The organism is Cupriavidus sp. GW821-FHT07C08 (assembly GCF_059419025.1).
In genome coordinates this window covers 1-41765 of record NZ_JBWKQZ010000049.1, presented here as the reverse complement: position 1 = coordinate 41765, position 41765 = coordinate 1, and the positions used below count along the sequence as shown (strand labels likewise).

The window sequence follows — 41765 nt, the reverse complement described above, 5'->3', positions numbered from 1 at the left end:
GTTTGCTATGCATCGCTCGTGTTGCTCTTTACCTGAAACCCGCCACGATACCACCCACTTGAAATTCAAAAGAGGCTCAGATCTCATATCAGCGACCTTGAACACCGAGACGTAGTCGTGCAAGTTCTTCGCCTGCTCCTCGAGAGACTGAGCCGCGGCTGCGGCTTCCTCGACTAGCGCCGCGTTCTGCTGAGTGACTTCGTCCATCTGATGGACGGCCTGATTGACTTGATCGATGCCTCGACTCTGTTCCTGTGATGCCGCCGTGATCTCACCGACAATATCCGAAACCTGCTTGATCGCCTGTTTCACCTTTTCCATAGTCGCGCCCACTTCCGCGGCCTGCTTCGAGCTATCCCCCACCAGCGTGACGGACGACTCGATCAATCCCTTGATTTCCTTCGCGGCTACCGACGCTCGTTGGGCCAGGCCTCGCACCTCGCCAGCGACGACCGCAAATCCGCGCCCATGGGCGCCCGCACGCGCCGCTTCGACAGCGGCATTCAGCGCGAGGATGTTTGTCTGAAACGCAATACCTTCGATCAGCCCGATGATTTCCCCAATCGTCACGGAGCTCTTGCTGACTCTTCCTATGGTCTCGACCATCGCCTGAACCGCGTCATTCCCGGTGTCGGCCATGTCAGCTGCTGCCGCCGCCAATCTATTAGCGTTTCGGGCATTGTCGGCGTTCTGCATCACGGTTTGCGTCAACTCCGCCATGCTTGCGGCGGTTTCTTCCAGCGATGCCGCCTGTTCTTCCGTGCGCGCGGAAAGATCGGTGTTGCCTGCCGCAATCTGCCGCGCAGCCGATGTAATCGACTCCGCACCGGCGCGAATGCGGCCGACGGTCGACGACAGGTGCTCCTGCATGCGACCCATGTTGGCAATCAGGCTGTCAGAATCCCGGAAGCGAGTGTCAACAGCCACCGCAAGATTACCGGCAGCGATGCTGCTGGCGATCTCGACCGCGTATGCGGGTTCTCCCCCGAGACTGACCTTGATATTTCGGATGATTATCAGCATCACAACGGTGATACCCCCGCCGAGCGCGAACAGTAGAACGCACCAGCGCACCAACGCAAGATAGAAGGCATCATCGACATCGTCGGTGTACAGGCCACTTGTGATGCACCAGTCCCAAGGCGCGAAGTACCCAACACGAGCGATCTTTCCGACCGGCTGGTCATGCCCGGGCTTGGGCCACTGATAGGAGAAGTCGCCCCCGCCCGCACGGCCGAGCCTGGATATCTCCTGGATCAGGGGCAGCAACGTTGGACGGGATTGGCTGTTTCCTTCAAGCTCCGGTTTGATCGGATGCATGAGCATGTTGTCCCGGGTGTCAGTAATCGTCAGATAGCCGTCCTCGCCGAAACGCATGGCACGTACTTGGGCAAGCGCATCGCGCTGCGCATCGCGCTTTTCCAGTGTGCCTTTTTCGGCCGCGTCGGCATACCTCTTGATCACGCTAATGGCGGTTTCTACTTCATTCTTCAGCGCTGACTTGCGCTCAACGAGCATCGTCTCGCGAGTCTGCACCGCGCCCCAGCCGCAAAGGACCAGCAGGCTGATCCACATCAGGCCCAAGGCCAGCCAAAGTTTTGTGTTCAGGGTGAAACGGTGCATGCTGTCTCCTTGATAAAAATATACTTACCCTTTTCCCAGGGCTGCATCGAGGAATTCCAGTATCAAAGCGGACACTTTGCGACGTTATCCCGGATGCATCACGCCGCTAGAACGCCTGCCCGGTCTGCTCATTGTCTGGCAACTACGATTCGGCTTGCTTGCCACATCGCCTTGCTGTCTTCTGCTACCCTCGACGCAGCCCACATGACTGACTCCTCTCCGCTTAAACGGCCCGCATTCCCGTTCTTGTAGTCACGATGTTAGTAGGGAATGGATTTTAAAAAATAAGAAAATCCTCAAATGGAAAAAGCAAGCCGAGTGGGCGGGCTCGCATCCGATGCGATCAACTCGGGATCCCCTTCAGGGACTGCCAGCGTGCGAGGGACATCGGGCAGCGACTCCCCTCGATATGGCACGTCGCGCGCGAGTCCGCCGAACATGACGACGAAAATATCAAGGAACCTCTTTAGGGCACGGAGGACGTCAGCTCAAGAGCACTTTCTTCCTAAATTGCGATATCCGCTGAAGGTGCAGCTGAACGAGTGTGGTGAATTTCAAGCCTTGCCTTCACGTTGCAGCGCATTGCTGGGCGGCTTTCCTGCTCCGTGGCGAAAATGTACCTGCGGCCCCTGCTGCGCAGCAAGCGCGAGCGCCACGCTATCGCTCTACGGATTGGACGAACAGATTGAACTCATTGAGCAGCGCCGAATGATAGCTATCGGGCAACGCGACGTCCTCTGTGGCGGCCAGCCCCGCGTTGACGCGCACCTCGAAGCTGCGCAATATGGCTGAGCGTCGCTCCAGCGAGAGCTCCGGCAACACGGCGCGCAGCATCTCCCCGATCACCAGCAGACGCGCGCCGAACTGGGCTACAGCGTCGCTATGTTTAATAGCGAGCGAAACAAACTCTGCATGCGTTGAAGCAAACTGCTGACTCGCTTCGGCCGAATCGGCCGGAAACATTTCATCCGGGATGACTCGACCGCAATTAGGGATGGTGTGTTTCGATTTCGGCATTTTCCTGAGTGCTAGCTTTGGGCCCTTCCCTCGCTGCGCGGGGGCTATCTGATTTTGGATTCTTCCACCTATCCCAACCCCTGACAATCAGCCATACCCTACCCTTTATAGGGATTCCCTTGATCCCCCAGGAAGAAGCAGCTGCGCAGCGAAAATTCCGACTCTTTCTTTTGCGATATTTCCTATACCTTGGTAGGTATCCGCTGATTGCTTTGAGCCGTGATCGGTGAAAGAATCCGTCATCAGACAGCTAAGCCGAGACCCTTTGAGATGGGATGGCAAAACAATAGGTGTCTAAACGTACGAACGCCCGAGCAAGCTCCGCGGAAATACCGCGAACCAGCGAACCATGCCTAACCACAGTCAAGCCACCCCGGACAACATCCAGACGGGCCGTTCGAAGCATGTAGATCAGCCGTCCACTACGACCGCCGGCGAAGTGCTCTCTCTCGCTAACATGCACAGCGATGCCATCGTGCAGTTTGGGGCGCGCCTGCTCATAGTCGGAGAGATGCTGCGCGCCCTACTACCGCAACTGTCATCGCAAGAACGGGCTGCCGTGTCACGCAGATTCCTATCGCGCGTCGATGCAGTGTTGGCCGCCACCGATGACATCGCGCTGCCTGATGGGTATCACACCGCGCTACTCAGTGAGATCAATTCGTTCATCCGGTCCTTGAAAGACTAGTGCCGACTCCTGTTCGCAAAGCGGCTGAAGTTGGTGCATTCGCATTGGAACGGATAGGCTGCAGGCGTGGCATGAGACTACGATAGGATGGTTCGGAGGCGGGTAGTACTCAACTACCCCCTACGTCTCTTGCGGAGGACGAATTCCATCGCTGCTCAGCGTTTCGAATCGGTAGGCAGGATGCCTCCACTCTGTGCGTATCCGCCGCCTTTCCGCAGCCGCTTACTGTGCCAAAGTCGAAATCGCGTGACGCATGCATCAAGTTTACATAGCACTTGTTGGTCAAGACGTCTGCAGGACGTTCTCTACCAACATCCGAAGCTAGGTTGATATGTCTAGGAGACATAGTGGTTTTTTCGTGCTTAAGGACGTCAATCCCTTTCGCCGGTAGAACCTGACGATGAATCGCATTATTTTCATTATATTATGGAAAATAGTGAATTTCTCCATGACATCAATGATTTCAATCTCACCTATCTGCTACTAGCGCAACGGCTCGTTCGCGAAAATCAATTGGAAGCGATGTATCGTCTCGGAGTTAGTCGGGATATTTCAAACATCCTTGGAACGCTGACCTCGGCGCAGCTTGTCAAGTTAGCGAGAACCAACATAGTGCTGTGCAGATTTCGGTTTGACGACCAGGCGTTGCTGTCTACCTTGATCAACAAGCGCCATGATATTCAGCAGTTCCACGCTGCGATCTTGCTCGCCCAGCAACCGGTGGAGTCGCTCTAAGGAGCGTTTGGGGTTCGGCTAACGATGCTGATGTCTGGGCCTGGCAGACGCACAACCGGCTGCGATACACTGCTGGCGCACCAGACTCCTGCACTCCGTATGGACCTCGCTGCAAGCAGCTTGTCGCGATCCGCAGTCTTTCCTTACCGGTAACCGCAGGACTTCATGGCTCCCTCGCACCGGTACACGGACATCCGTGTTGGCTAGCTGGCCTGACCCTATGGGACCGCCGCGCAAGCCCCGTCTCTTCAGGGCGGGGTAAGCGGCTTCGAGGCTGTTATGGGGAAGGCTAAAACCGAGTCTTAGACTCGGTATGTTAGCCACTTCTCATACTCCGACCGTCACTCGCGTCCTGCGCTTGCGCATCAAGGACAAACATGCTGCCTGGCTTCGCGCCCAAGCGCGGGAGGTGAATTTCGTGTGGAATTTTATCAATGAGCTATCGGGACGCGTATTCGAGCGCGAGCGGCGGTTTATCGGGGCCTACGAGTTGCAGAAGTACACCGACGGAGCGACCAAGGCGGGTCTGGCCTTGCATAGTCACACAGTTCAGGAGGTTGGCCAGGAGTACTGTCGTCGCCGAAAGCAATTCAAGAAGGTCAAGCTGCGTTGGCGCGCTAGCGGCGGCGCTCGCCGCTGCCTGGGCTGGGTTCCGTTCAAGACCGGGGCGTTGAAGTACAGGCACGGCCAGGCGCGTTTCAACGGCCATTGGTTGTCGCTGTGGGACAGCTACGGTTTGTCGGGATACGACCTACGGGCGGGCAACTTCAGTGAAGACGCGCGCGGGCGCTGGTATCTGAACGTGACCGTCAAGGTGGCAGTCGCTGCGCGCTCGGAAGGCCGCGCTTCGGTCGGCATCGACTTGGGACTGAAGGACTTCGCCGCGACAAGCGATGGGCAAGTGCTGGAAGCCCAGCGGCTCTACCGTCGCTATGAAGCGGCGCTCGGTAGGGCCCAGCGTGCGCGCAAGAAGAAGTGCGTCGCCGCACTGCATGCCAAAATTAAGCACTGCAGGCAGGACTTTCTGCACAAGCAGTCCACGGCACTCGTACGAAAGTACGGTGCTATCTTCATCGGCAACGTGAACGCCTCCGCGCTCGCCCAGACCAACATGGCCAAGTCTGTGTTGGATGCGGGCTGGAGCACGTTCCGCACCATGCTCCAGTACAAATGCGATAGCGCGGGCGTGTGGTTCGAGGAGGTCGATGAACGCTATTCCACGCAAACCTGTTCGTGCTGCGAATCACGCACAGGTCCCACCGGGCAGACGGCACTCGGTGTTCGAGAGTGGACCTGTCCGGCGTGTCAAACCTCACATGAGCGCGATGTCAACGCAGCGAAGAACATTCTGCGCACGGGACTCCTTAGCATGGAACAGGCATTTGCCACAGCGGCCGGTAAAGCCGCTGTGAATGAGGCTTCGTCAGAAGCCGGGGGCGGGCGTGCCCCTCTTGCAGAAGGAATCTCCGTCCTTTAGGGCGGAGAGGACGTCAAATTACGCTGCTGGATACTGAATCACACTGGAACGACAACCGGTCTGCCGCGGACTGTTCAAATTGCGAGCAAGCGTGCGCTCAGCTTCGACTCCAGGCGAAATATTGGCGTAGGATTGCCGCTTGAGCTTGTGCAGACGTGCGGCCATGCAGAGCCATGGCTACTTCTGCGGGCCGCTCCTGGCGCGTGGTGAGCTGCTTTCTCTGGCGCGTCAGAGCCTTGGTCAAGTCCTTGCGTCGCTCCTTGAGCAGTTCCCGCGCTCCATCCATCAGTCGCTGCAATACGCGATGTAGGCGGCAACCAACAACAGGATCCCGGCGAATATCATGTTCAGCACCCCCTTATTCCACCGCAACGCCTGCGCCAATCGCATCCCCAGCCTGCCACCGGCAATCCCTCCTCCCACCATGGCAAGCGCCAATGGCAGGCTGACCTTCCCCGCAAACGCATAGTTCACCGCAGTGGTGGTGCCGAAGGCAACTACCGACAACAGTGAGGACGCCACTGATTCCAGCATGGAAATGCCAGCCACGAAATGCAGCGCCGGGACGATCAGGAAGCCGCCGCCGATGCCAAAGAAGCCGGACACACTGCCGGTGGCCAAGGCGGCGCCGGCCGTGGCAAGTTTGTTGGGCGGCGCGGCGCTGGCGGCAGGCGCCAAGGCTGCGGCGTCTGGCTGGTGCGCGCCATGCAGCATTCGTGCCGCGACGACTAGCATCATCAGTGCTAGAAGCAGCAACAGCGCCCGCCCGTTGACGTGCAATGCCAGTGCCGAGCCGGCAAACGCGCCGGCAGCGCCGCAAACCGCAAAGATCAATGCTGCCCGCCATCTAACCAAGCCCGCACGTGCATAGCCGGCCAGATTGACGAGGGCGATCAGCGCAACTGACAAGGCTGTCGAGCCGATTGCCACGTGCGGATCGTCGATCTTAACGAAATACAGCAACATCGGTACACCCAGGATGCCTCCACCGCCGCCCACTAGTCCCAGGCAGAAGCCGATGGAGATACCTGATATTACCGCCAGTGCGATCTGGGCATGCAACAAGGTGAACGCCGTCAGCATATTGACTCTTCCTGTGGAGGCGGCGGGGCGTGCCGATTTTTTTCAGTCAGTGACTTCGAATGCGGCATCCTTCAGCTCGCCGAGCTTATAGGACATCCCCGTCTTGTCCGGCGAATCTGCAGCGGCTTGCGCCTCCAGCCTTTCGCGCACTGCAGCCAGGTGCTGCGCCCGGTGGCGGCGCAACACGTAGTCCCGAAAATTCTCCTGCTCAAGACTCGCCCAGGCAGCCTGCTTCGCCGCTTCCGAACGTTGGCGCGCCGCGTGTAGCTCGTCATCGGCAATCGTCGCGCTGGCATCAGTCATCAACTGATATCCATAGCGTTGCATGTCATCTTTTGCCAGCGTCTCGATGATCTCGATCTCATTGTGGCTGAGCTGCTTCTTGAACTTGTCAATGTTGGCGGCAATCGGTGGGAAACAGTTCGAAGCCCACAGGGCCGACAATTGCGAGATCTGATGCGCTTCCGGAGAACGAGCGACATCTAGCATCTCTGGGAGGTACTCGATCTCAAGGAAGCCACAAACTTTGCGGAGGGTTTCCTCCTGGCTCGCCAGAAAATCTTCGTAGCGTATTGTCAGTACGCGCTCGGGATGGCGCGCCATCAACTCCCTGGCCGCGCGGTGCGCGTCGACCCATGTCAGTGTGTTCGGCAACGTATCGAATTCGTGGATAATTGCGCGGTTCATTGACGCAACCTGGGCGCGCGGATCCCGCACCACGTTGAGAAAGCGCATGTCCGGGAACAGGGTCATCAGCTCGTCGGCGTAGTGCACGCTATCCAGCGACTTGTCCATGACCACATGCGCATTGTCGCGCTCGCCGGCCCGTAGCAGCAGCTCCCAGACGACGCGATGCACGCTGCGGCGCTCATGGCGTATCGCCTCGAAAATCTCCACAGGATCGAACACGACCTCAGGCCATTTGACCATGCTCGCCGCCTGGAGGCCGACCACATCCGTGACCAGGCGGAAGTAGGCGCGATCGTCTTCAAGGTCTCCATATAGCGGCAGCATTGGCATGAGATCGACAATGTGCAGCGGATACGGCGAATAGAAATACGGATTGAAATTGAGCCGCAGTCGCAGCGCATGGCTGCCGCAGCGCCTCAACGGGATCATTAGTACCGGTCGGGGACGGGGACCGGTAGTGCTGCTTACGGCTGCCTTCATCGCAAATTCTCCTCTTGGTGAAAAGGTTCATTGATGCTATCCGGCGGACTCTTAGCATCGGCCGCCGGTGTTCGGCCAACTGCGAAATACGCCGCGAAGGCGGCAATGAACTCGTCCAACTGGGTGGCAGGTAGGTAGTTGATCCCTGCCGCCGCTTTGCGGCCGCCGCCGCTTGGAAATTTCCCGCACAGCTCGTGCGCAGCGTGGATCTCAGGCGAACCCGAGCGAACGCTGACCGCATATGCGCCATCCGGCTTAGCTGTTAGGACGGCAAAGAACGCTGTTGGTCGCTGCGAAGCAAGCTGGTTGGCGAATTCGCCCGAGATGCGGCGGGCCCAGGGCGCGTCCGGCAATACGTAGAGTTCGCCTTCTGCCCATTGCCGCTCAGGCACAAGGGCCTCGGCACGGATCGCATCGTCGCTGTACCCGTCCGCCAGCAAGCGGAAATACGGCGAACTGGCAATAAATTCCAGCGGATCGACAAACTGGTGCACAGCCCTATATAGCGTTTGAGGCGCCACGTGGAGATCGTCGGTGCTATCCCCATACGCGTTGTAATTTAGCATTCGCCCCAGTTCGTCCAGCGCTTCCACGTGGTTTTCGCTGAGGCCGATGGTCGCTGCGAGGCGACTTGCGCTGGTGCGAAGGTTATCCCCAAACGCCGCCACGATCGCCCATTGCCGGAAGCGCCCCCGCAGATAGTGATCGACCAGGATGCTGGTACAGACATCCGGCGAGTCGTTCCAGCAAAAATCTAGCTTGGGATGCGAAAATGCCTGACGCGCCGAGTGGTGATCAAAGTAGCTCACGCGGCCACCGGCCTCCAGGAGGCGGGCGAGCGAAGTAACATTTGCATCAAGCGATATGTCAAGAACGGTGACATCGACGTCGCATTCGCTCGGCACCCTCTGCAGTAACTCGATATCCCGTTTGACCCCGCTGACCAGCGTGGCATCGCGGGGCTCGGCAAGCCTGAGTTGATGGAGCGCACAAATGCCATCGGCATCGCCATTGAATACATCATAGGCGTTTGGCTCGGCCGAAGCAGTGCTCTCGGACACGCTATCTCCCGCAGCCATTTCAAACACCGATGCAGCGGGCAAGGTAGTCGTACAACGCCGCTGTCGCACCTGCCAGCGACACCGTTCCAGTATCGAGCCGCAAGGCAGGAGACAACGGTTCCTCATAGGGCGAGGATACGCCTGTGAACTGCCGAATCTGCCCGCTGCGCGCCTTCGCGTACAGTCCCTTCGGATCGCGGGCTTCGCAGACTTCGGCCGATGTACTGACGTGAACTTCGAGGAATCGTTGGTGGCCGATGATGTCACGAGCCATGGCGCGGTCCGACCGATAGGGCGAGATGAACGCCGTAATTACAATCAATCCGGCATCATTCATCAGACGGGCTACTTCGGCACTGCGGCGGATGTTCTCCTTGCGGTCCGCCTCCGAAAACCCGAGATCCCGATTCAGTTGGTGGCGGATATTGTCGCCATCCAGCACGAAGCAAGGGCGTCGTCCAGCGAGCAAGACGCTTTCCAGCTCATAGGCAATCGTGGATTTTCCGGCGCCGCTCAGGCCAGTTAGCCAGACAGTGGCTGGAGAGTAACCAAACTGGCTTGCTCTGGCTTGCGCGGTCACGCTTCCCGAATGCCAGAAGATATTTGATGGCGCGTCATGGGAGCCACCGTGATCCGCCAGTTTTTCATCAGTCGTGTCTACCTCTTGACTGAGCGCACTATGTTTCATAACGAGGTCTTCCTTGCACGATGACACTGCGATATGAGCCGCGCAAGCGACTGCGCGGCGGCCGATTACTGTTGCTGCCGAGCGTCGATCTTGTCGCTGGGATTCGCGACTAGACTGACGTGCAGCAGTTCTACCGGTGTGCCAGGCTCAGCCAAGCGCTGTTGAAGAACGCCTTGCAGTCACTGACATGACGCTGGATGTTTCCGGAAACAAGCCGTGGTGGTCTTGCGCAGATGGAAGGCCAGCGCCTGGGTCATGCCTGTCGCGGACGCCAGCTAGCTTGAAAACGCTCACAACGCGGACTAGATTGCCGGCCTGCTCCCGCAGCGACTCGGCAGCGGCGGCGGCTTCCTCGACCAGCGATGCATTTTGCTGCGTCACTTGGTCCATCTGCGTTATCGCCTGATTGACTTGCTCAATACCGCCTGACTGTTCTTCGCTCGCCCCCATGATCTCGGCCATGATATGGGTCACTCGCTGGATGCTCGTCACGACCTCGTTCATCGTCGCGCCAGCCTGCTCGACCAATTCATTGCCAGCCTCAACTTTCTGGACTGAATCCCCGATCAGGCCTTTGATCTCTTTAGCAGCGCCCGCGCAGCGTTGAGCCAGATTGCGCACTTCCGCGGCAACCACCGCAAAACCGCGTCCATGTTCGCCTGCGCGCGCCGCTTCGACAGCGGCATTCAACGCCAGAATATTGGTTTGGAACGCAATGCTATCGATCACCCCGATGATATCGGCGATCTTTTTCGCGGATTCATTGATAGACCCCATCGTGTCAACCACTTCCGCCACCACGGTTCCTGCCTTCCCGGCCACATCTGATGCCGCCGACGCGAGTCCATTGGCGTGCCTCGCATGTTCCGTGTTCTGCTTTACCGTAGCAGTCAGTTCTTCCATTGACGCCGCACTTTGCTCCAGTGCCGCCGCTTGCTGCTGCGTACGCGAGGATAGATCTTGGTTGCCGCTGGCAATCTGGCTGGAGGCCGTGGCGATGGTATCCGTGCTGACGTGGACCTGGCTTACGATCTCGGCAAGGCTGTCACGCATCGTCTTCATGGTGTACATCAGGCTTGACCGGTCGCCATCCTTTGTCTTGATTCTGACTGCCAACTCTCCCGCGGCGATCCGGCTGGCTATTTCGACCGCATCGACTGGTTCACCGCCGAGCTGGTTTAGCAGTCCGCGCGTAATCAGCGCTGCCGCGCCAATACTTGCCAGGATGCCGAGCCCGCTCAGCATCAACATCAAGTTCCTGCTGTGGTCATAGGCGGCCTTCGCTTCAGCAGTATTCTTTTCGCTGAGCTTGTCCTCAAACTCTCTCAGTTGACGCAGTAGGCTCCACCACTTCTTCTGTACCGGCCGGTATTCGAAGCGCAGCAGCTTGTATGCCTCGTCCTTCTGGTCTGACAGGATAAGTTCTTTCGCCTTCGCGACGAAGGGCTTCGCGAGCTCCGCCTGCTGTCTGATCTGCTCGAAGAGCGCCTTTTCCTCTTGGGTTGTGTCGCTTAAGGTTGCGAACATGTTGCCCAGCTTCTCTTGGGACTCCGCATAAACCTTGGACTGTGCCTCGATACGGCCTACTTCGATCTCGATTTCGTTCTTCTGATCGGGATCGAGCAGTATCAGATTGCGAAAGGCTAGTGCACGCTCTGTGATGCTTTGGTCCATTTTGGCCGCCAGCTTCGCCTCGACATTGTTGATGTCGGTAATTTCCACCATCATGCCCTGAAGTCGGGCTAGGCGATTCAAGCCAAACAGCGTCACAACTGCGAGCAGGCTAACGATAAGCCCAAAGCCGATTGCTAATCGAGCCACCACTCTCATGCGCGAGAAGTTCATTCTTAGTCCTTTTAGCCTCGCTGGCTGCCATTCAATGTGATCAAGTGGTCATTAGCAGTCTTATGACCATCTCTAGCAGCGGATAACGACAGCTTTCAACGACATATGTAGGGTTGATATACGTTTTTTTTCTTAGGAGAAAATTTCATATCGATTTAACAAAAGTCATAAATCTATAGGATTATCCTGAGTCTTTATCAGAAAATCCTTAATTTTTTGGGCCGCAGCCCAAGGCCAGTCGCTTCAGGGTAAGCGGCGCTGGTTCGGCTATAGGGAGGCTAAAATCGACTCCTAGGTTAGGAATTTGACGTCCTCTCCGCCCTAAAGGACAGAGATTCCTTCTGCAAGAGGGGCACGCCCGCCCCCGGCTTCCGACGAAGCCTCATTCACAGCAGCTTTACCGGCCGCTGTGGAAAATGCCTGTTCCACGCTAAGGATTCCCATACGCAGAATGTTCTTCGCTGCATTGACATCGCGCTGGTGTGACGCCTGACACACCGTACAGGTCCACTCTCGAACACCGAGAGCCGGCCGCCCCGTGGGACCTGTTCTTGCGTCGCAGCAGGAACAGGTTTGAGCGGAATAGCGTTTATCGATTTCCTCGAACCATACGCCCGCGCTATCGCTTTTGTACTGGAGCATGGTGCGGAACGCGCCCCAGCCCTCATCCAACACAGACTTGGCCATGTTGGTAAAATTCCACACGAAATTCACCTCCCGCGCTTGGAGTCGAAGCCAGGCAGCATGTTTGTCCTTGATGCGCAAGCGCAGGACGCGAGTGACGGTCGAAGTATGAGAGGTGGCTAACATACCGAGTCTAAGACTCGGTTTTAGCCTTCCCGATAGCGGACCCTGCGCCGCTTACCCCGCCCTGAAGTGACGGGGCTTGCGCGGCTATCTTATTGGATCAACGAGCCTTGGCCGCCCCGCCTATCTTGGGATGCTTGCGTCGCGGAAGACCGGAGGAAGGAGCCGCGGCGGCAGGCGGCAGGCGGCAGGCGGCAGGCGGCAGGCGGCAGGCGGCAGGCGGCAGGCGGCAGGCGGCAGGCGGCGCATTATTGCACCATGGAATGCTTGATGGCGTAGCGCGCGAGGTCGATGTTGTTGTCCAGCCCGAGTTTCCTCATCAGCCGCACCTTGTGCGTGCTGACCGTTTTAGCGCTTAGCGAGAATGTCCGGGCGATGTCGTTGATGCTTTCACCGGCGGCGAGCCGCTGCAGCACTTGGTATTCGCGGTTGGAGAGAATCTCGTGGGGCGGCGCGTCGCCGGCACTATGGTCCCTGAACACGATCGCGTCGACGAGGCTGGGATCTATGAAGCGCCCTCCTTGTGCGACCTTTCGGATTGCAGTCAACAGGATGTTCGAGTCGCTATCCTTGGTGACGTATCCGCTGGCGCCGGCTTTGAGCGCGCGCGAGGCGACCTGAGCTTCATTGTGCATGCTAAATATCAGGATACCCAGCGCCGGCCACTCAATTCGGATGCGTCCGATAAGGTCAAGGCCGCTGATGCCGGGCATGTTCATGTCCAGCAGCAGCAGGTCTACGGGGTTGCGGCGCATCTTGTCGAGAACTTCCGCGCCACCTGCTGCTTCGGCACTTACCGCGATATCGCCCGAGGTTGCGATGACCTGACGCAGCCCACTGCGTACAATGGCGTGGTCATCTGCAATGAGAATGTTGATCATGATTCATTGCCCCTACCGGGAAATAGTGATGGAAACGATTTTGCCGGCGCCCCGGGGTAATTTCCCGAGAGTCCCGTTCCGGCAGGGCCAGGCACGCATCATAGCCGGAAATAGTTCCAGCCTGGCGTGACGAAGAACGTCATTCCCACATCAGGATAATCTGTAAAATTTATAGGGAAATTCCTATGCCTATTCGTTCAGTCTGAACGGGAAGGAGGCTGTGCCGCGCACCCCTTTAGGGTAGATCCTTATACGATGATGGTCCCCACCATCTGGTAGATGCGACATGAAGCTCGCGAGCGGCAAAGAGGCTCGCAAACTGCTCTCGCGAGTTGACCAGGCCTTTCGCTTGCAAGGTACCGTTCTCTCCGATCAGCACCGCATAGGGGTGCTTCGAGACGCCATAGGCTATGCTCAATTCGTCAGATAGGATGTAAGGAAATTCTTGCAGGCCAGCTAGCCTTATAAACTCGAGATGCGCCAGGCGTTCGCCGTCAGAAGCGAACACAACTCGGAGCCAGCCACGCTTCCGCTCAGCTACGCGCTTCACGTGCGAAATAAGCTTCTTGCATGATGAATACGTCGGAGAAACAAAGACCAACAATGTCGCTTTCTCGCTGGCCTGGCCGTAAGGAGCTCCAAGCTGGATCGGAATGCCGGCCAACGAAGGTATGAGCAAGGCTGGCGCTTTATCGCCAACTTTCGGACCGTCATCCATCGTAAGCTCGTCCATGGGCGCGGCGGCCCGGACATGGTGGCTTCCGATATTCCGCGTAAGCTTTATGCAGAATGCGAGCACGGAAAGGAACAGAAGCCAGAGGAGCGCATTGGATATCAGAAGCGCTTCATTCATGATGAGTGACCTCATGCTTTGACAGGGTATGCCTGTCCATGAAACGTAGATTGCAAGCGGCCGAGTGAAAATCTCATCGATATAGGAACTGCCAAGCGCGAACCCGGGTCCTTGCTATAGGTTCATCGGTCATGGCGGCACCGAGAGAGATCAGTTTCACCACAACAGGAAGAGGCGTGGCCGATTGCAAACAGGCGAGGTGGGCTAACACTTTGAGACACCCAGAGGCCCGGCACGGAGGCGAGATGAAAGCTAAACAATTTCCAGGCTGAACCCTTCAGAGACAATCCCCTCATGCTACGGACGGGCTCAGCGGTCGTTGCGTGCGGCAGGACTCGCCATCTTGAGGACTTTGCCAAGCGGACCCGTTCTTGTCCGATCGGTATCGCTGAACGGGCCGGGCAAGGATCCAGAATTCGTAGAATTGGCACTTCGACTGCTATCGCCGCGCTGCGTCGGTCTCAGGTCATGCCGCCTCGCGCGCCTAAGTTGTAGGAGCTCGTGCCTCGCTACCTCTTCCTTGCAACCTCCGCGCCGGCGTCCATTAAACCTCAACGAAACGCCGGCCTGCGCAGGCTCTATCTGCTACACGGTGACTACTGACCTAGCACGTGCTCGCCAATAATCTTCTCGGGACTTTCCAGCGGGCCGCCAGTGTTTGCGTGCTCGAAATAGTCGTACCAGCCAGTGGCGGCCACGCCGGCAAGGAACGCGTCGCGTGCTTCCAGCGACTCCATTTCCCAAATCGACCAGAAGTCGAATCCCTTGTGAGCCTTATCCAAGGTACGGTCGATCCTGCCAAAGCCGAGTGTGCGGATTCCAGCGCTGGCCATCTGCTGCACTGCCTCCCCAATCTTGGCAGCGAAAGCCGCGCGCTCCTGCTGAGACAGCGCGTGCCAGGTCGCCTTGTACGACCAGTGTTCAACGAGATAGTGTTTCACTAGCGATTCCTATTTGAGAGACAACCAAAAGGAGCCAAAGGCAATCGGGATCCCTCACGGGTTACCATCTTGCCGCCGGCCCTGCGGGGCTTACCTTAGCGGCATGCGGGTGGTGCAGAAAATCCGCCAAGCTCGCGCTCCAAAAGCTTTGCGAACTGCAGTGGCGTACGGTCTTCCAGGTACGGCCCGATCAGTTGCACGCCCATGGGCATGCCGTCGACAAAACGGCCTGTCGGCACCGCCGTGGCAGGCAACTCCGCGACCGTCGCGAGCGAGGGCCATTGCAGGTTATCCAGATACGGACGCGGAAGCCCGTTGACGATCATGCTGCGGGATTCGCTGACGGTGATCGGGTCGAGGGCGCCATCGCCGCGATGATCGTGCGGATACGCGACAGTCGGCATCACCGGGCAGATCAGTAGGTCATAGCGCGTAAAGAATTCGCGCCAAATTCTGAAAAGTCGCTCACGCTGCTCCGCCACAGCCAGGGACTCGAACTTGCGCATGGTCAGCGCTCGCGCCGTCCGCGCCACGTAGCCGTTGTCCTCGGGTGGCAGCGCGGCGGCGGCATCCAGGAGTTGCTGCACCACAGTCGGCGGCAGCCCGCCACCCATGATGGGCAGCAGCGTCAACAGATAGGTATCGTAGGAAGCGTGCGGATCCAGGTTCGGCCTTGCCTGAGTATCGACTGTCACGCCCAAGCGGCGCAGGTCATCAGCATAGGCCTCCATCGCTTCAAGGCAACCCCCATCGACCGCAAAGGCATCTGCCCAGAGGCCGACGCGAAAGTCCTGCAGCCGCTGGTGCCGGCTCGGCGGGATCGCGACACGCCATGCGGTCTGATCCAGTTCACTGGGAGCGACCAGCACATCCAGCGCCAGCTCGAGGTCTCGTGGGCTGCGCGCCAATGGCCCGCCGACGCCCATCTCGTAGCCGCCGCCGTACTGTCCCGGCAATGGCGGGATGTGGCCGCTCATCGGCACTACGCCATAGCTGGGCTTGTGTCCATAGACGCCGCAGAAGTGGGCCGGACAGCGAATCGAACCGCCCATGTCACTCCCTACTTCCAGCGGCGTGAACCCCGCGGCAACGGCAGCCGCCGCGCCGCCCGAGGACCCGCCGACGGAGCGCCCGGCGTTCCACGGATTGTTCGAGGTCCCATAGACCGGGTTACTGGACTGCCAGTCGAAGGCACCCGGCGGCACGTTGGTCTTGCCGAAGACAATGGCTCCGGCCGCCTTCAGCCGGGCCACCGGCGCCGCGTCTTGTTGCGGCCGATGTTGCGCCAGGAACGGGAAGCCGCAGGTGGCCGGCATACCAGTGACTTCGTAGGTATCCTTGATCGTCATCGGCAGCCCGTGCAGCGGCGGCAGTTCACACGATGCAGATTTGTTGTCTGCCAGACGGGCTGCCTCAAGCGCACCTTCTACATCCTGCGCCACAACCACATTCAAGGCAGCATTGTGCTTGCTGACCTGCTCAAGATGCAGGTTTAACAGCTCGACCGCGCCAATCCGACGCTCGCGCAACATTGCCAGCCAATCTGTAGCAGACTGAAAGAGGTCTGAAGTGGAAGGGGCGTTTGGCATGGTGCTGCTCACTAAAATTCTCCGATGTAAAGATCGTCGCCAAGGCAACGCGATCGATGTCTGGCCGAAGGCTAGACCTCCTTTACTCCCGCGTCATCTCCCAAATGGGAGAAGGGCACGCAGCATTTGTTGTGTATGGCTAAAAGGACGCCTCTTTCAGGCACTCGAGCGCTCGCGTAAGTACCAGTTCTCATGGCATCGAAATTGCCTCATAGTCATCTAGTCAAACCCCAAAGCATCCTAGTCCGTGGCAATTGCGACTTTCGGCGACCCTTTGTTGCTGCATCTTTATGGCTCCTGCACCGAATCGAAGCGGTGGCGAGAAACCCTGGATATTCTGTGCACCGAAACGGGCGCGCGCTCTGCTGTGGTGCATGCGATCCAGGTCCAAGGCTCTCAAGTACGCAGCTATTGGACTGCCCACGATACGTGGCTTGACAGTTTTAGCTACGACACATTCACTTCCGATTTGTCAAATCCAAGGCTGGAATGCGAACGGCTACGTAGAGTAGCTGGAGGGTTGGTGAGCGATGACGACCTTTTTCGCGATGTGGAACGCCCTATTGTGAAGCGACTACAGACCCAGCTTCGCGACATCGGCCTTGGTCGCTTCCTCGGTGCGTTGACATCGGTGGGACGCGGGAGATATGTGGCTCTTGCACTACACCGTGATACCAATGACACGAGCGACTTTTCGACGCGACAGCGAGATCGTATCGTGTCGCTACTGCCGCACTTTCAACAAGCGGTTTCTCTCGCGGAAACAGTGGCGGCCAGCCAGACGGCTGAGGCATTGCTTCGTTGCCACTTAGATAGGTGGCAGTGTGGTTTGGTAGTGTGCGACACTTCGGGCGAAGTGCAATGGCTGAACCAAAAGGCAAGGATCCAGTTGAATGCCGGGCATGGGCTTTTCCTTCGCGACGGCGTACTGAGAGCTGTCGGCTCACTGTCCCAACAGCGCTTGTCTAAGGCGTTGCACGAGCAGGCGGCCAGCAGCACGCCGGGATTCCTAGCCATTCAGTCCGGTAATCTGAGTTGGCATCTCGCTGTGCAAGGGCTAGACTCCGTGGGCCCGGATGGCCGGTTGAAGTCGCTGTTAATTACGCTAACGGACAACCATCCTGCTGGGCAAATTCCAGCGGAAGCATTGATGGCGTTATTCGAATTGACCGGCGCCGAAGCAAAGCTGACCAGCGCTTTGGTTGCCGGCACGTCGCTTGAGGAGTATGCACTCCTGCGAGGCGTAACAGTGGGGACCGCACGTTATCAGCTCAAGAGGGTACTGGCAAAGACCGGTTCGAGCCGCCAATCGGACCTGGTGCGCCGGGTCCTATGCAGTGCCGCGGGTCACATCATAGACGTATCCCAACATTGATTTGCCAGTGAAGGCAGCGCGCAACGTGCTGCACCAACACAGGTGAGGCGGTCCGGCTACCAATAACATCCTGTTAGCTCCCCGCCGGGGGTATAGCTACGTTCCCATGCTGGCACGCTAAAGGACCATTGCTGTTGGCTCACCAAATGTGAGACCTCTCGTCCTACAGTGCGACGGTAAGCCGTCGCTTGCACGTTCTAGCCTGCCCAGCGCCCCCCCCTCTTATCCAGCCGAAAGCGGAAGACTCACCTCAGCCCGCCCGGGGGCTCATTAGGCTCTTCGCGATCCCCAAACACCGACACCGCCCGGCCAGCACGTCGTCCCGCCCCTGGGAATTTATGATTCTCCGCATTATTAAGTACGGACTTCATATCAATGGTGCCGCCTCAGCACATCTTCCAACTGAAAAATTGGCATAAGCCGAGCCAAATCCATGAATTCCCTTATACCAAATGGAAGATGCTGGAAAATTAAATAATCTATAGAGTCGAGCTTGCTGACATGCCAAGGGATCATAAAAATCCGGCCGCAGCGCCCCTGATTTATACGGCAACCACATCCCGGAGGAGCTTGAACACAATGCAGTCCAGCCGCTTACATCTTTCTTTGAGACTGTTTCTATTGGCCATGGCCGCCATGTCGCTGGATGCCACGGCAATCGAAGGCGGACAGCCAATTACACCGTTCGGTATTTTCGAGTTCGGAACTGGCATGCTACCTCCGCCATCTGACCTCCCTGCAGTGGGATTCCGCGCAGCCCATTTCTCGGCGAATCGCCTGAATGACAATGCCGGCAACCGGGCACCCGTCAGCGCTGACCTGACCATTAATAGCTATGCTGTCTCGCTCGTCAAGATGACTAATGCCACTCTTCTTGGAGGAAGGTATGGTTTTGGCGTAGTCGTTCCTTACTTCGACATGAATGCGAATTTTCTTGGCATTCCGACGCCGGTCGGCCCAATGAATGTCACCGGTAGCCCTAAGGCGCTGGCCGATGTCCAGGTTATTCCTCTTATTCTTGGATGGCAACCCAGCGATAACTTCTTTGTTAACACCTCGCTCGCACTGCAAGTACCGGTCGGGAGCTACGACAAGAACAGGCAAGTTAATCCTGGGGTTAATCACTGGACGATATCGCCAACGCTTGGTTTCACCTACATTACTCCGTTCGGAGGCGAAGTATCTTCAAATATTCAGATTAATTTTCATACCCGGAACAACGCTACAGACTACAGGTCCGGCATGGAATACCAGCAGGATTTCGGAATAGGTCAACATATCGGGTCGTGGACAGTCGGCCTGGGGGGCTACTTTTCTAAGCAGTTCACGGACGACATCCAGGCCGGACAAGCGATTGGGAACAGAGCGAGCGTGGTTGCGGCCGGGCCAGCTATCCAGTTTTTCAAACCAGGTTCTGGCCTGCCATTGGTAACACTGCACGCCTATAAGGAGTTAGCTTCAAAAAACAGGGTGCAGGGACACCAAATTGCGTTGAAGCTGGGGTGGACTTTCTGATTCATTATTGGGGCGGGGATCTTGTAACGGCGCTTGGCTAGCTTGGTTCTCGCGCCATGCCTACCAGAATCACATGGTAGCTTTTTGCGCTACCGACGGCAGCAGACTGGCATCCTGAAACGCCGCGGAAAGCGGCGATGCCGACGGTTCCAAATGGAGCCACGGCAAGTTGCTTTCAAAGCTTACTCAGGTTTTTGGCGCGCAGTAGCGGCGCAGCGAAATCGATAAAGGTTCGCACCCGCGCCGATATCAGCTTTGCATGCGGATATAGCATTGTGATAGGAATAGGATCGGTCTCGAACTTGCGCAGGACAGGTCGCAATTCTCCCGCCTTGACCGGCGCCTGCACCATGTACGACAAGAATGCGCCGATGCCGATGCCGTCCCTGCAAGCATTGATGGCGGCGTCGACCGAATTGGTCGAAAAGCACGGCGCCAGGCGCACCGTCAGCGTGCTACCGTTGTCACGGAATTGCCACTCGCTGAGCACGCTGCGGCCGGTGAATCGAATAATTGTGTGCGAGTCCAGCGCATGGGGATCGCGCGGCGTGCCGTTGCGCTTCAGGTACTCGGGACTGGCGCATAGCACACGCTGAAGGAAGCCGACTGGCACCGCATGTAGGGTGGAGTCGTTGAGATGCCCTATCCGTACCGCGACATCGACGCCTTCCTCGATGAGGTCAATGCTGCGGTCGAGCAACAGTAACTCCACTGTCAATTCAGGATGCGCCCGCATGAACTGCATGATCAGCGGTGCGACATGTAGCCGGCCGAACAGCACCGGCGCCGTCACCACTAGCTTTCCCGCCGGCTTCGCCTTGGTATCGAACAGCGCCTCTTCCGCCTGCTCCAGTTGGCCGAGCACCGCCTTGCAAATGGAAAGGTAGCGATCGCCCTCATCCGTCAGGCGGATGCGGCGCGTGGTGCGGTTGAACAGGCGGACGCCGAGGTTGGCCTCGAGTTCGGCCAGCCGGCGTACCACAGTCGGCGGCGATGTGTCGAGCACGGCAGCAGCCGCGGTCAGGCTGCCGCGCTCTGCGATTTCGATGAAAGTCTCGATGCCCCGAAGTTTGTCCATAGAGGATCTGAGTGCGCGCTGGAATTAGTTCATATTATGAAGAAATTTATTCCGTTTATCGCCATTTTTTTCAGTAATACTTCGGGTGCACAATCGGTTCACCCCCTCTTGAGAAACCAACATGCAACCAGCCATTCATATCAAACTGTATCGCAACATCCTGTCCGGACATGCGCATCGCGCCGAACTCTTCCTGTCCCTACTCGGCTTGCCATACACGGCAATCGACGTCGACCTGCGCACGGGGCAGCAGAAACAGCGCGAATTCTTGACACTTAATCCCTTCGGACAGGTGCCGGTAATCGATGACAACGGCACCGTGGTAGCGGACTCGAACGCGATCCTGGTGTACCTCGCGTCGAATTATGGCGACGAACACTGGCTGCCGCGCGACGCTATCGGTGCGGCGAACGTGCAACGGTGGCTGTCGGTTGCGGCAGGCGAAATCGCCTTCGGACCGGCAGTTGCACGTATGGGCAAACGCTTCGGTATGCCAGTCGACACGGAAGGCGCCGCGCGTCGTGCAGAATCCCTTTTCACGGTGATGGAAAGCGTATTGCAAACGCGCCCCTTCCTTACAGGTGAACACATTACGATCGCCGATATCGCCTGCTATAGCTACATCGCTCGCGCTCCCGAAGGCGATATCGCTCTTGAACCTTACCCCGCGCTCCGTACTTGGTTGGGGCGCATCGAGGCATTGCCGCATTTCGTGCCGATGATTGAGCTGCCGTCGCCCAAGGCTAATGCAGCCTGATCCAATAAGATAACAGCACTGGGTTTCCGTCTTCGCGGGAACTTGGTGGCTTACCTGATCGGCCTTAGAACGGAGGCCGAGTTTTTAGGCGTTCCCCTGACGTGAGCTGGGGGAACGCAGTGTGTGCGCCTCTGGGGCCGATTACCGTGCCAGGTTCGGCAAGCGTGCCGGCAACGGTGCCTCATCGATGCGCGGTAGCACTCCCGTGTCATAGACGTCGCGTCCGTCGAACACGGTGCGCAGCACATCGGTCCTCGCCAGGGCATCCAGGTCGGCGGTCAGCGGATTATGGTCGACGATGGCGATGTCCGCCTTGTAGCCAGGTTTGAGCACGCCGATGCCTTCCCACTGCATGAGCCTCGCCGTGTTCACGGTCCAGGCGTCGAGAGCCTGTTGCGCGTTGATGGTGTGGCTGGAGGCGGCGTTGCGGAAGTCAGAAAGGGCCAATTCTCCCGTCTGCGCCAGCTTCATGTGCTCGAACGGGCTGAAGGGCCCCCAGTCCTGGCCGAGCGACGTGTTAGCGCCTGAAGCGAAGAGTCTGCCCACGGGGATGACCTGATCCATCATCTCTTCACCGAGGCGCTCGCGGTACATATCGCCCTTGCCCCAGCGGAAACTCATGCTGGTGGTCAGGTTCAGCTTCAGATCCGCGTAACGGCGGATGGTCGCCTCGTCGATGACCATGTTGTGTTGCATTACCCAGTCGGCGTTGCGTACAGCGTCTTCCAGATTCTCCGCTTCAAGGATCTCGAGGAACTGTCGGTGATCGGTTTGACCCGCCTGGATGAGGTTAAGGCGCACCTTGTGGTGCGCGCAGTAATGGATAATTTCCCTTTCCATCTCCGGCGACACGAAGTCATGGCCAGTGGTCGGCCTGCCGTATGGATCGGGATAGGGCTTGTCCATGCGCAGCAGGCCAGTCCAGCAGGGACCGTCGATACCGAGGGTCGCTCCGTTGAAGCGAAGAATCGGATCATCCTTTGATGTGAGCAACGCGGCGTGTGCCAGGTTGAACCGAATATGCTCATCGGTCAGGCTCGCCCCGAAGTCCCAGGGTGCTGGCGCCACCTCCAGCGTGCCCAGCACCCGCATCGCCAGCCGTCCGTCGTCGCGCAGACGCTTGTAACCGAGCAGGTGCGGCAGTTCCATGGCGTGACACTCATAGGCCCCGGTGGTGCCCCATCGGTGTGCCCGCGCCTGGCCAAGCAGCCCGCCGTGGTACCACAGTTCGTCGGGCGGGGGAGCGGCCATCATCTTGGCCTGGATTTGCTCGCGCCAGAACGCATCCGGATTGTAGTAGCTGATCACTGTGCCGGTGAAGATGCCGGTGGGCTCTCCATTGGCGTCCTTCTCGATCCAGACGTCGCCGGCACGATCGGGCGTTTCGCGCGTGATGCCGAGCACCTGCAGCGCCTTCGAATTCATCGCTACGATGTTGGGCACGACCGGCGAGAGGGCCATGATCATCAATGGATGGTCTGGCGCTGCCGTGTCGAGCACCCTGCGGTCTGGCAAACAGCCCTCAGTCAGGTCCTTGTAGGACCGGCGAAGCATATAGTTCGGCTCGCCCACAGGAGTGGCGAAGACCCACATGCCCGCCGGCACGTGCGCGACATGAGCGCGGATGCGGGCCACGATGTCGGCATGGTCGCGTGCGTCGTACAGGTTGACCGCCCACACATCCTGAGCGCCGGTATGCAGGAAGTGAGGATGCGAATCAAGGATGCCGGGCATCACGCACGCGCCTTTCACGTCGATGCGCCGGGCCGAGGCGCCGGCGAGCGAACTCATGTCATCGAAAGAGCCGGTAGCTACCACCGTATCGCCTTCCAGGACCAGCGCTTCATGTGTCTCCCGCCGCTCGTTCTGGGTGAGGACTGGCCCACCGAAGATAAGCGTTCGATTAGTTGGCGTTGGCATTTCACATATCCTTGAGGTGCGGCAGGAAGCCGAGGTCATCGGAGAAGGGGACGTCCAATCCGCTGTGGACATTGCCCCGTCTACGCGGGAATGGCGGTGGAGGTTGATGCATCATCTGAACCGGATTACGGCCTCCGTTCCGATGTGAAGGTAACGGAGGCCGTCTTCAGTTGCAGCTGTTCAATGCGCGGCGTGGTCACATTGCGGACTGCAGACATGCCCGCTCCGGCGAAGGGCGGAAGCGAGGTCGAGGTCCTGAACCCGCTCGGCTGGCAGGTCCGCCTCATCCAGCCGGGGCAGAATCCTGGTGTCGAATACGTCCTTGCCGCCAAGGACAGTCCTTAACACCTGAGCCTGCGGCAGCTCACTGATATCGCATGTGAGGGGATTTCGATCAACGATGGCCAAGTCCGCCTTGAAGCCAGGTTTTAGCGCCCCGATCCCCTCCCACTGCATCAGCTTGGCATTGTTGACTGTCCAACCGTCGAGCGCTTGTTGCCGGCTTATCGAGTATCCAGGGCCATCATGGCGGCGCCCAGATGCAAACTCGCGAGTCTCTGCAAGGGCCATATGCTCGAAGGGACTCGCTGGCCCCCAATCCGAACCGAGGCCGACATTGGCACCGGACGCGAACATCTCGCCTATCGGCACCAGATCCTTGAGGGCTTCCTCGCCCATTCGTTCCAGGTACATGTCACCCTTGCCCCAACAGAAACTAAGAGTGCTAGTGAAGTGGAAACGCAAATCGGCGTAGCGCTCGATGGTCTTCCCGTCGATGAAGATGCTGTGCTGCATAACCCATTCCCGCGCTCGCACGTCCCAGTCGGCAAGGAATGGTTCGAGCAACTCCAGAAACTCGCGATGGTCGGGAATTCCACATTGCACCATGTTTAGCCGAACGTTGTTCCGAAGACAGAACTCGATGGCTTCGCGCTGCATCGCGGCCGAGACGAATGTCCGCCCACGCGTCGGACGGCCATACGGGTCCTTGTAGTCGCGGTCGCTTCGGAGGGCGGCCGACCAGCCTGGACCGGACGGCACCAACGTTAGGCCATTGACACGGAACATCGGATCAGTGGTCTGGGTGAGCGTTGCCGCAAGAGCAAAGTGTGCGCGAATCACTTCCTCGGTCAGATGCATGCCAGCGTCGAAAGCATGCTGGGCGCCTTCCAGCGTGGCTAACACACGCATGCTTAGGCCGCCCTCGTCGCGCACGCGCTGATAGGCGGCGATGTGCGCAGCGTCCATCGCGTGCCCCTCATAGGCCGAAGTAACGCCGCGCTTCGTTGCCGCGAGCTGGCCCGCGAGCGCCCCTTTGTACCAAAGGTCGTCAGCGGGACGGAAGTGAGCTGCAACGCGGCTTAACCAGAATGGGTCGCTATTATAGTAGTTCGTCACGTGGCCGCTGAAGATGCCAGTGAGTTCGCCGTTCGCGTCTTTTTCGACCCAGACATCATTGACACGGTCAGGAAGGTCGCGCGTGAAGCCAAGCATCTGCAGCGCCATGGAGTTCATGGCGCAGATATTCGGCAGCCTCGGCGCATAGGCCTGGATCCACACCGGATGGTCGGGCGCCACGGAGTCCAGCTCCTTGCGGTTGGGTAGCCGGCCTTCCGGGAGATCCCGCCACGATCGACGGGTGAAGTAATGCGGCTCACCGACCGGCGTAGTCAGAATCCATCCGCCACGAGGTGTAGTTTCAACACGCGACCGGATGCGCGAAAGGATGTCTTGGTGATCCTTTGCGTCGTACAGGACAACACTTTCCGCATCAAAGCTTCCGAAGTGCAGGAAGTGGGGATGATTATCGATCAGCCCCGGCATCACACAAGCCCCCTCGACATCAACCTTGTGCGCAGCAGCTCCAGCGAAGGTCTTCATGTCGTTCAGCGATCCCGTCGCGAGGACGGTGTCACCTTCCAGCACGATGGCTTCATGGGTTTCGCGCCCTTCATTCTGGGTGAGCACGGGGCCGCCGAATATCAGCGTGCGTCTGGTTGGATTGGCCATTTCGAAATCTCCTTGAGATCGATTATTAGTTTCAAACAACGTGCCTGGTGAGGTCGTGCTACTTCGCACGCTCTGCGTAGAAGGCCTGCAGATGAACTTCGCTTTCCGGCGTGCAGGAACCGCCGTCGACAATCACGGTCTGCCCGGTGACGTAGCTTGCCTGGTCGCTGGCCAGATAGAGCATCGCGTGGCCGATGTCTTCCGGATGCCCGAGTCGCCCCAGCGGAATCGCCGCGGCCATCTGGGCCATCTCTTCCTCGCTGGCCAGCAGGTCCATAGCCTGCGTCCGGATATAGCCCGGTTCCACGGCGTTGACGGTGATGCCGTCGCGCGCGTACTCAAGTGAAGCTGCCCGGATAAAGCCGTTCAGGCCAGCTTTGCTGGCGGCATAGTGCGCCAGCAACGGCATCGCTACCCGCGGCCCGGTCACCGACGACGTGAACAACAGGCGGCCGCGGCCCCGCTGCCGCATTGACGGCGCCACGGCGCTCGACAGCCAGAACGCGGCCTTCAGGTTGACTGCAAGGGTTTCCTCGAGCTGCTCCTCAGTCAGATCTTCGATCGTGACCATCGGGAACACGCCAGCGTTGTGCACCAGCACATCGATCGCGCCGAATTCCGCAAGGACCGCATCCACCAGTCCTGTCGCGCCCTTCCCTGTGCTCATGTCCGCTTGCACGTAGCAAGCGCGGCCACCGCGGGCCACGATGGCAGCCGCAGCCTTATCGCCGCTTTCCGCATTGCGTGCAGCAAGAACCACGTGGGCGCCGGCCCGGGCAAAGACCTCTGCGATGCCCTGGCCGATGCCCTGGCTCCCCCCGGTGATCACGGCAACTCGTCCTTCCAGATTGAACATATCCTCACTCCATTGCGCCAAGCGCTTCGTCAAGGGTGCCGATCAGCAGGTCGGCGTGGTCCCGCTCGAACACCATCGGCGGGCGCATCTTCAGCACGTTGCCGTGGTGGCCGATCGTGCTGATCAGCACGCCACGACGACGCATTTCGTTGATAAGCCAGCGCGCCTCGGCCGTCGCAGGCACGCGCGTGGAGCGGTCGGACACCAGCTCAAGGCCGAAAAACAGCCCCTTGCCGCGTACCGCGACCACCCGTTCATGACGCTCGGCCAAATCGCGCAGGCGGCTCTGCAGGTACTCGCCGACATCGTGGGCGTGGCTTACCAGTTGCTGCTGCTCGATCACGTCGAGCACTGCAAGCCCGACGGCTGCGGATACTGGGTTGCCGGCGAACGTGTTGAAGAACATCGCGTCCTTCAGGAACGCGTTGGCCAGTTCGGGGCGGGTCACCATGCCACCGATCGGATGTCCGTTTCCCATCGGCTTGCCCAGTGTGACGAGATCAGGCACTACGTCAAACGATTGGTGCCCCCAGAAATGTTCGCCAGTCCGGCCGAAGCCGGACTGCACTTCGTCAGCAATGAACAGGCCGCCGGCAGCCCGGACCTTGGCCACGAGCCGTTCGAGATAGCGAGGTGGCAGCCGCGTCAGACCCTCGGTGGTAAACAGCGTATCCAGCATCAGCGCTGCCACGCCGTGGCCTTCGCGCTGCAGTGAAGCGATGGCCGCGTCTGCATCCGCCAGCGCGCGCTCGGCCAACTCTTCCGCCGTACCGCCGTCGGCCAAATCGCGCAGCACATCTGGTAAGCGCAACGCTCGCGCGTGCGGCGCGAACGGCTCGTTAGTCTGGATGCCGGTGGCGACGCTGGCAAGCGTCGTGGAGTTTCCGTGGTAGTTGAAGTCGCTGACGAGGATGCCACGGGACCCGGTGTGGTGACGTGCGATACGCAGCGCGAGCTCGTTGGCTTCGGTACCTGTGCAGACGAACAGCACCGTGGAAAGTGCCGGGTCAAACGTAGCCGTCAGGCGCTCGCCGTAGTTCACCACGTTCTCGTGCAGATAGCGCGTATGGATGTTCAGCGTCGCTGCCTGGCGGTGCAGTGCCTCTACCACCTGAGGATGGCAGTGGCCAACATGGGGTACGTTGTTGTATGCATCGAGGTAGCGCCGGCCCTCATGATCATAGAGCCAGACCCCTTCGCCACGCACGAGGTGCAACGGTTCGTCGTAGAACAGTGGCGTCGGATGGCCGAGCGCCCGATGACGTCGGGACAGCAAGGTCTCAAGGGAGGAATTGGACATGGTGGACATCTTCGCTATCAAAGGATGGTGCGTTGAAACAACTTTCGTTTCAGGACCCACTTCACCCAACCCAGCGCGACCAGCGCCACCAGCAGCAGGACTGCGCCCGCGTACAGGTAGATGGAGCGAGTGAGTGCCGGTTCGGGCGAGACGTGGAAGAGGCAGTACAGCATCGCGGTAATCCCCAGCCACTGCGGCCATGGCAGCCAACGGCTGCGGTAGGGTCGAGGCAGGTTGGGGTAGCGGCGGCGCAGAACTATGACGTCAAGGTGGGCAACGATGTAGGCCATCAGCCAAGCCGTGGCAGCGCTGAGGATCAGCACGGTAAAGGCCTTCGACTCGCCGCGCAGTAGCAACAGCGGCACGGCGATCGCCAGCGCCACGAAGACTATCGCAACCCATGGCGTGCCGAACCGCGGATGCAAGCGCCGGAATACCGGAAACGCCTGGCCCTCGCACGACATGCCATACAGCAGCCGGGGCACCGCAGCGAGCACGCCGCTCACCAGCCCGGCACTGGCCGACAAGGCGGCCACCGCGACCAGCACCATGCCCCAACGGCCCGCAACTGTCTCGGCCAGCACCAGGTGTGGCAGCTCTGCGCTGGCCAGCCGCGCCCCCGGCACCTGATGCAGGGCGCCGAGGCTGAACACGAGGTACAGCGTGGCGGCCAGTGCGAGGGTTATCCACATCGCCTTCGGCACACTACGCGAGGGTTCGCGCGTTTCCTCGATCATCGGGCAGATGTACTCCGCCCCAAGCAGCCCCCATATCACCGCTGCGACCAGCGGCAGCACCTCTGGCACGTCCAGCGGCACGGCGCTGGCAATCGCACTCGACGGCTCCGCCTCAAGTGCGAGCAGGCCGAGCCCCAGCATCGCGCCGACTTTTAGTACGGTCAGCACGTTTTGCAGCCGGGCGAACAGATCGACACCAACCACGTTCAGCAACACGGCTAGCATCAGCACGCCGAAGGCCAACGCCTGCACGGGCACCCTTCCGGGCAGCAGTTGCTGAACGACCGCATCGACCAGCAGCAGTTCGGCGGCGACGCCGAAGACCGCGACCACGATGTAGCCAGAGAATGTGGCCACGATCGCTGGGAATGGCCCGAGCGCCACCTCCGTGTAGCGGCTTAGCCCTGCCGCCTGTGGCAGCATCAACGACAGCTCGGCGAACGTGTCGACGTAACAGAGCGAAACCAGCAGCGCAATGCCGAGCGCTGCGAAGAACGCCGGCCCGCCGAGCCCGCTGACCTGCAGCATGGTCACCATCGCGCCCTGACTGATCACAATGCCCATGCCAGTTGACACCAGTGCGGGCAGCCTCAGGTTGCGGCGCAGGCCAACGGCTCTGTCTGGCGCAGCGAGGCTCGCCACATCGGATGGTGAAGCGCTCATTTCAGGCTTCCTGCGACAGCGGTGTCAGTTCGAGCGGTATCGACTGGTATTCGACATTCCCTTCGATAACGCGAGCAGCCAACGCCAAGCTCAATTCCCGTACACGACCAGTCAACCGCCGCGCGGTGCGTTGCGTCTGGCGGGTCTGCATCCAGCCCAAATAGACGAGCGCGCGCATCAGCAAAAACTGCGGCAGCAGCCGAAGTTCGTCGTCCGACAGCGAGCGCTCAGCGCGGTAACCCGCCACGTAGCCCTTCAACGCCGCTTCGTAGTGCGGTGTGCCGAGGTACCAGAACACTGCCGTCGCGAGCTCCCAGAGGTACCAGCCATAGCCGCTATCGTCGAAGTCAAGCACGACGACACGCCCGTCATGTTCAATCAAATTGTCTGGAACGAAGTCTGCGTGCACCAATCCGTACACCCCGCGGTCCTTGCCGTATCGCTGCAGCGTCTCGGCGACAATGCCGGCAGCTCCGCTCAGCAGACGCCGCTCGTCTTTCTCGAGCACTTCGAGGTCGAACCACGGCCCCCATAGCGCAGCATGGCCGAGGCAGCCTTCTAGGTCCCAGTGCGGTCGCGCGAACCCAGCTGGCTCCTGCCACACTGCCGAATGGTTGTGAATTTGGGCCGCAATGCTGCCAACAGTGCGGTAGGCCTCTAAAAGGGAGCGCTCTCCTGGCGCATCTGGATCTTCAGCAAACCCAAGCGGACGGCCCTCGACCCAGTCGAGCAGGTCGCACAAGTGCGGCAGCGGAGCCAGATCGCTGGCCACCTCGACCATCGCTTCCCCGGCTAACGTGGTCACCACTGTTGGCGTCGCTACGCCAACGGATGCCAACGCCTGCATCCAGGCTAGCTCGGATTGCAATGAGATGCGATCGTGGTAGCCGTGCCGATGGACGCGCAGCGCCATGCGCCGGTCTTCCTCGACCTGCACGGAGTAGACAGCATTCTCGCGACACGCGATACGCTGCATCGAGACTGGCTGCAATCCCCATGCGCTTAGAGCGCTTTCGGCGAGGGAGTCAAACGCCGCGAGCCGATCGGGCTCGCTCAGATTATCCAGCGGATTGCTCATGATCGAAGATGGGTAAGCGAAGGATTGGGATGGCGTAAGCCTATATATCGAAGGGGTACCCCCGTTATCGGAAATCGGCAAAAATTTGCCGGCCCCAGAACAGCGCTTCTCTTCAGCAACTTCCTGTGAGCCTATCGCCGCGCGCTTTGGGATAGCAATGGCCGGATGATCTGGGCCAAGCAGACCGACGACGGATTGGACAAAACTCTGCCATCACGGAATTGCGGAAGGAGTGAGGAGCGACGGATAATTGTCGTATCGGGCACTGAGCACTATAGGCTTGCTCAGCACGGTGCCGGCGCAGGCGACCCCGACTGCTCAAGGGCCTTTCACGGACTTGCATGGAAGGCAACAGCCACGCACCGTCAATGCCTGGTCGATCGAAACAGGTGGACGCGAAAGCTATGAACGGTCCTTACACACGGCACCGCTCGGCGCCGTGCGTACAATGGTCCACCGTAATGCCGCTAACGAGCGCGCTGGTCCGGCAGGCCGCCTCCCCTGAGGTCGCGCGGCGTCGGCACGCGCTGGCTCAAAGGATTGGCGAGTTTCTGCGCAAGGTGTCCGAAGGACGCTCCCCAAACATCGCCCTATAGTCCGCACTGAATTGGCTCAGATGCCAAAACCCCCATTGAACTGCGACATCTTGGACCGCTTTGCCTTCACTCCCTGCTGCCTTTAGATCGCGTCTGACACCGTTCAGTCGTAGAGCGCGAAGATACTGAATTGGTCTGAGGCCCAACACCTCCTGGAAGCAATAGTTCAGTTTCCGTCGGCTCGCTCCAAACGTGCGGCATATGTCCAGGATTGAGACAGGATCATCGCGGTTCGAGAGCGCGTAACTGCACGCCGCCTCGACAAGCCGCCGGCGGCGCTCCACCGTCTTGAACTCGTCAACTGTCGGCAAGTCTGGAGATAGCTCGATCAGCGCCAAGGTCAACGCATCCTCGATATTCTTCTGGACCGCCTCTGAGGCGAACAAGGTCGGCTCTTGAGCAAGGGTGTGGAACACTGATAGGAGAATTTCCCGCAACTTCGATAGCGCGCCCGGCGGCGATTGCAGGCAGAGAGGATTGCGGAACATCGCTTGCGGCTCAATTCTGCTCATGTCGTGAGCCGCATGACCAAGCTTATCGATATCGACAGCTACGGTCATGAGATCAAGGAGGGGCGCGCTGCGAAAATCTAGCATTGCAGGAGCCACCAAAAGTGCATCGAGCCCGGCCCGCCGGCCGAAGAAGACTGCCTCGCCCTCCATTCTCATGGGTACACCGAATACCTTGACCTTCGCTGGAAAACAACACGTCTGGCGGATCATCTGGTTCGTGACTTCCCAAAAGATGCGCACGTCGCGGAAGCCAACTTCGCGAATTTGGCCTTGCAGTTTCCCTGGTGAGATCTGGTCGTATCTCATATTCCAGCTAGTAAAGCAGCTGGCGCCTTCGTCCACATCGTCGAACGTCTGAAAGGCTGTGAAAGGTGCTGGGGCCACGCCGCGGCCCGGCTGCTCTCGAATGAATGATGTGTGCGAATTCGCCATGAAGTCCCCTTCTTTGTCAGCACCTCGGCGTGTGTCCATACTTGCTCATGATATCGGCGCGCCCAGGGGTGGAGGTCATCCGGCGCAGCAGCGAGCAGCAGGCAAGCGCAGAAGTGAGCCTTGCTATCGGTGCAACCGCGACCCCGATGCCGAGGGACATCAGTGCCGCCCAACAGGGGACTAGGCCCAACTGCGAACGGGCGCTGCGAATTAGCGCATCGCAGTGCTCGTGTCACCCTGCATTTTCGAAGAACGGAGCGTTTTGCAGATCAATGCGATACGGTTGTGTGGCGGGAGTTCTTTGAGCTTTATCTGCTCGTGCGTTGCACGGGCCGCGACGATGGTTGTTACGTGCGCAGGGTACCGCAGGTGCCAGTGGCTGCCGCAGGCATTGCGCGGCAGCTGTGAGGAATGCCAGCGTACGCGGCACCCCTCCGCTCCTTGGCAACTACTGACCGAGCACATGCCACAGCGGCGGAGTGTACGAATTCCTGCGCTAGCTATCTCCTGGACCGCGGCGGCTATCCTCGCAGCGAATGCCGCGCGTTCCTCTTCGGACACACCGTGCCAGATCGGCTTGTACGACCAACGTTCCAAGAGATAGTGTTTCATTATCGATCCCTCTTCGAGAGATAGCCTACAGAGCCGATGGGGATCGGTCTTCCAGGTAACGGTCAACCGCCACCGGCCCTGCAGGCTTACCTTATTGGCAAGCTGGCGGCGCCGAGAAGCCGTCGAGTTCGCGCTCCAGAAGCTTGGCGAATTGCAGCGGCGTGCGGTCTTCCAGGTATGGTCCGATCAGTTGCACGCCCATGGGCATGCCGTCGACAAAACGGCCGGTAGGCACCGCCGTGGCGGGCAAGTCTGCGACCGTCGCGAGCGACGGCCATTGCAGGCCATCCAGGTATGGACGCGGAAGCCCGTCAACGATCATGCGGCGGGATTCGCAGACGGTGATCGGGTCGGGGGCGCCGTCGCCGCGATGATCGTGCGGATACGCGACAGTCGGCATGACCGGGCAGATCAGCAGGTCATAGCGCGTAAAGAATTCGCGCCAGGCCCGGAACAGCCTCTCGCGCTGCTCGGCCACTGCAAAGTACTCGAACTTGCGCATGGTCAGCGCGCGCGCCGTGCGGGCCACGTAGTCGTTGTCACCGGGCGGCAATGCGGCCGCGGCGTCGAGGAGCTGCTGCACCGCAGTGGGCGGCAGGCCACTGCCCATAATCGGCAGCAGCGTCGACAGGTAGATTTCGTAGGAGGCGTGCGGGTCCAGGTCCGGCCTTGCCTGAGTATCGACTGTCACCCCCAAGCGGCGCAGGTCCTCAGCATAGGCTTCCATCGCCTCAAGGCAACCCGCATCGACCGCAAAGGCATCTGCCCAGAGGCCGACGCGAAAGTCCTGCAGCCGCTGGTGCCGGCTCGGCGGGATCGCGACACGCCATGCGGTCTGATCCAGTTCATTGGGTGCGGCCAGCACATCTAGCGCCAGTTCGAGATCCCGTGGGCTGCGCGCCAACGGCCCGCCGACGCCCAATTCGTATCCCCCGAATTGGCCTGGCAGCGGCGGGATGTGCCCGCCCATCGGCACCACCCCATAGCTGGGCTTGTGCCCGTAGACGCCGCAGAAGTGGGCCGGACAGCGAATCGAACCACCAATGTCACTGCCCAACTCCAGCGGCGTGAAGCCCGCGGCGACCGCCGCCGCCGCGCCCCCAGAGGACCCGCCGACGGAGCGCCCGGCGTTCCACGGATTGTTCGAAGTCCCATAGACCGGGTTGCTGGACTGCCAGTCGAAGGCACCCGGCGGTACGTTGGTCTTACCGAAGACAACGGCTCCGGCCGCCTTCAGCCGGGCCACTGGCGCCGCGTCTTTTTGCGGCCGATGCTGCGCCAGGAACGGGAAGCCGCAGGTGGCCGGCATGCCCGCGACTTCGTAGGTATCCTTGATCGTCATTGGCAGCCCGTGCAGCGGCGGCAGTTCAGACGATGCAGATTTATTGTCCGCCAGACGGGCTGCCTCAAGCGCACCTTCTACATCCTGCGCCACAACCGCGTTCAAGGCGGCATTGTGCTTGCTGACCTGCTCAAGATGCAGGTTTAACAGCTCGACCGCGCCAATCCGACGGTCGCGCAGCATTGCCAACCAGTCGGTTGCAGACTGGAACAGGTTTGGCATGGCGGAAGGGGCGTTTTGCAAGTTGCTCATCAAAGGTCTCCGATATCCTGATCGTGGCTGAGGCAAAGTAATTGACGTCTGGCCGAAGACTAGACTTGCTATGTGGTCGCGTCATCTCTCAGATGGGAGATAACCGGCCATTTTCGGTAAGGACCTAAGACCTGAGTTACGCGGGGATTGCGACTCTATTGCAGCGCAACACTAATGGATGGATGTCTGGCGTATGGGCGAATGCCTGAAAAGCCGCATCCTTCATGGGCGCCCGAGTAAATACCGATTTCCATGGCACCAAAATTGCCTCATAGTGATTTAGTAAAACTCTGAGCATCTCGGTCCGTAGAAATGGCGACTTATTCTGATCCCTTGTTGCTACGTCTTTACGGCTCCTGCACCGAATCGAGGCGGTGGCGGGAAGCCTTAGACTTGCTATGCACTGAAACGGGTGCACGCTCTGCCGTCGTACAGGCAATTCGTGTGAAGGACTCCCAAGTACGTACCTACTGGACGGCGCATGATACGTGGCTTGACATGTTTTGCTACGACACTTTCATCTCCGATGTGACGAATCCGCGGATGCAATGCGATCGGATGCTCAAAGTCTCTGGTGGTCTAGGTGGGGATGCGGATCTGTTCAGCGACGCTGAGCGTCCTATGGTGCAGCGGCTGCAGGCGCAGCTTCGCGAGATCGGTCTCGGGCACTTTCTTGGCGCCTTGATGCCAGCTGGGCCCGACCGTTACGTGGCCCTTGCGCTGCATCGTGATATCCATGATGCGAGCGACTTTTCTACGCGGCAACGCGATCGTATCGCGTCGCTAATGCCGCACTTGCAGCAGGCAGTCTCGCTTGCGGAAACAGTGGCGGCTAGCCGGCAGGCTGAAGCATTGCTTCGCTGCCATTTGGATCGGTGGCAGTGCGGTTTGGTGGTGTGCGACACCGCCGGTGTAGTGCAATGGCTAAATCAAAAGGCGCAGGCTCACTTGAACGCGGGGCATGGGCTTTTCGTTCGCGATGGTGTACTGAGAGCGGCCGGCGTATGGTCCCAACAACGCTTGGCGAAGGCGCTGGATGATCAGGCTAAGAGTAGCGCTCCGGGATTTCTCGCCATTCAGTCCGGAGATCAGAGTTGGCATCTCGCTTTGCAGGCACTCGACCCACTCGGCACGGACGGCCAGGAGAAGGCACTGCTGATCACGCTTACTGACAATCATCCTGCTGGCCAAATCCCAGCAGAAGCATTGATGGCGTTGTTCGAGCTGACTGGCGCCGAAGCGAGACTAGCCAGTGCGTTGGTCGCCGGCACATCGCTGGAACAGTATGCATTGCTGAGAGGCGTAACAGTGGGAACCGCACGCTATCAGTTAAAGCAGGTACTCGCCAAGACAGGCTCGAGCCGTCAATCGGATCTTGTGCGCCGAGTCCTATGCAGTGCGGCGGCTCAGATCGTTGACTACCGAAGCAATAATCCGCCTGCGAAAGCAGTTGCGCAAACCCCCAGCAGCCGCCACTGAGACTGCATCGACTCAATAGAATCGCCGCGCAAGCCTCACCTCTTCAGGGCTGGGTTAGCGGCGCATACGCAGCTATGGGGAAGGCTAAAACCGAGTCCCAGACTCGGAATGTTTGCCTCTTCTCCCACTCCGACCATACTCGCGTCCTGCGCTATCGCATCAAGGATAAGCACACCGCTTGGTTCCTTGCGCAGGCGCGGGGGCCGAACTTCGCATCCGTATCGGTGGCATGCCAAGCGGACAGGATCTCGCGGTCTACCAAGGCATCCTGGACACCGGTGATACCGAAGCCGTTCAGCGTGGCAGCGGCAGCCGCTGCCTTCTTCAGGCGATCCGCGCTGCGCGCAGGCGCAAGCATGTTGATGCCAAGCCAGGCCGATAGCTCCTTCAGCAAACAGGTCGCTTTCCCACCTGCCATCACGTAGTCCCCGCCTGCCGGCGCCTTCGACCGGGGCCCAAAGCCTGTTTTTTCACTTGATATAACTGCCGATCGCAACAAAGTGGCTGTCGCGAATCGCGACCGCTTTCGCCCACGGGCGACGAGCGTCCATGGTGTAGAAGTCACCATTCCTGAGAAGGGTTTCCGCAGGCTGGGCTGCTGCGGCAGAGGAGAGTCCGGCTAGGGTTATCCCGAGCAAGAGGATGTGGCTAGGCTTTGGCATTTTCCGGATCTCCTCATTATTCATTTATGTATTGGCCCCCTCGCATAGTAGAAGCGGCGTCGAGTCATCACATCTCCCATTTGGGATAGACAAAGAAAATTTGAAGAAATAAGAATCCGCGAAGCTTTCTTATACCAAATGGAAGATGCACGGGGTGGACCGCATCGATAGAGTCAAGTGCGCTCACATGCTAAGGGCCCATAGAAAGCCCGGCTGCAGCGTCACCTCTCTTACTTATGCGGCACCCATCATTTGGAGGAAATCAACATCATGGAGTCCACCCGCCCCCATTTTTCTTTGAGGCTGTGTCTACTGGCCATGGGCGCCATATCATTCAATGCTATGGCACTCGAAGGCGGAGCGCCAATCACACCGTTCGGCATTTTCGATTTTGGCGCAGGCATGCTTCCCCCGCCTTCCGACATCCCTGCAGTAGGGTTTCGCGCAGCGAGCTTCTCGGCGAAGCGCCTGAATGACAACGCAGGTAACCGCACACCCATCAGCACGGACCTGACTGTCAACACCTACGGTGTCTCCTTCATCAAGATGACCAATTCCACTGTTCTTGGTGGCAACTATGGTCTGGCGTTGGTTGTGCCCTACTTCGACATGAATGTGAAGCTTGGCATTCCAACACCGGCAGGCCAAATGAATGTCAGCGGCAGCAATACGGCGTTGGCCGACCTTCAGTTCTACCCCATCATCCTTGGGTGGAAACCCGCGGAGAATTTCTTTGTAAATACATCCCTTGCGCTGCAAGTACCGGTCGGAAGCTATGACAAGAACAGGCCGGTGAACGCCGGAGCCAATCACTGGACGATATCGCCCACGCTTGCGTTCACCTACATTACTTCTTTCGGTACCGAGATCTCATCAAGTATGCAGATCAATTTTAATACCAAGAACAACGCCACAGATTACCGGTCTGGCATGGAGTACCAACACGATTTCGCTATCGGCCAACATTTCGGACCTTGGACAGTTGGTTTGGGTGGCTATTTTTCGCAACAGTTCACGGATGATACCCAGGCCGGTCGAACCGTTGAAGGAAACAGGGCACGCGTATTTGCTGCCGGCCCGGCGATTTCATTCTTCAAACCAGGCTCTGGCCTGCCATGGGTAACACTGCACGCCTACAAAGAGCTGGCTTCAAAAAATCGGGTACAGGGGCAGCAAATTGCTTTGAAACTGTGTTGGGTCTTCTGACCGTTACCTATTTCGCAGGCCGACGGTGGCCCATGCTATAGAGCGCGAGGGCATGCAGCTGTGTGCGAATAGGGTGCACAAACCTGATCATGCGCGAAAAGCACGCCTATACCCAGTTATGAAGAAACCGAGAACGCGCTTCTATCAATCGGCGAGGCGGCAGTCGCGCGTGGCGTGGCCGTCGCGACATTGCGGCGCCGGCATCGCCAGGGCCGCCTGCTTCCGGCAATGTTTCCGGCGAGCGCGCGCTCGATGGCGGCCCCGATCATAGGCGAAGTCCACGTTTCCAGGAATTTTGCCCACCACCGACAAGCTAGCGGTCGGACAGGCGGATCTCGAGGTGGAACCGGCCGTTCTCGGCCGGCAAGACCTGTACTGCCACCATGCCCTGAACTCGCCGGTTGCCGCTACTGCGCGCGGACGCCACCTCGGGACAGCGCGAGGCGGCGCTGTCTGACGCCTTGAGCCAGGCCGTCCGGTTGGCCCGGGACGCCAGAAAGCCGCTGGTGGCCGAGGATTTGGACTTCAGCGCCAAGAAGAAGGCGCTGGGCCGGGCCAGCGCCAAAGGCGCCCGAATGCTCTCGTGCCTGCTCTATGCCAAATACCGACAGCAGCTCGCGGCCAAGTGCCATCGGGCCGGGGTCGAACTGACCTTGATCAACCCAGCCTACACGTCGACCATCGGTGCAGTGAAGTACGCCGCGCGACGGGGCTGGAGCGTGCATGCTGCCGCAGCGGGCGTGATCGCCCGCTGCGGACAGAAGTTATCTGAACGCTTGCCGCGCGCCGGCACGGATGTCCATGTTCCGGTGCGGAGGCGCCTTGAAGTACTGCGGTTACCTGTAAGGAAAGACCGCAGATCGCGACAAGGTGCCTGGGGCGAGGTTCATACAGCGTACAGGAGTCTGGTGCGCGAGAAAAGGCTCGCAGCCGGTCGCGCTTCTGCGCAACCAAGCGTCAGCACCGTTGGTCGAAGCCCTCCGGCTTCGACCTCCAGCAAGAAGCACCGTTCGCCTAGCGCCATTCTGAATGTTCAGATTTGCACATCTTTAAAGTAACGGTGCGCGGAGCCTCTTCTACTTCTTCAGGCTGATGACCTGCGTTTGCGTGACCGACTTCAGTCCATCAAGACCGAATTCGACGCCCCAGCCCGATCTCTTCGCGCCGCCGAATGGCACCATGGGATGGACGGCACCGTGCTGGTTGATCCATACTGTACCGGCCTGGATGCGGCTCGCCACTGCCTTTGCCTGATCGATGTCCGCCGACCATACGGACGCACCTAACCCGACATCCAGACGATTGGCACTCGCAATAGCGGCGTCGATATCGCGATAGCGAATGATGGGTAGAACGGGCCCGAACTGCTCCTCGTCCACCAAGCTGGCACCGTCTGCGATGTCCGTAACCAGGGTCAGCGGATAGAAATAGCCTGGACCTTCGGACGGCGTACCGCCGCAGACAATGGTGGCCCCTTCCGCACGCGCCCGGTTCACCAATGACACGACCTTGTCGTACTGCATACGATTCTGGATCGGTCCCATCGCCACGCCGTCATCCATGCCATTTCCCATAGGCATGGCTTCCGCCAGCGCCGTCAATTCCGCGACCAGGGCATCATGCAGGCTCTCGTGTACGTAGACGCGTTTCGCACAAGCACAGGTCTGGCCCATGTTCAGGAAGGCGCCCCAGAACAAGCCCGTCGCAATGGCTTTCGGGTCGGCATCTGGCAACACGATGGCCGCGTCATTGCCACCCAACTCCATCGTGGTGGGCGTGAGATTGCGAGCAGCTGCCGCGGCAATGCGGGCCCCCGTAGCGGTGGAGCCGGTGAACATGATCTTGTTCACATCCGGGTTTTCCACCAGCCAGGCACCCACCGCACCGCCACCGCTGACCGTGTTGATGACCCCTGGCGGCAGCACTTCGGCGATCAGCCTCACCATCTCTAGGCTGGCGATGCTGGTGTACTCCGATGGCTTGAGCACAACGGTATTGCCGGCACGAATGGCGGGAATGATCTGCCACACAGCAATCATCAACGGCCAGTTCCATGGCGCGATGGCGGCGACCACGCCAAGCGGCTTACGGTGGACCTCGTCACGCCTGCTTTCGTCTTCGAAGGCAATCTCGATCGGCAAATCCAGGCTGGCCGTCACGCGTGTCCAGGTCTCGCAGGCCCAGACCTCGAAGCGTGCGCCGGGCACTTGTTCCGGCCCTACGCCGCCCAATGGCTTGCCTTGCTCGCGCGTCACCCACTGGCCAAGGTATTCGCTGTTCTGCTTGAAGATATCGGCAACGCGATGCACCAACGCCTTGCGCTCTTCGTCGGTGCGGGCGGCCCATCCAGGCTGCGCCGCCTTGGCCGCGGCCACCGCAAGACTCACCTCATGGGCGCTGGACTGGGCCACCAAACCTAGCACCTCGCCGGTGGCCGGATTGCGGGATTCGAAGAGTTCGGCAGACGCGACAGCCTGCGCATTGACGATGTTACTGAATCTCTGCATGTTTCTCCTCATTACGTTTCACTCGGACACGAGAACTCGTGCCTAGGCCAGCAGCGGTGCGCCTTCTGGGGACGCCGCTCCAGGGCCGGTTACTAGTTACCTGCTTGCGGCTTCTTTTCCTGACTTGTTGAGGCCCAACGTGGGCGTCTCATCAAAGAAGTTCCAGGGCTTTAACAGCACGTGGACCCACTCTGTCGGCATGATGGGCCACTCCTCGGCGCGAGCGACATGGGTCGTGCCGGTGGTCAGCCACACCACGTTGTCCGTATCGACAATAGACTGGTCATCCTTGATAAATGCCCCGAGTCCGGTGTCCTGGTTCGAGCGATTGGGATATTTCCCCTCGGGAAACTTCTCTTCAGGGTCGTAGCGGGTTACCCAGAGCTGCCGATCCATAAAGCTCAATCGGTGGTTGATCCATTCGTCCTTGCTGAAATTGGCGCCCTTGGCGATGGGATGAGTGCCGCCGGCATAGGGAATCAACTGATAAGACACCGGATTCCCGACCTTGTTGACCTTGCCCGGATTGCTGAACAGGCGGATGGTCGAAGCATCGAACTTCTGGGCCGCTTGCTGCTCGGTGGCAGGGCTGCGTTGCACCGTTTGCATCGTGCTCGTGCGTGGACCGCCGCGTGTGTTGGGCGCCACCACAGGGTCGATCTCTGTGAGCGAATTGCGTTCACCGTCGACGTCCAGGTCGAGTCGGAAGTTGTAGATGTGCTGGTGCGTCGTGCCAACGATATTGTGGTCAATCAAGGTGCCGTAACGGGTGTCTTCGACCGCCGTCGCGTCCTGCATGGTGCGGGACTTCACGCCCTTAACTGCCTCGATGCCCGTGGCGCCTGCGTTGATGCCAATTGCGCCGTTTTCGGCGAAGACCCAGTCGAAGATGTAATCGTAGTTGCCAACGGTGCTGATCCAGCGCACTACCAGTTCGCGTCGTTCGGTGCTGAGATTGGGCTTGCCCATCTCCTGGTGTTTGAACTCGGGTCCTGCGTAGCGTTCGAACACGGCCATCGCATTCGGAATCTTGGTCGGTGCACCCGTATAGTCGGCAATGGTGGCATCGAGCAGCACTGCATTTTCCGGTGCATCCTGGCCGCGCTGAATTGGCGAGGTCAGCGTGCCCATACCGTACTCCCCTGAGTCCAGATAGGCCTTGAAGTACCAACCGGTGTCGGGGTCGCCATAGGGTACGATCATGCCGCCGAGCGAACCCTCGTACATGACCTTGCGTTTCGTACCCTTATCGTCGTAGGTAACGGTGGATAGGATTGGTCCAACACGTGAATCGAGCCGCAGATGGAAGTCCCAGTTGCGCCAGTGCAGCGTGTTGCCGGCGATGGAGTAGTTCTTACCCTCGGGCTCGCTGATCTCCAGCGGCTTAGGCGCCCCGGTGGTGGCGCGATCACGTCCATCGTAGGGCGTAGGCTTCAGGGGCACCGGGACGACACCCTGATCTTCGATCTTGATGACTTTCTTCTGACCTAGATCGACTACGGCAACGAGATTCTCAATCGGATGAGCCCAGTAGTTGCCATCGCCCACGTCTAGGTAGCTGATTACCTTCAGCAACCGGTCTTCTTGTCGCAGTGCATCCTTGCCCTCGAAATAGCCGACTGTCAGCGGCGTGCCAACTACTTTCTTGACTTCATGGATACCGCGCTTGGCCAACGCCTGCGCGTATTCCGGGCTCGCCTCGATTGCGGCCTGCACCGTCGCGAAGTCATCGATTAACACCATGCCGTGGGCACCCTCGATCGGCTTCCAGCTCACGACAGTCCTTGTCGCGAAGTCGACCGTGCCCTCGATGACCTTCTGGCCATCCAGTATGACAAAGGCGGCTCGGCGCGCTGTACTTACTGCCTGGCCGGTGAGGGCGAAGTTCCACACATCTTCCTTGGGCGGCGCCTTGAGCGTAATCTCCGTGAACCGGTAGCCGGTCTGGTAGCGGCCATTGGCCTTCAGAATGTCGATCGTCGCCTGGATTTCGGCTGCCGTCAGCGGATTGAGCGGATGCGGCGTGCGTTCGAGGACAAAAGTCTTGTCCAAGCTGGACTGGAAAACCTGGTTGATGAAGGTTTCCGAGACAAATGGTTGACCCTTTCGCATCACCACCGGCATGTCGAGCTGCAGCGGTTGGCCGTTGATCAGGGCGGACTTCGAGCCTGGCTTAATCCTGACCAGTGTGCTGTTGCGCGAGATCGTGTACACGCCCGCGAAGTCATCCCAGCGCACGACGGCACCAAAGTCCTCCAGCGTCTTCTTCAGGGGCAGCATTGTTGCCGCCGCGCCGTGCGCATGGACTGGCGCTGACATCAGGCAGGCCACGAGGGCGAGCGCTAGTCCAATGCGTCATTGAAAAAGCACCCCATTCATGGTTAGATCAGGTGCATGGGAAAAATGAATCTGACCGAG

At 59.3% G+C, this 41765-nt stretch carries 35 protein-coding genes; 9 read left to right on the top strand and 26 right to left on the bottom strand.

What is annotated here, in order from left to right:
• Both AC07UK_RS36955 and AC07UK_RS36950 read right to left on the bottom strand, forming a co-directional pair.
• The coding region (locus tag AC07UK_RS36955) for a methyl-accepting chemotaxis protein (protein WP_494688030.1) at positions 1–1623 on the bottom strand (1623 nt) is incomplete at its 3' end.
• Between the two features lie 657 nt (positions 1624–2280).
• Positions 2281–2640, bottom strand: coding sequence for a hypothetical protein (locus AC07UK_RS36950; RefSeq protein WP_494688031.1), 360 nt, complete (start codon positions 2638–2640; stop codon positions 2281–2283).
• A 349-nt stretch (positions 2641–2989) separates the two neighbouring features.
• Here AC07UK_RS36950 and AC07UK_RS36945 point away from each other — a divergent pair, with 349 nt between their 5' ends.
• The 3 genes from AC07UK_RS36945 (at position 2990) to AC07UK_RS36935 (ending at position 5540) form a co-directional block, all read left to right on the top strand.
• Positions 2990–3328 carry a hypothetical protein gene (locus AC07UK_RS36945; RefSeq protein WP_494688032.1) on the top strand — a complete coding sequence of 113 codons (339 nt, stop codon included), beginning with the start codon at positions 2990–2992 and terminating at the stop codon, positions 3326–3328.
• Positions 3329–3754: 426 nt separating this feature from the next.
• Positions 3755–4063, top strand: coding sequence for a flagellar transcriptional regulator FlhD (flhD, locus tag AC07UK_RS36940; protein WP_494688033.1), 309 nt, complete (start codon positions 3755–3757; stop codon positions 4061–4063).
• A gap of 358 nt (positions 4064–4421) precedes the next feature.
• Positions 4422–5540 (top strand): RNA-guided endonuclease InsQ/TnpB family protein, encoded by a 1119-nt coding sequence (locus AC07UK_RS36935; RefSeq protein ID WP_494688034.1) that lies wholly within the window; start codon positions 4422–4424, stop codon positions 5538–5540.
• A gap of 285 nt (positions 5541–5825) precedes the next feature.
• Here AC07UK_RS36935 and AC07UK_RS36930 read toward each other — a convergent pair whose 3' ends face one another.
• The 10 genes from AC07UK_RS36930 to AC07UK_RS36885 form a co-directional block, all read right to left on the bottom strand.
• Positions 5826–6623 carry a TSUP family transporter gene (locus AC07UK_RS36930; RefSeq protein WP_494688035.1) on the bottom strand — a complete coding sequence of 266 codons (798 nt, stop codon included), beginning with the start codon at positions 6621–6623 and terminating at the stop codon, positions 5826–5828.
• A 42-nt stretch (positions 6624–6665) separates the two neighbouring features.
• Positions 6666–7793: a sulfotransferase family protein gene (locus tag AC07UK_RS36925; RefSeq protein ID WP_494688036.1), complete on the bottom strand. Its 1128-nt coding sequence runs from the start codon at positions 7791–7793 to the stop codon at positions 6666–6668.
• Positions 7790–8854, bottom strand: a complete 1065-nt coding sequence (locus tag AC07UK_RS36920) for a DHH family phosphoesterase (protein ID WP_494688037.1) — start codon at positions 8852–8854, stop codon at positions 7790–7792. The genes AC07UK_RS36925 and AC07UK_RS36920 overlap by 4 nt, the downstream gene beginning before the upstream one ends.
• Before the next feature lie 19 nt (positions 8855–8873).
• On the bottom strand, positions 8874–9542 hold the full coding sequence (gene cysC / locus AC07UK_RS36915; protein WP_494688038.1) for an adenylyl-sulfate kinase: 669 nt from the start codon (positions 9540–9542) through the stop codon (positions 8874–8876).
• Positions 9543–9689: 147 nt separating this feature from the next.
• Entirely contained in the window at positions 9690–11387 is a 1698-nt protein-coding gene (locus tag AC07UK_RS36910; protein ID WP_494688039.1) for a methyl-accepting chemotaxis protein, read from the bottom strand.
• A gap of 321 nt (positions 11388–11708) precedes the next feature.
• Complete coding sequence (locus AC07UK_RS36905; RefSeq protein ID WP_494688040.1) at positions 11709–12197, bottom strand: zinc ribbon domain-containing protein; 489 nt, start codon at positions 12195–12197, stop codon at positions 11709–11711.
• 245 nt (positions 12198–12442) lie between these two features.
• A complete protein-coding gene (locus AC07UK_RS36900) occupies positions 12443–13075 on the bottom strand; it encodes a response regulator (protein WP_494688041.1) in 633 nt (210 codons plus the stop codon).
• A 235-nt stretch (positions 13076–13310) separates the two neighbouring features.
• On the bottom strand, positions 13311–13928 hold the full coding sequence (locus AC07UK_RS36895; RefSeq protein WP_494688042.1) for a thioredoxin domain-containing protein: 618 nt from the start codon (positions 13926–13928) through the stop codon (positions 13311–13313).
• Between the two features lie 596 nt (positions 13929–14524).
• On the bottom strand, positions 14525–14869 hold the full coding sequence (locus tag AC07UK_RS36890; protein ID WP_494688043.1) for a DUF6616 family protein: 345 nt from the start codon (positions 14867–14869) through the stop codon (positions 14525–14527).
• A 95-nt stretch (positions 14870–14964) separates the two neighbouring features.
• Positions 14965–16470, bottom strand: a complete 1506-nt coding sequence (locus AC07UK_RS36885; protein ID WP_494688044.1) for an amidase — start codon at positions 16468–16470, stop codon at positions 14965–14967.
• Positions 16471–16705: 235 nt separating this feature from the next.
• Here AC07UK_RS36885 and AC07UK_RS36880 point away from each other — a divergent pair, with 235 nt between their 5' ends.
• Complete coding sequence (locus AC07UK_RS36880) at positions 16706–17833, top strand: helix-turn-helix transcriptional regulator (RefSeq protein ID WP_494688045.1); 1128 nt, start codon at positions 16706–16708, stop codon at positions 17831–17833.
• A 579-nt stretch (positions 17834–18412) separates the two neighbouring features.
• Entirely contained in the window at positions 18413–19348 is a 936-nt protein-coding gene (locus tag AC07UK_RS36875; RefSeq protein ID WP_494688046.1) for a SphA family protein, read from the top strand.
• A 175-nt stretch (positions 19349–19523) separates the two neighbouring features.
• Here the strand turns inward: AC07UK_RS36875 and AC07UK_RS36870 are convergent, their stop codons facing one another.
• Entirely contained in the window at positions 19524–20426 is a 903-nt protein-coding gene (locus AC07UK_RS36870; protein WP_494688047.1) for a LysR family transcriptional regulator, read from the bottom strand.
• Positions 20427–20547: 121 nt separating this feature from the next.
• Here AC07UK_RS36870 and AC07UK_RS36865 point away from each other — a divergent pair, with 121 nt between their 5' ends.
• Complete coding sequence (locus tag AC07UK_RS36865; RefSeq protein WP_494688048.1) at positions 20548–21183, top strand: glutathione S-transferase family protein; 636 nt, start codon at positions 20548–20550, stop codon at positions 21181–21183.
• Between the two features lie 141 nt (positions 21184–21324).
• Here AC07UK_RS36865 and AC07UK_RS36860 read toward each other — a convergent pair whose 3' ends face one another.
• The 9 genes from AC07UK_RS36860 to AC07UK_RS36820 all read right to left on the bottom strand — a co-directional run bounded on the left by AC07UK_RS36860 (position 21325) and on the right by AC07UK_RS36820 (position 33493).
• Positions 21325–23103 carry an amidohydrolase gene (locus tag AC07UK_RS36860; RefSeq protein ID WP_494688049.1) on the bottom strand — a complete coding sequence of 593 codons (1779 nt, stop codon included), beginning with the start codon at positions 23101–23103 and terminating at the stop codon, positions 21325–21327.
• 180 nt (positions 23104–23283) lie between these two features.
• Positions 23284–25113, bottom strand: a complete 1830-nt coding sequence (locus AC07UK_RS36855; RefSeq protein ID WP_494688050.1) for an amidohydrolase — start codon at positions 25111–25113, stop codon at positions 23284–23286.
• 58 nt (positions 25114–25171) lie between these two features.
• Positions 25172–25969 carry an SDR family oxidoreductase gene (locus AC07UK_RS36850; protein ID WP_494688051.1) on the bottom strand — a complete coding sequence of 266 codons (798 nt, stop codon included), beginning with the start codon at positions 25967–25969 and terminating at the stop codon, positions 25172–25174.
• 4 nt (positions 25970–25973) lie between these two features.
• Positions 25974–27269 carry an aspartate aminotransferase family protein gene (locus AC07UK_RS36845; protein WP_494688052.1) on the bottom strand — a complete coding sequence of 432 codons (1296 nt, stop codon included), beginning with the start codon at positions 27267–27269 and terminating at the stop codon, positions 25974–25976.
• A 17-nt stretch (positions 27270–27286) separates the two neighbouring features.
• The gene (locus AC07UK_RS36840) at positions 27287–28570 is read right to left on the bottom strand and encodes an APC family permease (protein ID WP_494693915.1); all 1284 of its coding nucleotides are present in this window, start codon (positions 28568–28570) and stop codon (positions 27287–27289) included.
• Between the two features lie 100 nt (positions 28571–28670).
• Complete coding sequence (locus AC07UK_RS36835) at positions 28671–29747, bottom strand: phosphotransferase enzyme family protein (RefSeq protein ID WP_494688054.1); 1077 nt, start codon at positions 29745–29747, stop codon at positions 28671–28673.
• Positions 29748–30279: 532 nt separating this feature from the next.
• Positions 30280–31326 carry a helix-turn-helix domain-containing protein gene (locus tag AC07UK_RS36830; protein ID WP_494688055.1) on the bottom strand — a complete coding sequence of 349 codons (1047 nt, stop codon included), beginning with the start codon at positions 31324–31326 and terminating at the stop codon, positions 30280–30282.
• Between the two features lie 171 nt (positions 31327–31497).
• Entirely contained in the window at positions 31498–31899 is a 402-nt protein-coding gene (locus tag AC07UK_RS36825) for a DUF6616 family protein (RefSeq protein WP_494688056.1), read from the bottom strand.
• A gap of 91 nt (positions 31900–31990) precedes the next feature.
• Positions 31991–33493: an amidase gene (locus AC07UK_RS36820; RefSeq protein ID WP_494688057.1), complete on the bottom strand. Its 1503-nt coding sequence runs from the start codon at positions 33491–33493 to the stop codon at positions 31991–31993.
• A 444-nt stretch (positions 33494–33937) separates the two neighbouring features.
• Between AC07UK_RS36820 and AC07UK_RS36815 the strand changes: the two genes are divergently transcribed.
• Complete coding sequence (locus AC07UK_RS36815) at positions 33938–34972, top strand: helix-turn-helix transcriptional regulator (protein WP_494688058.1); 1035 nt, start codon at positions 33938–33940, stop codon at positions 34970–34972.
• A gap of 151 nt (positions 34973–35123) precedes the next feature.
• Here the strand turns inward: AC07UK_RS36815 and AC07UK_RS36810 are convergent, their stop codons facing one another.
• Both AC07UK_RS36810 and AC07UK_RS36805 read right to left on the bottom strand, forming a co-directional pair.
• Entirely contained in the window at positions 35124–35366 is a 243-nt protein-coding gene (locus AC07UK_RS36810; RefSeq protein WP_494688059.1) for a hypothetical protein, read from the bottom strand.
• Positions 35367–35442: 76 nt separating this feature from the next.
• The gene (locus AC07UK_RS36805) at positions 35443–35634 is read right to left on the bottom strand and encodes a hypothetical protein (protein WP_494688060.1); all 192 of its coding nucleotides are present in this window, start codon (positions 35632–35634) and stop codon (positions 35443–35445) included.
• Between the two features lie 270 nt (positions 35635–35904).
• Between AC07UK_RS36805 and AC07UK_RS36800 the strand changes: the two genes are divergently transcribed.
• Positions 35905–36840, top strand: coding sequence for a SphA family protein (locus tag AC07UK_RS36800; RefSeq protein ID WP_494688061.1), 936 nt, complete (start codon positions 35905–35907; stop codon positions 36838–36840).
• A gap of 461 nt (positions 36841–37301) precedes the next feature.
• A complete protein-coding gene (locus AC07UK_RS36795; protein ID WP_494688062.1) occupies positions 37302–37898 on the top strand; it encodes an IS200/IS605 family accessory protein TnpB-related protein in 597 nt (198 codons plus the stop codon).
• Between the two features lie 18 nt (positions 37899–37916).
• On the opposite strand, the gene AC07UK_RS36790 is transcribed toward AC07UK_RS36795, so the two are convergent.
• Both AC07UK_RS36790 and tynA read right to left on the bottom strand, forming a co-directional pair.
• Positions 37917–39347 carry an aldehyde dehydrogenase family protein gene (locus AC07UK_RS36790; RefSeq protein WP_494688063.1) on the bottom strand — a complete coding sequence of 477 codons (1431 nt, stop codon included), beginning with the start codon at positions 39345–39347 and terminating at the stop codon, positions 37917–37919.
• Between the two features lie 96 nt (positions 39348–39443).
• Entirely contained in the window at positions 39444–41699 is a 2256-nt protein-coding gene (gene tynA, locus AC07UK_RS36785) for a primary-amine oxidase (protein WP_494688064.1), read from the bottom strand.
• Between the last annotated feature and the right edge of the window lie 66 nt (positions 41700–41765).

Bases quoted from the DNA above. Each gene is read 5' to 3' on its own strand.
- AC07UK_RS36855 (WP_494688050.1), bottom strand. From the start codon at position 25,113: ATGGCCAATCCAACCAGACGCACGCTGATATTCGGCGGCCCCGTGCTC.
- AC07UK_RS36945 (WP_494688032.1), top strand. From the start codon at position 2,990: ATGCCTAACCACAGTCAAGCCACCCCGGACAACATCCAGACGGGCCGT.
- AC07UK_RS36790 (WP_494688063.1), bottom strand. From the start codon at position 39,347: ATGCAGAGATTCAGTAACATCGTCAATGCGCAGGCTGTCGCGTCTGCC.
- AC07UK_RS36845 (WP_494688052.1), bottom strand. From the start codon at position 27,269: ATGTCCAATTCCTCCCTTGAGACCTTGCTGTCCCGACGTCATCGGGCG.
- cysC (WP_494688038.1), bottom strand. From the start codon at position 9,542: ATGAAACATAGTGCGCTCAGTCAAGAGGTAGACACGACTGATGAAAAA.
- AC07UK_RS36910 (WP_494688039.1), bottom strand. From the start codon at position 11,387: ATGAACTTCTCGCGCATGAGAGTGGTGGCTCGATTAGCAATCGGCTTT.
- AC07UK_RS36840 (WP_494693915.1), bottom strand. From the start codon at position 28,570: ATGGGCATTGTGATCAGTCAGGGCGCGATGGTGACCATGCTGCAGGTC.
- AC07UK_RS36865 (WP_494688048.1), top strand. From the start codon at position 20,548: ATGCAACCAGCCATTCATATCAAACTGTATCGCAACATCCTGTCCGGA.
- AC07UK_RS36820 (WP_494688057.1), bottom strand. From the start codon at position 33,493: ATGAGCAACTTGCAAAACGCCCCTTCCGCCATGCCAAACCTGTTCCAG.
- AC07UK_RS36870 (WP_494688047.1), bottom strand. From the start codon at position 20,426: ATGGACAAACTTCGGGGCATCGAGACTTTCATCGAAATCGCAGAGCGC.
- AC07UK_RS36860 (WP_494688049.1), bottom strand. From the start codon at position 23,103: ATGCCAACGCCAACTAATCGAACGCTTATCTTCGGTGGGCCAGTCCTC.
- AC07UK_RS36800 (WP_494688061.1), top strand. From the start codon at position 35,905: ATGGAGTCCACCCGCCCCCATTTTTCTTTGAGGCTGTGTCTACTGGCC.
- AC07UK_RS36850 (WP_494688051.1), bottom strand. From the start codon at position 25,969: ATGTTCAATCTGGAAGGACGAGTTGCCGTGATCACCGGGGGGAGCCAG.
- AC07UK_RS36930 (WP_494688035.1), bottom strand. From the start codon at position 6,623: ATGCTGACGGCGTTCACCTTGTTGCATGCCCAGATCGCACTGGCGGTA.
- flhD (WP_494688033.1), top strand. From the start codon at position 3,755: ATGGAAAATAGTGAATTTCTCCATGACATCAATGATTTCAATCTCACC.
- AC07UK_RS36950 (WP_494688031.1), bottom strand. From the start codon at position 2,640: ATGCCGAAATCGAAACACACCATCCCTAATTGCGGTCGAGTCATCCCG.
- AC07UK_RS36925 (WP_494688036.1), bottom strand. From the start codon at position 7,793: ATGAAGGCAGCCGTAAGCAGCACTACCGGTCCCCGTCCCCGACCGGTA.
- AC07UK_RS36895 (WP_494688042.1), bottom strand. From the start codon at position 13,928: ATGAATGAAGCGCTTCTGATATCCAATGCGCTCCTCTGGCTTCTGTTC.
- AC07UK_RS36905 (WP_494688040.1), bottom strand. From the start codon at position 12,197: ATGTTAGCCACCTCTCATACTTCGACCGTCACTCGCGTCCTGCGCTTG.
- AC07UK_RS36875 (WP_494688046.1), top strand. From the start codon at position 18,413: ATGCAGTCCAGCCGCTTACATCTTTCTTTGAGACTGTTTCTATTGGCC.
- AC07UK_RS36825 (WP_494688056.1), bottom strand. From the start codon at position 31,899: ATGAAACACTATCTCTTGGAACGTTGGTCGTACAAGCCGATCTGGCAC.
- AC07UK_RS36805 (WP_494688060.1), bottom strand. From the start codon at position 35,634: ATGCCAAAGCCTAGCCACATCCTCTTGCTCGGGATAACCCTAGCCGGA.
- AC07UK_RS36835 (WP_494688054.1), bottom strand. From the start codon at position 29,747: ATGAGCAATCCGCTGGATAATCTGAGCGAGCCCGATCGGCTCGCGGCG.
- AC07UK_RS36900 (WP_494688041.1), bottom strand. From the start codon at position 13,075: ATGATCAACATTCTCATTGCAGATGACCACGCCATTGTACGCAGTGGG.
- AC07UK_RS36830 (WP_494688055.1), bottom strand. From the start codon at position 31,326: ATGGACACACGCCGAGGTGCTGACAAAGAAGGGGACTTCATGGCGAAT.